Here is a 57,671-nt window from a genome sequence, read left to right as displayed (position 1 = left end):
CAAAAAGTACTGTGGTTACAGTTGACTGAGCGCGTACTTAAGCAGCAGTCTTTGCCGCATGCATTGCTCGCTGCTGGTATGCAAGGTATGGGCAAACGCGCCTTTGTATGGCGATTGGTCGCTTGGCTATTATGCCGTGAGCGTGGCACACACCCACTAGGTGCTTGCGAAGTGTGTGAGAGCTGTCAATGGCTCAAGTCGGGAACTCATCCGAGCCTACAAGTATTACCACTCGTTAGTATGCCTATCAGTGCCGAAAGCGATGCGCTTCAAGAAAAATCAAGTAGCACAAAAGATAAAAAAGGCGCTAAAGCTACTAGCAATAGCGCTCTTAAAATCAAAGTAGATGATATTCGTGCCTTGCAGCCTTTTATTTATCAAGGGGGGCAAGGGATGCGTATCTGTGTGTTAGATCACGCTGAAAAAATGACGGTGGCCGCTGCCAATGCGCTGCTTAAAACATTGGAAGAACCACAAGCGCAGGTGCATCTACTTTTGATTAGTGATACGCCTGCTCAGCTATTGCCAACGATTAAGAGTCGTGTGCAACAGTTGGCACTACAGACAATTGAGCCGACTGTTGCTGTCGATTACGTGACGCAGGCGTTAGGTCACACGATTAACCGCGAAGCCGTCGGTACCGCTGCGATTGAACAGTTGATACAACTGGCCAACGGTGCGCCATTAGCTGCTATCGCCTTAGCGCAAGCACCATGGTATAGCAAGCGCAGCCTATGGCTGACCACATGGCAGGCGCTACGTAGCGGTAAACGTAGTGGTGTGGCGGCGAGTGATTATTGGCAAAGTCAGCTCAATATTAAAGAGTTTATACAGCTATCTGAGCTGATGCTCCTTGATATACGCCGTGTCTGTTTAGGCCTGGTTGAACTACAAAAGGATGTCAATCTATCAACGGTATTGGCTACTTATCAGCCTACTGATAGCGGGTTAGAGGCATTTGCCAACAGCGTACAGCAGACCAAAATTGCGCTGCAACAAAATGTGCAAGAAAAATTTGCCTATGATAAGCTAATGCAAGAGTTGGCAGGCTTATAGAGCCATGCTTTAACGCTTAGTTAGTGTTCGAAAATTTGCAATTGTTCTTAACTATATACTATCAATTATTTATATAAACATATTAAACCCAGTTGATGAAGGAAGCTGACTATGGCAATGCCAGGACGTGGCGGGATTTTAACCTGTCATTATGAAAGTATCGAAATGTTATATGCCAGCTATTTATCTTTTGTCAGTAATGGCGCTTTGTTTGTACCGTCTGACAAACTTCAGCAATTGGGTGATGAAGTGTTTATCGCTATCACGTTACCCAACTCTAGTGAACGCCTACCAATGAATGGTAAGGTTGTTTGGATTAACTCTAAGAGTCAAGGCAGTCGCCCAGCAGGGTTTGCTGTGCAAATTGGTAGTGACGTCTCTGGTCAAAGAATTAAGAATGAAGTTGAACGCTTGCTAGCAGGAAAAATCGATAGCTTGCAATCGACTTATACTATGTAGTATCTAGGTAATAACTAGGTAGTATCTAGAAATCACAACTGTATCTTTGATGAGTTTGGCTATGATTTTTAACTTATAAATATAAAAAAAGCAGCCTTATTATTTAGTAAGGCTGCTTTTTTCGATCAATTTTCTTTAATTTTTTATAGTAGTAGGTGCTAGTCGCTTAATAACGAGGCGGTACATACATATCATCGGGAATAGGTTCGCGGTAATATTCATCATCGCGTTTGCGATTGGGTAACTCAATTTCGTCACGAGGCACTTCTTTGTAAGGGATTTGGTCAAGCAAATGGGCAATACAGTTCAGCCTAGCACGTTTTTTGTTATTGCCTTCGACAACCCACCAGGGTGCTTCAGGAATATGAGTGCGCTCAAACATGGTTTCTTTTGCTTTGGTGTAATCTTCCCAGCGTCGGCGCGACTGTAGATCCATTGGTGAGAGTTTCCACTGCTTAAGCGGATCATATATTCGGCTCATAAATCGTGCATGTTGCTCATCATCAGTGATAGAAAACCAGTATTTCACCAAACGAATGCCTGAGCGTACGAGCATACGCTCAAACTCTGGTACTGATTGAAAAAATTCTTCATATTGCGCGTCAGTACAAAACCCCATGACACGCTCAACGCCTCCGCGATTGTACCAACTACGGTCAAACAATACGATTTCGCCTGCTGCAGGCAAGTGGGCCACGTAACGTTGGAAGTACCACTGCGTTTGCTCGCGCTCAGTGGGAGCCGGTAGGGCAGCTACCCTGCAAACGCGTGGGTTTAATCGTTGGGTAATGCGTTTAATGGCGCCACCTTTGCCAGCAGAATCCCGCCCTTCAAAGATAACGACGATACGCTCACCGCGATCAACTACCCAATCTTGTAGTTTTATCAGTTCTCGCTGTAGTCGTACCAACTCTTGAAAGTAGGTGCGTCGATCCAGTTTTTCTTGCTCGCTCATCTCACGTCCGTTAAAACGAAAGTCACGTGCATAGTCATCTATTTCATTTTCTAGTTCTTCATCATATGTATCGATTAAGTCTTGGTGCATTTTTCGACGTAAATCATCATCAAGAATGTCTTTTTCGATGCGTTCAGTAAGAATGGCTTGTTCCTGATGGTACCGATCTACATCCTCTTCAGTCGTTAGAGATTGAAAATCAGCGGTTGCAAGCGGTTCTGTCATCACCAGTTTTTCAGAGCCAAAAATGACTTGCCTCATTTTTCTTAATAAAATTTTTGTCTTACCCATAAATATTACCTTTGTTTTGCGTATCGGCTTTTTTAAGAGGCTACTATCTAGGTCGTTTCTATCATAGCAAAGTACAGACAATAAAAAATGCCCTTTAAATAAATTAAAGAGCATTTTTTTATTGATAGATATGTACTGATTAAAATAATAAGTCAGCGTATCTTGTTCACTTAAAAGTGACCAGGCTTATTTTTCTAGGATACAAGTCACGCCTTGACCACCTGCTGCGCAGATAGAAATAAGTGCACGGCCTGAACCTTTTTGATCCAACAATTTAGCAGCAGTGGCTAGAATACGACCACCAGTTGCCGCAAATGGATGACCTGCGGCTAATGATGAACCATTTACGTTTAGCTTGCTACGATCAATAGAACCTAGTGGGGCATCTAAGCCTAGGCGCTCTTCACAGAATTTCTCATCTTCCCAAGCAGCTAAGGTTGATAGTACTTGTGAAGCGAAGGCTTCATGAATCTCATAAAAGTCAAAGTCTTGTAGAGTCAGACCAGCGCGCTCAAGCATACGTGGTACCGCATAAGCTGGTGCCATTAGTAAGCCTTCTGTAGTACCAGATTTACCAATAAAGTCTACTGCTGCGGTTTCTTGATGGACGATATAAGCCAGTGGTTTTAGGCCGTGCTCTTTTGCCCACTCATCAGTACCTAGTAGTACACAAGAAGCACCATCAGTAAGCGGCGTAGAGTTGGCAGCTGTCATCGTTGGATTGGCATTTTTTCTACCAAATACTGGCTTTAATTTACCCAGTTTTTCTAATGTAGTATCTGGACGCAAGTTGTTATCACGAGTCAGGCCTTTGTACGGCGTGATCAAGTCATCAAAGAAGCCTTCGTCATAAGCGCGTGCTAGGTTTTGATGGCTGTTAAATGCAAGCTCATCCTGTGCTTCACGACTGATATTCCACTCAAGCGTGGTAATCGCTTGATGATCGCCCATTGATAGGCCAGTGCGTGGCTCACCATTTTGCGGTGAATCGATTAAGTCTTTTGGATTTAGACCCATTAGTGCTTTTAGACGTTGTTTGTTGTCTTTTGCTGCACCAAGTTTGATCAGTACTTTACGCAAGCCATCGCCGACAGCGATAGGAGCATCAGAAGTAGTATCTACACCGCCAGTGATTGCCGAATCGATCAGACCAAGTGCAATCTTGTTAGCAGCAGCAAAGGTTGCTTGTAAGCCAGTACCGCAAGCTTGTGAGATATCATAAGTTGGCGTATGTGGGTTTAGCGCAGTATTCAATGTGGCTTCACGAGTAAGGTTGATATCACGGCTAAGTTTCATGACTGCGCCAGATACCACTTCACCTACTGTTTCGCCTTGCAGGTTATAACGCTCAACCAAGCCGTCCAATGCAGCTGTTAGCATATCTGTGTTGCTAACATCAGCGTATGATCCATTTGAGCGCGCGAATGGAATACGGTTACCACCTAAAATAGCAACACGGTTTAGGTTTGAAGCTGGTTTGCTCGCGCTGGCTTTTTTAGCTGGAGCAGGTTTTTTAGCAGCAGTGGTTTCCACTTTTTCATCGACCGCTTTTTTGCTAGCAGTTTCTTTAGCGCTAGTATCTTTAGTCGAGGTGCTTTTTGCAGCGTTTTCTTTTTTTGCTGTATCTGATTTTGTATCCGTTGCTTTAACAACTGTACTTTCAACAACAGGGCTATCTGGATGATTGTTTTTATTACTCATAATATTATCCTTAAAAAGTATAGGTAGAAGTAAAAAGTGATAGGTAATAATAAAAAATAGTTAAGTTATTTTATACAAGCAAATATTATCATTTATTACGCAGTACAGCTGTTTATCATAAGGCGTTTTTATTCACTTAATGTATCTCTTTAGCAAACTATGTGACGCTTGTATGAGGTCGGTAGTAGATTCATGACCATGACGCATCGCTCTAATAGACTGGCTAGTAAGAAATATTAGCATTGCATAACAGTACGTTTGATAATATATTGTTATCAATAATTAAGTATGCCATAACCTATAGGTCAGATTTTAACATGTTATAGTGGCGCTTAATGCTGCTAAAAACGACTGGCTTGTATACTGACTTGTTTACAGATTGTTGTAGACATTATCTGTTTTTGGACTTGTTTATAAGGGAAGTGTATAGTTAGGCTAGTTTTGAGGCGATTTACTAAATTTAAATAATGACGATGTCAATGTCTCTATATAATAGATTCATTGCATTTTTTATTATTATACGAATCATTAATTATAAGGATTATATTATGTCAGACCGTTATGGTGATTTTGTTCAATCTTCTATTGGCAAAAAAGTAGCAAAAAACTTAGGTTTGCCAATGCCAACGACGCTTGATCGTTTCGAAAGCGGTGAGCGTTTGGTGCGTGGTAGCGTATTGGTTGGCCGTGCTACTGGTGATGACAAGAGTGTCAGTGAGTCTGTTGCCCGTATCCTCTCAGATGTCCATGCCGAAGTATATGTAAACAGCAGTGATGATATCAAAGACGCACTTGCTGATGCAGGCGTCGAGGCAAAAGCCAACACGGGCGGCGATGATCAATTCAAAGTACTGATTTTTGATGCCAGTAATATTAGCAATGCTGAACAGCTAAAAGAGCTTTATGAGTTTTTCCATACAGTTGCACGCCGCGTAGAAAAATCAGGCCGTGTGGTTGTGGTTGGTCGTACGCCAGAGAACATCACTGATATTGAATCTGCAATGGCTCAACGCTCGCTTGAGGGTTTTGTGAAGTCAGTGGGTAAAGAGTTTAAGCGCGGTATCACAGCGCAGCTGATTTATGTTGAAGAAGGCGCAGAGCAAAACCTAGATTCAACCTTACGCTTTTTTACCTCAGCTCGTTCAGCTTATGTATCAGGACAAGTAGTACGTGTCAGTAAAGGCAGCTCAGTTGATGTTGACTGGAACCAGCCTTTGGGCGGCAAGACGATGCTAGTGACTGGCGCAAGTCGCGGTATTGGCGAAGCTATCGCTCGTGTATTGGCTCGTGAAGGGGCTCATGTTATCTGTCTAGATGTACCACAGCAGCAAGCTGACCTACAAAAAGTTGCTAGCGAAATCAGCGGCTCTGCTTTGACAGTAGATATCACTAGTGAAGATGCTGGGGCAGAAATCGCTGACGCTGCCCAAAAACGTGGTGGCCTAGATTCAATCATCCATAATGCTGGCGTGACTCGTGATAAGACGTTGGCTAAAATGGATGAGAAAAAGTGGAACATGGTCATTGATATCAACTTAGGCAGTATCGCTAGATTGAACCGCTACTTGTTGGACAATGACGTACTGAAAGAAAACGCACGTATCGTATGTGTGTCGTCAATTTCAGGTATCGCTGGCAACATGGGTCAGACCAACTATGCCACTTCTAAAGCTGGTGTGATTGGTTTGGTTAACGCAACTGCCAAGCAATTAGAAGACAATGCTAAAGGCATGACGATCAATGCAGTCGCTCCTGGTTTCATCGAAACCCAAATGACAGAAGCCATTCCATTTGCTATTCGTGAAGCTGGTCGCCGCATGAATTCAATGAGCCAAGGCGGCCTGCCAGTAGATGTGGCTGAGACTATCGCATGGTTCGCGTCACCTGCGTCTGGCGGTCTAAATGGCAACACGGTTCGCGTCTGTGGTCAAAGCTTACTTGGTGCATAATGTTGATTAATTGATAGGTATATGTGAGAAACAAGGTACAGATAGAGACAGTAGTTGTATCATATGAGCTATTATTCCTCGTTTGTATCACATATGCTTACGAAATAATCTCTGATAAAGTGTAATAAAGCTGCCCAAGGGTGGCTTTTTTATGATAAAAACACAAGAACCAATAGCCAAACTATTTTTTGCTATTAAAGATACTCATGAGGTTGATTAAATTTAATGCTTATTAGATGATTTAATAGTAGGCTTTAGTCAATGACTGCAGATTGTCTTTATAAACGTTAAAGAACTTGTTCAAGCCACACTTAGGATGTACTTATGTCAGACAAACATTATGATGCGTTGCCAAAAGCGCACACCACTTACGCCAATATTGTCAAAAGCTTATTGCCTATCGGTAATGGTGGCAAGGTCAGTAGAGACCAGTTGCCACAATCTACTTACTATGTAGATGACTTGCATATCGATCAAGAAAACCTAGACGACTATCGCAAAATTTGCGGTTTTGCTGATGATGGTAAAGTGCCAGCGACTTACTTCTCGGTATTGTCACAGACGCTGCAGATGAACATGATGGTCAAAGAGCCATTCCCATTTGCCATGCTAGGTCTTGTTCACGTTGATAATAGTGTTACCCAGTATCGTCCGATTGGAGAGCGTGAAACGGTAGCAATGTCGGTCACTTTTGATAACCTGCGCGATCACGCCCAAGGTCAGCAGTTTGACTTCGTGACTATCGTAAAGTCAGAAGAGGAAGTCATCTGGGAAGGTACATCGACTTATTTATCACGTAGCAAAAAACCTAGCAGTAAAGATAAGAAGAGCGCGCCGCGTCCGGTCATGGTCAAGCCTGAAGTAAACGAAGAGGGTGTTCATAGCATTTTTGAAGTGCCAGAAGATATCGGTCGTCGTTATGCTTTTGTCTCAGGCGATTTTAACTTGATTCATTTGCATCCACTATCAGCACGTGCGTTTGGTTTCCCTAAAGCGATTGCGCACGGTATGTGGTCAAAGGCTAAGTGCCTTGCTCTGATGGGTGACTTGCCTGATGCTTACACAATTGACGTCTCATTTAAGCTGCCTATCTTTTTGCCAGCTGAAGTAGAGCTGATTGCTGAGCCAGTAGCCCAACTTACAAACGTAGATGATACTTGTGAGTTTGGATTATATAGCTCTAAAAACAATAAACCGCATTTGGCGGGTGTTGTAACCTTAAAGAGCGACAGCAAGTAATATAAACATCATAAAGCTTCTATTTTACAGCCATATTTAACGTACATATTTATTATTATGACTTCACAAAACATGCCTTCAGAAGAAAACGCGATAGACGTAGATCAATCAAATAGCTCGATAGCAACCGATACGGCCGCTGCTAACGATAGCGGCGCTAACATTCATGTTAGTGCCGATAATGGCGTTGATTTGGCCGATATCTTTGAGCCTTATTTTCGTCCAGATGCAAACACTATCGTGTGCGGTGCATTAGATGACGAAAAAGTTGCGGCTTTAGCGAAAGCGGGCGTTGAGCTGGTCATCAACTTGCAGCCTGATGACGAGTTAAGCTTTGATGAGGCATCAGCAGTTGAGCAAGCAGGTATGCACTACGAACAGCTGCCTATCAACGGTGCTAAAGAGCTAAAGCAGCTTAAGATATTGGCATTTGATAATGTATTGCGCCAGCACCATGGCAAAAAAATCGCTATGCACTGTGGGTCGGGTAATAGAGTAGGAGCTGCAATAGCGCTGCGGGCAGGATGGTTGCGTGGACGTAAGATGGATACGGCTATGGAACGTGGTCGCAGTCATGGTTTGACCAAGCTTGAACAAGAAGTTCATAACCGTTTGCTAGTGCCGCGTTAACTAGATTTGTGGCATTGAATATTAGTGCTGTCTTAGACGTTAGCAAACTCTAAAAATAACATCAAAATAAATAATAAAAAAGGCGACCAATAGGTGGCCTTTTTTATTGGCTCACAATTCATTTATACTGGTTCAGATATTTTATATAGCTTGTGTATTACTATCATCTTAAAAATAGAGTAATTCATATCACTGAAGCAAGGTAATAACAATGGATCATAATATAGAAAATTCTAATACATCTATAAACGTTGACTTTCAAAAAAAATTACAGCAATTACTGACAGACTTACAGCTTGGTGATGCACCTGCTGGCGGGGCTGTGGCCGTGTATCAAGCAGGTCATTGTATAGCACAAGCCAGTACAGGTATGGCGCGTCCTGATATGCCGTGGCAGCCCGATACGTTGGCCATTAATTTTTCTACCGGTAAAGGGGTATTGGCAACGTTCGTTCATGTGCTGGTTTCGCAGCAACTGCTTGAATATGACAAACCTATTGCCCATTACTGGCCAGAATTTGCTGCAAACGGCAAAGATCAAATTACGTTGCGACAAATCATGTCACATCAGGCCGACTTGTTTTCGATTCAAAGTATCGATGTCGATAGCGAGACGGTACTCGATTGGGATACGATGCTGCGCCACATTGCAGCGATGCCCATTACCTCTCCCGAAGATGCGCCCAAATATGACAGCGCTTATAGTGCATTAGTGTACGGTTGGGTATTGGGCGGCGTAGTAGAGGCGGTCACGAATCTATCGTTCGCTGAAGCACTGCGCCAGTATCTAACGGAGCCTCTGGGCATTGCCGACAGCTGCTATTTTGGTGTGCCGGATAGCAAAGTAGATCAGGTGGCAAAATTGGCCAAAGATTTTGAAGAAACAGAGGATACGAGCTCCCAATTAAAATCGAGACGTCAAAAACCAACCTTAAAAGTAGACTCTCAAGAAACTTTACGTACTTATGCAAGCTTACCTAGTTATCATTACTGGCAACAAAAAATGCTAAACGACAAGCGTGCAGCTGAGACGCAAAGTAGCCTTGATGACAGCCTTGATGGAAAGCTAGATAGCTCTGACAATGATAGCGTACAGCCTGTATTAAATACTGCGCGTATCAATAGCTTATATTTCAATACCAGTCAGCTCAATCTAAAAAACTATAAGGCAGCGCTGATACCTACTGGCAAACATGCCCTTGATTATCATAACCGCCAGACGCTACAGGCTGTCATTCCAGCGGCAAATGGTGTTGCTTCCGCTAAAGCATTGGCAACAATTTATGCGATGCTTGCTAATGGCGGTGTATGGCAAGGAAAAATACTGATCGATAGTGCTACTTTTGAGCAGTTATCTACTCCGCAGGTTGAGGGTTTAGATGCGGTTATGCCAGCGGCTATGAAATGGCGATTGGGCTATCATAGATTATTTAGCCTGTATGTTAACAACGAGGATACGGATAAGAGAAAGAGTCCTGCATTATCAGGATTTGGGCATATGGGATATAACGGATCGGTTGCTTGGTGCGACCCTGAGCGCCAGTTGTCATTTGCTTTTACTCATAATTTTGATACCACTATGCTCAATGACGTTCGTCAATTTGCGCTGACAGAAGCCGTCTTGAGTTGGGTAGAAGAGATGCTTTAACAATGCTAGTTTTGATCGCGAACTGATTCTGTTTCAAATATAAGCAGCATTAATTTTAATGCTGCTTTTTTGGTGTCATTTTAAGCAATCTTGATGCGCTGAGACCATGGATAAAGATAGAAGTCAAAATGACAATCGAACAAACAATCCACAGTTTAAGCGCATCTTCATCTGCGAAGAACCCTTGATTGAGCGCATAGGACAGATAATATAGGGTACCGATACCGCGAATACCTAAAGCTGATATTGCGTATTTTTCGGTATGAGGTAGGTTCAATCCTGATAAGGCAATAAATCCACCAATCGGTCGTATAAGTAGTAGGAAGGTAAAGCTGACGATATAGACGCGCCATGTCAACTCGACACCTGCTTGTAACCCTTGACCGAGGAACATGCCAAAGATAACTAGCACTAATGACATCAATAAGCCTTCTGATTGCTCAGCGAAATCATGCAGTTTTTGATGATAAGTATGCTCACACTCCGAGCGACGAAACGCAAATGCTGCCACAAATACAGCGATAAAGCCATAACTGTGTACATACTCTGCAAGACCATAGGCTAGTAGCGTCAACGCAATAACCACATAACCTTGCGAGATGGTCGTCTCGCGAGTATGTTTAGAAAACACGACTTTGGCCAATAATTTACCAACCAATATACCTACCACTACACCTGCTCCAATCTTCCATAAGACATCATGAGTAAACCACGACCATAGCATCTCGTAAGTAAAGGCTTTGCCTTCACTGAATGCTTCTGCAATCTTAATCGCTAGGTACACAAACGGAAAAGCCAGACCATCGTTCAACCCGGCCTCTGACGTTAAGGTAAAGCGCGGAGTGTCTTCTCCTCCTGTATTGGGAGGTCCTACTTGAATGCTCGAAGCTAATACTGGATCAGTGGGTGCTAACACTGCACCTAATAAAATAGCTGCACCAAGGCTCAAACCAAACGCGTAATACCCCAAGACTGCCATCGCAAAAATACCAATAGGCATGGTAATGAGTAGCAGTCTTACTGTTGGTCGCCACAATCGCCAAGACAACTCTGTGTCGATTTTAATACCAGCACCAACCAATGACACCAATACAACAATTTCAGTCAGTTTTTCGATGAGTAAACCGTTATCAAGTGGGTCTAAAAAGGATAAAGACGTCCACCAGTAGCCCATCATTAGACCGAAGCTGACTTGGAGCATCGGTAATGAAATAGAGGTGCGCTTAAAAATAACAGGAAACAATGCCCCGAGTAAAAAGGCAATCCCGCAGATCAATAAGAATAAGTTATATTTTTCAATCATAAGGTTTACGCACGTCGTTATATTTTAAGGGTCGATTTTAAAAAAGTAGTTTTAGATATCGATGATAATTAATAGCAATAGTTGATAGTCAGTCACTGATACTCTTTATCATGACGTCAAAATAAAATAATTACCGCAAAAAATAGTTATCAAAACGACAGCTACGTTGTTTTTTGGTGAAAAAAAAGCCTGCATTGCGCAGGCTTAATATTTTTATCAGTATGTCTGGAGCATTAATAGTTTACAGACTAGCGTTCGACTTGACTCACGTCACGGACGGCACCAGTATCAGCACTGGTAGTCATAGCCGCATAAGCACGTAATGCTGGCGAGACATGACGATCACGGTTGACAGGCTTCCATGCATCACGTCCACGCGCCTCCATAGCTTCTCGGCGAGCGGCTAAGTCTGCATCACTCACTTGCATGTTGATGGTACGATTTGGGATATCGATATGAATGCTATCGCCTTCTTCGACCAAACCAATCGCCCCACCTTCAGCAGCTTCTGGGCTAGCATGACCAATTGATAGACCTGATGTACCACCAGAGAAGCGACCATCAGTCAGTAGGGCGCATTCTTTACCCAATCCTTTTGACTTCAGGTAAGTCGTTGGGTATAGCATCTCTTGCATACCAGGGCCGCCTTTAGGGCCTTCGTAGCGAATGATAACCACATCGCCTGCAACGATTTGGTCAGCCAATACTGCAGCAACCGCATCGTCTTGTGATTCAAATAGACGTGCACGACCAGTAAAGGTCAAGATGCTTTCATCAACGCCTGCGGTTTTGACCACGCAGCCACGCTCGGCGATATTGCCATATAGTACGGCTAAGCCGCCATCTGTAGAGTAGGCGTGTTTGGCACTACGGATACAGCCTGACTCACGGTTGACGTCGAGGTTTGACCACTCTTTTGATTGTGAGAATGCTTCTGTGGTACGTACGCCACCAGGTGCTGCAAGGAAACGTGCGCGAGCTTCATGGTTGTCAGGGTTCATGATGTCCCACTTATCAATCGCTTCTTTCATCGTTGCGCTATGGATAGTTGGCACATCAGTTTTTAATAACTCAGCGCGATCAAGCTCAGCGAGTAATGCAAAGACACCGCCAGCACGATGCACGTCTTCCATATGGTATTTCTGTGAGGCAGGGGCTACTTTTGCCAGACAAGGCACACCGCAACTTAGACGGTCAATATCAGCCATCTTAAAGTCGATCTCTGCTTCATTGGCCGCAGCAAGTAAATGCAAGATGGTATTGGTAGAACCGCCCATGGCGATATCTAAGCTCATGGCGTTTTCAAAAGCAGCTTTGGTAGCGATAGAGCGTGGTAGTACAGAGTCATCATCTTGCTCATAACGACGCTTAGCAAGCGACACAATGGTACGACCAGCTTCTAAAAATAGCTCGCGGCGCAATGAATGAGTGGCTAGTAGTGAGCCGTTACCTGGTAAAGCTAAGCCTAAAGCTTCGGTCAAGCAGTTCATCGAGTTTGCTGTAAACATGCCAGAGCATGAGCCACAAGTAGGGCAGGCTGAAGCTTCGATAGCAGCGACGTCTTCATCACTAATACTATCATCAGCAGCGTCCATCATCGCATCGACAAGGTCAAGCTTGCGAACAGCACTGCTGTCACTACTATCGGTATTGTGGCTCTTACCAACAGTACTGGCTAAGATTTTGCCCGCTTCCATTGGGCCACCTGAGATAAACACCACTGGTATGTTAAGGCGCATGGCGGCCATCAACATACCCGGAGTGATTTTGTCGCAGTTGGAAATACACACTAGCGCATCTGCACAGTGGGCATTTACCATATACTCGACAGAATCAGCGATCAAATCACGACTTGGTAGCGAGTACAACATACCGCTATGGCCCATCGCAATACCATCATCGACCGCAATGGTATTGAACTCTTTTGCAACGCCGCCTGCTTGCTCAATCTCACGGGCGACCAGTTGTCCAAGGTCTTTTAAATGCACATGGCCGGGTACAAACTGGGTAAAAGAGTTAGCAATCGCAATGATTGGCTTGCCAAAGTCGCCGTCAGTCATGCCGGTTGCACGCCATAATGCGCGCGCGCCTGCCATATTACGACCGCCGGTAGAGGTTTTTGAGCGATAATCCATGTGATATTCCTTACAAATAGGCGGGGTTATAAAAATGTGCACCCTCAGTTTTAATAGGGATAGTGTGCTTTTTATAGAGAGTGAGTACTAGTGAATAATACTAATTCGTTACCATACCATTAGATATGAATAACTAAAAACAATATGCTAATAACAGTGAATTAATAATAACGAATTAATAATCACAAGCGACGAGCGAAAAAACAATTATTCAAAATATCTATTCAATACGTTCTAATATGGCTTTGTCAAACCAAGGAAGATCGGCTTTGTCTGCTTCTAGTTTTACAATGGCTGCAAGCGCATGAGTAGCCAGTAGCTGCTGATAATCACTACTAGCTTCAATCATCAATAGTGATTCGGCAGGTAGTGCTTGCGTATTGGGGTTTTGCTCGTCAATACTGATTAACGGCTGCTTATTATTTTTATAAAGGACGTCTACACGACCAAAAAACTGCCAGTCTTTAAAAGCGGCAATAATAGCGTCGGCAGCATCTTTAATATATACCTGCTGCGTCTCTTTACCCGTATTGGTCCAATGTAGGCGTACAGCCAATTGCAATGCCTCACTAAATACCACCAATGAGCCGATAATTTTCACATGCCAAGGGCTGGTCAGCAGCTCCTCGTCAATGCCGATTAATTTGGCAGCTTCATGAGCCGACATGGGTGTATTAAATTGAAGCAGTAACTCAGGAGTGAGTGGGTGCGTTTGTTTGATCGCATCATCTAAACTGTCATAGTGATACAAAAAGGGCAGTGGCAAATCTTGCGTGACAGTCTTCTTTATAATTTTGCAATTGTGTATCTGCCAGCTGATGGCTTTATCAGTCAATGCTTCTGCTAATATGATAGCGTTCGGATCAATGGTTTGAGTACCACTTTCACTCTCAATATCAGAGTATTCTTCCTGATTATCAAGGGTTATAGCAGTGTTATCCATATCTGGTTCAGTCGGCAAAGTAGGCAAATCCATAAACATAGCGTTGTTAAAATAGAGGGCTAATATAACATTTAAAAGGTATGACTCGCCAATAAATTAGTGAGCTAGCATGGTTGGAATATGGCTTGATATTTTTCAAATTCGGTTGTCATACTGACTTGTACTAAAGTTATATTTCGTCCACTATATGACAGATGCTTTTATCTATTTTGGATAGCTATTGAGCTATTAATTAACTAATAATAAAACTCTTAAAGGAAAAAATAATGACTGAAGTAAATCCACAAACTGCTTATGATGACAATAACATTTTTGCCAAAATGTTAGATGGTGATATTCCATATCACAAAGTATATGAAGATGATAAAACGCTCGCCTTTATGGATATCATGCCGCAAGCAGAAGGCCATGTATTGGTGATACCGAAGCAAAAAGCGGTAGATTTGGCCGATCTTGAGCCAGAGTATGCTGCTGCGGTATTAATGACGTCTAAAAAGGTCATGCAAGCCCAGCGTCAAGTGTTTGAGCGTGAAGGCGTTATCCAAATGCAGTTGAATGGCTCACAAGCAGGTCAAACAGTCTTTCATTATCATGTGCATCTCATTCCATCAAGTATCCATGAATTGGGTCGTCATGCAGTGACCCAAGCCGACAACAATGATTTGGCAGCTATTGCGCAGAAGTTGGCGGCAGTGATTGATGCTTAGTTAGGAAACAGATTGCTTCTGTTTAGGTACAACAAATACTGGTATTTATGAATTAGCGAGCATTTATAGATTATAAATTACCAAAGTAGAGTACATATACAATCCAAAGGCAGCTAGCAAGCTGCCTTTTTTATTTTCTTGGTAATAGTCATGTAACATTCGTTAAAGTCATGTTACGAGTTGAACGCTTGTCTAGGGTTTTGGAAAAGAGTGTGATAATTATTATAACCATTCACACACATTTTCTAATCTTTGCCTTAATTAAAAATTTTCATAAAAAGGCATCGTCAACTTTTGAGGATATTATCTTTCATGAGTAAATTACCTCGTTCGACTATTTTATTACCAGTCTTTGTACCTGCAGCAATTATTATGCTGCTATTGGTCATTGGTACGGCTATTAACCCTGAGGCAGCGGGTGCTCTGTTTAGTGATGTGCTTAGTTTTACGACTGAGACATTCGGTTGGTTTTATATGCTGGCAGTGGCACTGTTTTTGATGTTCATTATTGTACTGGCGTTTTCGTCTTATGGCAGTATCAAGCTGGGCCCTGATCATGCTGAAGCGGAGTACGGATTCCTTGAATGGTTTGCCATGCTGTTTTCGGCAGGTTACGGGATTGCGCTACTGTTTTATGGGGTAGCAGAACCAGTGATGCATTTTTCTAGTCCGCCAATGTCGGATCCGCAGACTATCGCCGCGGCAAAAGAGGCGATGCAAATTGCGTATTTCCATTGGGGTTTTCATATTTGGGCAATTTATGGTGTCGTTGGTTTATCACTAGCTTATTTTGCGTTTCGTCATGGTCTACCACTATCAATACGCTCGACGCTGTATCCGATTATTGGTGACAGGATTCATGGCCCTATCGGTCATACAGTCGATGTGTTTGCGATATTAGGTACGATGTTTGGTATTGCTACCAGTCTTGGCTTGTCGGTGTCGCAAATTAATGCGGGACTCAATTATCTATTGCCAGATATCATTCCAGTGAATACGACCGTGCAGGTGATTGCCATTGCCTTGGTGACCGCCGCGGCATTGGTATCGGTATTGGCAGGGATGGATAAGGGTGTAAAACGCTTATCTATTTTAAATATGCTATTAGCAACTGCATTAATGCTGTTCGTATTTGTTGTCGGTCCGACCATTTTTATCTTGAATGCCTTTATGGAAAATACGGGTAGTTACTTGGGTAATATCGTTGAACGTACCTTTAGCTTGCAGGCATACGAGAATAGCAATTGGATCGGCAGCTGGACCTTGTTTATTTTTGCATGGACGATTGCATGGGCGCCTTTTGTGGGTCTGTTTATCGCCAAGATTAGCCGTGGTCGTACTATTCGTGAGTTCGTATTGGGTGTGATGCTAGTACCGACTTTCTTTACGTTCTTCTGGTTTTCGGTGTTTGGTGATACCGCACTACATATGATTATGGTCGATGGTTATACCTCATTAATCAGTGAAGTACAAAACAACCAAGCGATTGCTTTGTTTAAACTGTTAGAGAATCTACCGTTTACTGAATTTGTGTCGTCGTTGACCATTTTATTGATTATTACCTTTTTTGTGACGTCATCGGATTCTGGCTCATTGGTAATCGACTCGCTAGCGGCAGGTGGTCGCAGTGATACACCATGGTGGCAGCGTAGCTTTTGGGTAGTGACTGAAGGTGCTGTCGCAGCAGTATTACTACTTGCAGGTGGTTTAGAAGCCTTACAAACAGCGGCTATCGTTAGTGCGTTACCTTTTGCCATTATTATTCTTATTTCAATGTTTGGTATGTGGCGTGCGCTGCGTATCGAAGGACATCGTAATCAGAGCCTTGGTAATGACAACAGACTGCCGCCGCATTTACTCAAACCGTCTGCATGGCGCGAGCGTATTGATTATATGACCGATAAGCCAACGCGTGAAAAGGTTCTTAGCTATATCAAAGAAGTGGTGATGCCTTCGATGATGGAGGTGTCGTCTAAATTTGCAGAAACCGGCTGGACGACTGAGGTCAATTATGACGCGGTCAATAACCGAGCCGTATTAGAGCTACAGCGCGGTGACGATGTCGAGTTTTGGTATGAGGTACGCTTATCTGAGCATGATGCGCCTGATTATTATACTGAAGACAGCGCAGATACTTTGCCACAAGAGCATCATCATCGCGCTGAGGTGTATCTACGCCGTGGTGGTCAGACCTATGATTTATACGGCTACAAATCTGAATCAGTGATTAATGACATCATTGATCAGTTTGAGAAGTATTTACATTTCCTCAATGTATCACCTGATAGTCTACCGTGGCGCATGCAAGAGCATGATGATGACATCACGCTAGAGCAGGGCAGTGTGCTTGATAAATAATGCATGGGATGTATTAAAAACGAGTAATGCTTATGCAAGTTATTCACGTGAATAGCTTGCATTATGTGCACGAATCCTTAGAATAACGGCTTGTTTTCCTTACAAATCAAGCCGTTTTCTTATGTCTATTGATTTTCCCATTTCACCTTTATCCTCGACTTTGTCTGATCATCCATTGTTGCAGCCATTAAATATCGGTGGCCTGACGATTGAAAACCGTCTAATGGTCGCACCGATGGCAGGCGTGACGGACAACCCTTTTCGCCGATTGTGTAAATCATTTGGCGCAGGTCATGCGGTCAGCGAGATGATCATCGCTGATACCGCTCTTTATGCACGCAAAAAATCGCTCTATCGTGCCAATTTTGATAACGAAATAGCGCCTATTTCTGCGCAAATAGCAGGCGCAGAACCTGATAAATTGGCAGAAGCCGCACGTTATCAGATAGATAATGGCGCACAGATTATTGATATCAATATGGGCTGTCCGGCTAAAAAAGTGTGCCGTAGGTTAGCGGGTTCTGCACTGCTGCAAGATGAAGATTTGGTCGCGCGCTTGCTAGATGTAGCAGTAGGTGCAGTCGATGCGCCTGTCACCTTAAAGACGCGCTTGGGTTTTGAGAATGGGCGTGAGAATATTTTGCGCGTTGCCAAGCGTGCAGAGCAAGCGGGTATTGCCGCGATTGCCATTCATGGGCGTACACGTGAGGACATGTATAGCGGCGAGGCGCGTTACGAGCTGATACGTGAGGTCAAAGAAAGCATCAGTATTCCTGTGATTGCCAATGGCGATATCGATAGCGCGCAAAAAGCGCAGCGTGTCTATGAGCTGACCGGTTGTGATGCGGTGATGATAGGGCGTGCTGCGCAAGGGCAGCCTTGGATATTTCGCGATATCGAGCATTTTTTGCGCTCAGGAGAAGTGCTTGCTGCACCTAGTGTGAGCGAGATAAAAGAGATTGTCCTAGCGCATTTGCAAGAGCTATATGAGTTTTACGGCGAATATTCAGGCTGCCGAATTGCTCGCAAGCACATTGCGTGGTATACCACCGGCATCCCTAATTCCAACGCTTTTCGCCAAGCCATGTATGGTGAAGAGAGTACCGCTGGGCAGTTTCGCGTGGTCGAAGACTTTTTACACGCGCACGAATAGCAAGAAAAAACGGTCAGTTTAAGCAATACACTTGATAATAAATACCTAACTGCTAATATTCATGATATTAAATGCATTTTACGGCTTATTTATTAACTTCAATCCAATTATATTTGTTATGCTTTAGGCGAACATTAACGGAAGTATCATTTACGAAAAGGATCTTTTATGGCCAATCCCTCAAAAAAAGCAATCAGCAAAGCAGTCAAAGATAAGCATGTTATTATCACAGGGGCATCAAGTGGTATTGGTGAGCGTACGGCCTATTTGCTCAGTGAATGCGGTGCTCATGTGATTTTGTTGGCACGTACTGAAGACAAATTAAAAGCCGTGAAAGACAGTATCGAGGAGCTTGGTGGTAGAGCTACTTATTACCCTTGTGATCTGACCAATATGGATGATATAGAAAAAGTCAGCGCGCAAATTTTGGCAGATTTCGGTCATGTAGATGTCTTGGTTAATAACGCTGGTCGCTCAATTCGCCGCTCGGTACACGAGTCTATAGATCGCTTCCATGATTTTGAGCGTACCATGGATATCAATTACTTTGGCGCGGTTAAAATAGTGCTTGGATTTTTGCCGACGATGATTGAACGTCAGACTGGTCAAATTGTTAATATATCATCGATTGGTGTGCTGGCGAATAGCCCGCGCTTTGCCGCTTATGTCGCTTCAAAATCGGCATTGGATGCCTTTAGTCGCTGCTTGGCTGCTGAAGTAAAAGGCGATAATGTCACGATTACCAATATCTTTATGCCGTTGGTGCGTACGCCGATGATTGAGCCAACTAAGTTATACCGCTACATGCCTGCGCTTATGCCGGATGAGGCGGCGATGATGGTTGCCAAAGCGATTGTCCATAAACCAAACAGTATTGCCAGTAACATGGGCAAATTTGCCTCAGCGACTTATTCATTAGCACCAGCTATTAACGTTGGTATTCAATCGATGGGTTATCGTATTTTCCCAAGTACTCGTGCTGGATTGACGAGTGATAAAAAACCAAATATTGCTCAGCGTGCCTTTGCTAGAATTTTACCGGGTGAGCATCACTAGAATCGATTTATTATTAGCTTTGAATACGATGAAAAAGGATACTACGGTATCCTTTTTTTATGCCTCAAATACTCTTAAGCAGTATAAAAGCCTTCTTCGCCGCCAGTATGGGAAGGGGTTAGTTATGCGTTAAATGAATTCTCAAAACTTCTGCTATTCAATTTCCTTTATATATCTAATTTTCAGGAAGATGAATGAAATTCATCTTATGTTTAAATTGTATCGTTTTTATTCATGTTTAGATTTCGGTATGATTCACCTCATACAAAGATTTGGTTTTATCTCAGATAAATAAGGTAGCGGATCACCATGAGTAAAGAATTCAATTGTTCAATTAAGCACATTCGTTTTGACGAAAACTATCAGCCTGCAGATAGCACGCGTTTGACGACTAACTTTGCAAATTTGGCACGCGGCGAGCACCGCCAAGAGAACTTACGCAAAACGTTAACCATGATTAATAACCGCTTCAATGCATTGGCGCATTGGGATAATCTGACAGCAGATCGTTATTCTGTTGAAGTTGATATCATTTCTGTCGATCTGGATGTTAAAGGCAATGGTCAGACCTTTCCTATTATCGAAACGCTAAAAACAACGATTGTGGATCACAAAGAAAACAAGCGTATCGACGGCATGGTTGGCAACAGTTTCTCATCTTACGTGCGTGATTATGACTTTAGTATTGTGTTACCAGAGCATCGCGACAAAAACCTAGCATCCATAACGCCAGATAATTTTGGTGAGTTGCACGGCAAGCTGTTTCAATATTTATTGAATTCAGAGGCTTACAACGCTCATTTTCACAAAAAACCAGTGATTTGCCTGAGCGTGTCAACCAGCAAGACTTACTACCGTACTGTCAATCAGCATCCTGTATTGGGCATTGAGTACAAGCAAGATGAATACTCGTTGACCGACGACTATTTTCATAAAATGGGCTTAACGGTACGTTATTTTAAGCCTGAAGGTAGCGCCGCGCCATTAGCATTTTATTTTGCAGGGGACTTGCTCAGTGATTACACCGATCTTGAACTGATTAGTGCAATCAGTACCATGGAGACCTTTCAGAAGATCTACCGTCCTGAGATTTACAATGCCAACTCAAGCGCTGGACAAGTGTATCAACCTAGCCTGAATTACCAAGACTATTCATTGACGCAAGTGGTCTATGACCGCGCCGAACGTAGTCAGATGGCAGTAACCCAAGGCAGATTTACTGAGACACACTTTATCAAGCCGTATCAAACCATCCTTGAGGAATGGGCTGCAAGCTATGATGTAACAGGCGAGACTGCTCAAAAAGAAGCCGCTGACAAAGAAACGGCTAGGAAGCAAGCCGCTTAACTGAGCATCACTCATCAACATAATAAAAAATAAATTAACTAGAAGATAAATCGTATGAAACTACTATTACCGACGTCTACCGCTGGCAGCTTACCAAAACCTTCTTGGCTAGCAGAACCAGAGAAAATTTGGTCACCTTGGGCGTTAGAGGGCGAGCAGTTGCTTGAAGCCAAGCAAGATGCGCTGCGTGTATCATTGCAAGAACAACAGCATGCAGGGATTGATATTGTCAGTGATGGCGAGCAGACCCGTCAGCATTTTGTGACGACATTCATCGAACACCTTGATGGTGTTGACTTTGAGAAGCGTGAGACGGTCAAAATTCGTAATCGCTATGATGCGAGTGTGCCGTCAGTCGTTGGTGCGGTGAGCCGCCCGAAGTCCGTGTTCGTTGATGATGCCAAGTTTTTGCGTCAGCAAACCGACCAGCCAATCAAATGGGCGTTGCCAGGGCCGATGACGATGATTGATACGTTATATGACGGTCATTATAAAAGCCGTGAAAAATTGGCTTGGGAATTTGCTAAAATTCTGAACCAAGAAGCAAAAGAATTAGAAGCGGCTGGCGTTGATATTATCCAGTTTGATGAGCCTGCATTTAATGTGTTCTTTGATGATGTGAACGACTGGGGTATTGCGACTTTAGAGCGCGCCATTGAAGGTCTAAAATGTGAGACAGCTGTTCATATTTGCTACGGCTATGGCATCAAAGCCAATACCGATTGGAAAAAGACACTGGGCTCAGAGTGGCGCGAATACGAAAAAGCGTTCCCTAAACTGCAACAGTCGAAAATCGATATCATTTCCCTTGAGTGTCAAAACTCACGTGTGCCTATGGATCTGATCGAGCTGATTCGCGGTAAGAAAGTGATGGTCGGTGCCATTGACGTGGCAACCAACACTATCGAGACACCAGAAGAGGTGGCAGATACGCTACGCAAAGCGCTACAATTTGTCGATGCTGACAAGCTGTATCCTGCGACCAACTGCGGCATGGCACCTTTGTCTCGCCAAGTCGCACGTGGTAAGCTCGCAGCCTTAAGCGCTGGTGCTCAAATCGTTCGTCAAGAGCTGACTGCTTAGAGTTTAGCCGTTTAGGAAATTCTATTTAAAGAATTTCCCTTACAAAACTAAAATTGAAGCACAATTTTTTAACGTTATTTTTTAACGTTTCTCGGGATTGAAGCAATGATTAAAGATAGGATTGACGCGACCGACTTTAGAGATGCCATGTCTTTGCTAACGACTGCGGTCAATGTGGTGACTACATCAGGTGAAACGGGCGTACATGGGTTTACAGCATCGGCAGTATGTAGTGTCACAGACACACCGCCGACTTTGCTTGTCTGTATGAATCAAACGTCTCGGTCACATGGCTACTTTCTGGAAAACAAGATTTTAAGTGTCAATGTGTTAGGCGCGCAACATGAGCAGCTATCCAATGCTTTTGCCTCTAAACTGTGTTCAGAAGAACGGTTTGAATATGGTTCTTGGACACAATTACAAACAGGCGCTCCTGTGTTGGAAGATGCCTTGGTCAGCTTTGATTGTGAGATTGAACAAATTCAACAAGTCGGCACGCATAGCGTCTTTATGTGCCGCGTTGTCGCCATCAATCAGGCTGAGCCACAAGGCGGCACTGATGAAGGGTTAGTCTACTTTAATCGTGCCTACTCTAGAGTTGGACAAGTGGAGCTTATTTAATCTAATACCTATTATCCAATACCTAAGCCTATGAACTATTGCTCGTTCAATATTGAGCAGTCGTTTAACTATAATTATCATTTCATTAAATCTAAATAAGAAGTAACTATCCTGTGGAATTAATAACTTTTTTAATAATAGGGGCGCTAGCAGGATTTGCTGCGGGGCTATTTGGAGTAGGCGGTGGCACTATTATCGTACCACTACTATTTATTGTCTTTACGCAAATGGGTTACAGTCCTGACACTATTATGCATTTGGCCTTGGGTACTTCACTGGCGACTATTATCGTCACGTCCATAAGCTCGCTCATGGCGCACAACAAGAAAGGCGCAGTCATGTGGCCTGTCTTTAAAAATCTGACGCCAGGTTTAGTAATAGGCTGTTTTTTAGGGGCAGGGATAGCAGGACAGATATCTGGGTTGTATCTTCAGTTGATTGTTGGTGTGTTTTTGCTTTGGGTCGCTTATAAAATGTTTATGGGTGGCAAAAAGAAAGCAAATAACGATGCTGGTAATGTTCATATAGCTTTGCCTTCAAAGCCTAAGCAGCTAGCAGCAGGGGCGGGTATCGGTATCGCTTCTGCTATTTTTGGGATTGGCGGTGGTAGCTTAACCGTACCTTATCTCACACGTTACGGTGTGGTTATGCAAAAAGCCGTTGGAACCTCAGCCGCATGTGGATTGCCGATCGCCATTGCAGGCGCGCTAGGATTTATGTTCTTTGGCATGCAAGCTCAAGTCGACGTGCCCAATACGATTGGCTTTGTTCACATCTATGCTTTTTTAGGCATTAGCATTATGAGCTTCTTTACCGCCAAGCTAGGCGCAAAAGTCGCTCACGCATTATCGCCACAGTTGCTGAAAAAATGCTTTGCGGTACTATTGACCGTCGTAGGCTGTTACTTCTTATATAAAGGATTGCTCTAAATAATTTGAGATTAATGGACGCTTGAAAGGATTCAAGGGCAGGTTTCCAATGAACTATTCGACTAGCTACATTCTTAAATTATAGCTAGTCGGTATGTGGCTATATGGGGAATATGTTGAGCCAGTTTCTTATTTAGCTAAATCACTTAACCAAATACTCGCCACAATATCCAAAATATTCCTATCATCAAGACAGCGATCACGAGCAATCGTTTTAGCCAATAAGGCAATAGAGGTTTCTTATAGCCTAAGTCATTTAGCTGACTATCGACACCGTCTTGCAGCCCCTTAAACCCTTGACTCTGTTTGGTGGTTTTGACACGATTTTTTACCAATGGCCCAGGCTCGTCTTCCTCTTGTTCTCTATCAAAGCTGATGGCTTGATTTGGAATGCCTTGTTTACTAGCGATGGTGTTGAGCTTCTGTTGTTGCTTTACTTTTAGCTGGGTCTCATAAGCATCAATTCTACTTTTGGCTTCATCCATACTGATGTTTTCGTCTGCTGCCAAAGTTTTAATAGCCATTACTAGGTTGTTTTTTTCGACCATCATAATGACGTCTCTTGGCAACTTGGTATTGACCGTTTTTGCGCTAGGGTCGGGGTTAAACATGACTGTCCTTATTACGGCGTATAAGTTGGAATGAGTAATATGCTCATTATAACCATGTTAGATAAGCAATGTTCAAGCAAAAAAATACCGCGGCCACTATGGTGACTGCGGTATTTTATTATTTATCGTTACTGGCATTTTTGCCAATATTTGATAATTATAGATCTTTCCAACGTTGGATAGACTCTTTGATGACTTCTTTCGCTTCTGCGACATCGCCCCAAGATTCAACAACCGTCGTACCAGCTTTTTTCAAGTCTTTATAATGACTGAAATGGAACTCTAACTGGTTGATCAACTGCTTTGGTAGGTCTTCTAAGCTGTTGTAAGCATTGCCTGTGTCACGGTCATCAGCAGGTACGACAACGATTTTGTCATCTACTTCGCCATCATCGACAAACTTCATCACACCGATAACTTTGGCTTTTAAGAAAATACCAGTCGGTAGTGGCTGCTCAGTCAATAGCAATACGTCAAGCTCATCGCCGTCTTCGTCAAGTGTTTGTGGGATGAAACCATAGTTACAAGGTTTGGCAAAAATCTGTGGATCAATACGGTCAAGCTCAAATACTGCTAATTCGCGATTCCACTCAATTTTATGGCTGCTACCAGCTGGGATCTCTACTACTACGTTGATGATGCCGCCGTCTACGTCGCCTGCGTCCAAAATTTTGTTAAAATCTGCCATAAAATGCTCCAATTTGCTTTTGTTTTAAATGTTTGAATAAGGGGCTGAGCTAGGGATCCAGCAAGGATAGTTGCTGCGTCCGATTTGTACTGCATGCGATTATAGCAAGTTTGTACTGAATTTTCTCTTAATATTTAAGTCTAAGCGTGCAAGATATTATGCAAAAAAAGATTATGCAAAAATAGGCTCAAACTTTACTTAGGCGCGATAGCTCGCAACTCAATCAGCCCAGCATGACGCTTGGCGATATTATCAATAAGTTTTTGAGTGACTGTCTCATAGCTGAATGAATCGCTCATTTGCTGTTTAGACTGCGCCTCTAGCTCTGTTTGCTCTGAATCTGTCTGCATGGCTACAAAGTCAGATAATCGCAACATCTGCATGCCGGCATAGCCACAAGGATTGATGGCGTTAAATGAAGACAGGTCACAGTTTAGATTAATCGCAATGCCATGGTAGCTAAAGCCATGCTTAATCTTAAAGCCTAGCGAGGCCATTTTGCCAAGCATAATCTTATTATCAAGAGAGTTGTCATCTGTAGAGGTGCGGTCATCTGTTGCAGCAGTATCTGCATATAAGTAGACACCTGGGGCATCGCGGCGTGCATGAGCACTGATATTATCACTATTAGATGGTGAGCTACTCAAACAGTCATTGATGACGTCTTCTATCGCTTGCTCAGCATGGGAGACGAGATTGCGTACACTCCATTTGAGACTGTCTAAGTCAAACAACCAATAGATAACCAGCTGCCCATGACCGTGCCATGTCACCTGACCACCGCGATCGGTCTTGATGATAGGCGTGTCAGTACGCTGTAATATATGCTCTTCTTTGCCTGCCTGTCCCAGCGTGTAGACGTCGTTATGATCGACAATCCACAATTCATCAGGCGTACGCAGCCCTTGTTGTTTTTTTAGATCGATACGTTCGAGGGTGCGTGCCAGCATCGCATCGAGAGTAGGGACATAATCGGCGGCTGAGAGAGATTTGCTGACAAGCGTGTCATTAAGGGGTTGTGTGTCATTTTGCATGAGAGTATCTGTCTTATTATTATCAAGTTTAAAATAAATAATGCTCATCGGTAGTGTAGCAGTTTTGGCGACTATCGCCCAAAGATATATACTGGCGCAATGTCTGTAAATGGCGTAAATGCTAATAGCAATCAGCTAGCAATTGATGATGAAATAATAGGTATAGAACAGTGGTAAGTCGCTTATAAAGGTACTGCTAGTACAGACGCAGTAGTCAACCAAAGATGCTGTTCATTGCTCAGTCGATGCGCTACATTAAAGTGTAATGAATGGAATCTGATGAAGTTTATAGTCAGAGTAGGTTATCAAAGAGTGCACCTGACTAGAAAGAAAGATAGAGCCTCTAACCCAATATAGTATAGTGACTACAAACCTTATGACTATTATTATGATTATGACAAGGAAGACAAATGACAGATAGCAACCAAAGCGCCCATGAGCAGCCAGTGACCGAGACCGGTTTTGCGCTGCAGCGAGTGCCTGAAGCCCTAAGTACGGCGACGACTATCGATGAGATGAAAGCGCAATTTGCACGCTTGCAAATGTTAAGCCGTACCCAGCCAATCAATGATTGGGGCACACGTACGACGCAGCTAGACAATCTAGAAGTGATGCTTAGCGATAACCAAGAGAGTTTTGCAAAGGCGATTAGTGCAGACTTTGGCTATCGTAGCCAGTCAGAGACGCAGTTTGCTGAGTTGTTTCCTAGCTTTACCGGTATCAGCCACGCCAAAAAACACGGCAAAAAATGGATGAAAGCACATCGTGCGCCTATTTCAGCGCTATATATGCCAGCTCATAATGAAATTCAGCCGCAGCCATTGGGTGTGGTCGGTATCATGGTGCCTTGGAATTATCCGTTATTTTTAGCAATTGGCCCGATGATTGATGCAATCACCGCAGGTAACCGCATTATGGTCAAGATGAGTGAAGCTGCGCCGCAATTTGCTCAGACGTTTGCTGACGCCATTGCTCGTTATTTTTCGCCAGATATGATCTGTGTGGTACTCGGTGAAGTCGAGATTGCTGCCGCCTTTAGTGAGCTACCATTTGATCACCTACTATATACTGGATCGACTGCGGTGGGCAAAAAGGTCATGGCTGCTGCTGCGCCAAATCTAACGCCAGTGACGCTTGAGCTTGGTGGCAAATCACCAGTGATCGTACTAGATGATGCCAATCTAGAGTCTGTCGTCAATCGAGTGATGATGGGTAAGACACTAAATGCTGGACAGACGTGTATTGCGCCAGATTATGTCTTGATTCAGCGCCAATACCATGACCAGTTTATCGAACTCGCAAAAGAGTGGATGACCAAGCATTATCCTGATATCGAAGAAAACCCAGATTACTCTCGCATTATTAATAGTGAGCAGTTCAAACGGGTAAAAGGCTATCTAGATGCGCTAACAGGTGGCGAGGTACATGCGTTAACTGGCGCCGAACCCAATATAGAAACCCGTCTCATGCCGCCAGTCATCGTCAGTGAGCCTGCGCCTGATAGCGATCTTATGCAAAACGAGATTTTTGCCCCGATCTTGCCGCTGATGCATTATGAGACGCTTGATGATGCCATTTACTTTGTAAACTCGCGTCCACGCCCATTGGCGCTATATGTGTTTAGTGACAACTACAGCAGTATCGAAAACGTGCGTAATAATACGGTCTCGGGTGGCTTATGTATCAACGAAGTTTTGATACATGTGGCTCAGCATGACTTGCCATTTGGTGGTGTGGGTGACTCTGGTACTGGCGCGTACCATGGTAAGGCTGGTTTTGAACGTCTCAGCCATATGAAGCCAATTTTTGTCCAAACTAAGCTCAATGGTCTGAATTTATTATTGCCGCCTTATGGTGGACTGTTCAAAAAAGCCATGGCACTATTTTTGAAATAGCCTTTTTTTGATCGGCATTAATAAAGAAGCGCTTATTTATATAGGCGCTTTTTTTTATGATTGTTTTTTATTGCATTAGTAATGGTGATGAATTATGGTTAGTTATTAATTAACAAAAATATACTCTAAGGAATTAATAATGACATATGCTTTACCTTTATGTCGTCGTGTAGCAATGTTGTTAGTGTTGCTGATCACTTTTAGCAGCTCAGCCTTTGCTACAAGCGAAAAAGATATGTCCTTACTAGCGCAACAAGATCCAGCGCCTGGAAAAGCACATTTATATATTCTAAAACGCTCAAATCTACTTTTTCAAGACACACCACTGTCACTATTAATTAATTTATATAAACTTGATAATATTACTACTAAAGAGTATTACAAAATTGAGCTTTGGCCCGGCAGTTATTACATACAGGTAGATAACGAATCTGAGGACAAAACAGGGTATTATACTAAATCTAGCAGAAAAATCAATCTTGCTGCTGGAGATGTTACTGTTTTTGGTATCAATCCTAAGCATGAATCAACTTACTACTTTAAATCAGATGTAGAAAAGACAATAGCCAGACGTAAACTCAAACAGTTCATTCCTGCTACAGAAGTTGCTAGTGCCGTTATATCTTACAAACCGCTCATCATTTGGCAAGGACCGAATAAAGATGGTGATGCACACGGCATTGGTGAGATTTATCTTGCTGATGATTCTGTGTATAAAGGTCGAGCCATAAATGGTGAGTTGACAGCAGAAGGCCGTTTACAATACCCCAATGGAAACTTTTATAAAGGGCAATACTTCTATGAAAAACCAAATGGCCAAGGTTTTCTTGCTGATAAAGATGGTAGAGTCATAGCGGCAGGAGAGTTTCGAGATGGGCTGCCGTACGAAGGACTGAGTATAGAAAATGGGAAAGTAGTATCCAAATATCGTTATGGTCAAGTTCTAGAGACTGATCCTAAAATACTAGCTGCACAAAGTGTATCCAATGAGGATAAAAAGCAATTAGCAAACGTTTCTCAAACTGCAAAGCAAGTTAGTAACGATATAGAACGAATTGTTGAAGAGAAATACAATGCCAAAAACGAATTTGAAAGACGTGAACGAGAGTTCCCTAAAAATTGTGGCTGCGCTTTTAAAGTATGTTTGACTTCTTATAGTTCTGACAGCACTACAGAAGAAAGGAAAGCGGCAGATAGGTTGCGTAAGGCTCAAAACAAGGCTTGTCGTGAATGGCGTAGCTCAGGGGGAAGTTTAGCAAGTAGACAGGCTGCGCTTGATACTAAATTCCTTGAAGCTGATGAGAAGTTAGCTAAGTTTAGAAAAGACTATGAGCAAGCAAAAAAGGTTGATCAAATGGCACATCAACAAAAAATAGAAGAGCTTGAACGTTCACGAGAAAGTCGTATGGTAAATGCTCAGAAGAAGTTTGAAAAGCAGTTATTTGAAAATGCAAAAAAACAAAGGGAAGCTTGCCAAGGACGAGAGAATTATTGCGGCTGTGCGGCATTTTTACAACCAGCACAAATCAAAAAAATGGCAACTTGTGAGCAATAATATAATTAATAAATCTATAACAATGACATAAGTCATAAAAAAGGACAGGTTATGCGTCTCATGCGCCAATGGATTGCATTAAGCTTACTTTGGATGAGCGCGTTACTACTGCCTGTATCGGCGTCTGCTACCTGTAACTCAACGATTAAATTTGGGGCGCTAACTTGGGAGAGTGGGCAGTTCACCTCCGGCATACTCAGACATATCGTAGAAGATGGGTACGGCTGCACAGTAGAGGAAGTACCAGGAGCAGGGCCTGCACTTGATACAGCACTCTCACAGAATGACATTCAAGTCATCGGGGAACAGTGGGTTGGTCGCTCGCCAATCATGGAAAAAGCCATTGAGCAAAATAAAGTGGCCATCATTGGCGATACGCTAAAAGGTGGTGCAACTCAAGGCTGGTATGTCCCAAGATATGTATTGGAAGAGAACCCAGGACTACGCAGCTATCAAGATTTGCCTAAATATACTGAGCTATTTAAAGACCCTGAAGATCCTGGTAAATCTCGCTTTATGAACTGCCCCTCTGGTTGGACGTGTGAGATTTTTAACACACGTTTGCTAAAAACCACCGGTCTAGACAGTCTTTTTAACAACGCACACCCTGGGACAGGTGCTGCTCTCGATGCCGAAATTGCCTCCGCTTTTGAACAGCATAAGCCACTGTTGTTTTACTACTGGCAACCTACTGGGCTAATGGCAAAATATGACCTTGCGCCACTAGAGTTCCCAGCTTATGAGGATGCTTGTTGGCAAAATCTGCTGCTCGCTGATGGTAAGATGGATTGCGTGTCAGGATTCCCAGTATCACCGTTAGGTATTGCCGTTTCTACCCCGTTTGTCGAATCCAATCCTGAACTAGCAGCTGTCTTTGAAAAAGTGCAATTTACCTCTGATGAGCTCAACGGTGCTATCTTGGAGATGAGCGAAAGTAAACGCACTGGCGATGAGCAAGCCATGGTGTTTTTGCGTGACAACCCAGAGGTTTGGCAAGCATGGCTGTCCGATGAGGCCGCTACCAACCTCGCTACCAAGTTGGGCCTTAGCTCAACGGGTGCTATCTCTACTGGTACAACTGCATATAGTATCAATGAGTCAGCGCCCGCTTCAAGCTTTCCTTCATGGTCACTTGAGACCCCACTCAATAACGCTTTAGCAAACGTCGTTCAAAACTATGGTGATGTATTTCGTACTATTAGCACGATGGCCCTTACTTATCTGCTATTACCTATTGAGCGATTATTAACGGTTATTCCGCCTTGGCTGATTATTGCATTTGTGACTGTGCTTGGCTGGTTTGGTGTTCGCAAAATTTGGTTTGCGCTGGCATGTGGTGCAGGGCTATTTTTAATAGGTGCTTTTGGCTTATGGGCCGCACTGATTGATACTTTAGCGCTGCTTATCGTATCGGTACTGGTCACGGTGGTGATTGGTATTCCTATTGGTATCGCTATGTCAGGTAGCAAACTGCTACGCAAGATTGTGACGCCAGTGCTAGATATCATGCAGACCATGCCGAGTTTTGTATATCTTATACCAGTGCTGATGCTGTTTGGTATTGGTAAAGTGCCTGCGTTATTTGCGACCGTGATTTATGCACTGCCACCCTTGATTCGTCTGACGACATTAGGGATTACACAAGTCAATCATGAAATGGTTGAGGCAGGCCGCTCTTTTGGTAGTACGCATTTACAGCTACTTCTCTGGATTAAGTTGCCACAAGCGTTGCCTAGTATTATGGCAGGTATCAATCAGGCTGTGATGATGTCACTTGCCATGGTGGTATTGGCTTCAATGATTGGTGCTCCTGGGCTTGGTGAAGATGTATTGCAATCTATTCAAACGCTCAATATCGGTCAGGGTCTACAAGCAGGTACAGCCATCGTTATCGTTGCTATTATCATTGACCGTATCACGCAAGCATTTGGTCAAGGTAAGCGTACCCGTCAAAAAACCATCGAAGCAGGCAGACGTCCGATTGGATAGAAAATTATCTAGTGGCATACGACTGAACCTATGGTAATCGACCGAAGCCCTAATGATAAAAACCACGTGAATAGTGAGAGCACCGATGAATCATATCCAACTAAAAAATATCAGTAAGATTTATAATGCCAATAGTACGCAAGCACAGTCTGCATTGGCATTGCTGGCTGAGGGTATGGATAGCATCAAGGTAAAAGAGCAAACGGGCTATTCAGTTGGTCTTTATGATGTCAATCTAGATATCAAGGCAGGCGAGTTGCATTGCATCATGGGTCTGTCAGGCTCAGGAAAATCAACGCTGATACGCCATATTAATCGTTTGATAGATCCAACCAGTGGCGAGATATGGGTAGATACTGCTCTGAATAGAGAACATGCGACTCATACAATGACTGATAGGCAATCAGCGACAGCTAATATGGGTACGGTAGTAGAAGAGCGTTCTGCTACGGCTATTAATATTTTAGCGCTCAACGATAAACAGTTGCAGCATTATCGTCAGCAGACCGTCAGTATGGTTTTTCAGCATTTCGGCTTAGTGCCGCATATGACGGTCATACAAAACGTCGCTTATGGTCTGCGTGTCCGAAAAATGAGCGCAAACGAGCGACATGAAACGGCTCGACATTGGCTTAATGAAGTCGGTCTATCAAATTTGGAGAACAGCTACCCTGACGAGTTGTCAGGGGGAATGCAGCAGCGCGTTGGTCTGGCTCGTGCCTTAGCGACGGATAATCCAATTTTACTAATGGATGAAGCGTTCTCTGCGCTTGATCCGCTCATTCGCGCTCAGCTGCAAGACCAACTACTCGAATTACAAGAACGATTGAACAAAACCATTGTATTTATCACCCATGATATCGATGAAGCTGTCAAAGTAGGTCAGCGTATCAGTATGCTAAATGGTGGTCGACTCATACAAACGGGGGCGCCAAGCGAGTTACGGCACAATCCTGCTGATGATTATGTGGAGCAGTTTATGAGTGCAAAAGCGTAAGCCGTGTTAACCATCTATGAATAGATTTTCAGGATAGACTTATACGATGTTTTTATAAATGGTTTAAATAATCGCAATCATTTTACTGGCTTTTTACTATCATTTTTCAGCAATCAAAAGTGAACTCTGAAATAAATACCAAACTTCGTTATACTGAACGGTTTATCGATGGCTCATAATGAATGAGCGTGTATTGTTTATCGTCCACATATGATGTCGCTTTGTCTATCAAATGACGTTTGTTTCTTATTTTGCACTTTTAAGGCCATAGCATGACCGTTTCTTATGCACCTATTATTACTTCATTGCTTGATAATGATTTGTACAAATTTACGATGTTACAAGCCATGCTGCATCAGTTTCCGCAAACCCATGGTGTTTATCGCTTTCGCTGCCGTAATAATAAAGATGCAGCCTATCCATTGGCTGATATCCAAAAAGATCTAGAGCAGCAACTAGACAGCTTATGCGAATTGCGATTTTTGCCAGATGAGCTAGAGTACTTGCGTAGCTTACGCTTTATTCGCTCAGATTTCGTTGACTATCTAGAATTGTTTAAGCTAAAACGTCGCTTTATTACGGTAAGTACAGACGATAAAGGTCGCCTGTTTATCGATATCGAAGGGCCGATGATTCAAGCGATGTTCTTTGAAGTATTTGTACTGGCTATTGTCAATGAGCTGTATTTTAATGCGCTATCTAATGACAGCGTGATTGAAGAAGGACAACGTCGCCTCGATGCAAAAGTAGCGCTATTACATCAATATGCCGAAAAGCAAACCCAGTACGGTCAGGATACGCCGCCATTTATTGTTGCTGATTTTGGTACGCGTAGACGCTTTAGTCGACGCTGGCAAGCACATGTAGTGGAGACACTACACAAGGCTGAGCCAAAGATAGTCGGTGGTACATCTAACGTGTATTTGGCCAAGCAATTAGGAATGACGCCAATAGGCACCATGGCGCATGAGTTTATGCAAGCGTTTCAGGCATTAGATGTGCGTCTGCGTGACTCACAAAAGGCCGCGCTTGAAGCATGGGTGCATGAGTACCGTGGCGACTTGGGTATTGCATTGACAGACGTAGTCGGCATGGATGCGTTCTTACGTGATTTTGATTTATATTTTGCTAAGTTATTCGACGGTCTGCGTCATGATAGCGGCGACCCTTATATTTGGGGCGATAAGGCGATTGCCCATTATGAGAAGCTAAAGATAGATCCAAAAACCAAGATTCTAACTTTTAGCGATGGGTTAAATTTAGAGAAGGCGTGGGAGCTGCATCAATACTTTAAAGGTCGCATTAGAACTAGCTTTGGTATTGGCACCAATCTGACCAATGATATGGGCATTACGCCGATTAATATCGTGCTCAAGTTGGTAGAGTGCAATGGTCAGCCAGTCGCTAAGCTGTCTGATAGCCCAGGCAAGACCATGATCAATAACGACACGTATCTTGCCTATCTGCGTCAAGTGTTTGAGGTTGACGAACCAGAGTAAACTGAATATCAAACTGTTGCGTTGCCAAATGTGCCAAATGAGATTGATAAGCTTGGCTTGACTAAACAGCTGCTATCTAGTGGCTGTTTTTTTAACTATCAACACTACTGGTAGATTTTTCTTCGGCAAAGGCCGCATCTAGTGCTTGCTGTACAGCATTGATACGAGTCTCGCAAACGCGATAAGCGGCAATAGATTCTTCGACCGTTGTCATCAGATTATCAATATCAGGCTCATCCTGTTGCTGTAGTTCAGCCGCATTGGTTTTTAAGATATCGTAAGCCGCCTTAAAGGTTTTTGGGGCGGCTTTTTTGCGTCTGCGAGTAGGGGTAGTCATAAAATTTCCTAATTTTTAAAGGTAAGTCGGTGAATAATCGTTAGATATTATTATTTGGTTAATTTAGAGTGTCTGAGTTTTTCGTCGCTTCTTTATCCATATTGACATCGATAATCTGTGCTTTTGCATTGCCATCTTTTAAAATAATATTGACGGTTTGCTCAGGATACAGTTGGGTACTACTAGTGAGTATTTGCTTGTTTTGAGCATCCGTGAGCATGGTATAGCCCTGCTTGAGCACGCGAGAGGGGCGATGTAATAGCACGATGTCACGTAGATGTTCGCTATCGCGCTGTGCTTGCACAATTTGCTGCTGCGCGTTTTGCATGATTGACTCTTGATAACTTCTGCTATTAATAGCGGCTTTTGCGAGCTGTTGATACGCTAAGGTTTGCGTTTGTGTATATCGCTCAACCGTCAGTCTGACTGCTTGCTTTACTTGGCGCTGGGCACTTTGTTGAATACTGCGCCATGCATAGTCACTGTCTTTTCGTAGAGCGGTTAGCTGCCCAATCGTTTGCGACTGTATTTGGCTTAACTGTCGCGCAGTTTGTTGCTCAGCAGTATTCAATTGACGCTGAGCCGCTTGCTTGATTTGCGCTTGATATTGTAGCGTCTGAGTGACGAGCTGGGCCAAGTGGCTATGGATAGCAGCAATTACTTTTGAAGGTGTATCAAAACTGGTATGTGCCACTTCATCTAAGATGACTTTGTCACGCTCATGACCGATGCCCACCCAGACAGGGACAGGCTGCTCAGCAACCAGAGCGGCCAACTCATAATCGTTGAGATAAGCCAAATCACCAACCGCACCGCCGCCGCGAATAATGACCAACAAGTCTGGTAGACGCTGATAAGTATCGTAAAATTGCTGCTGGGCGCTAACGATGGCTTGACGGATTTCAGCGGGCGCATGATTGCCCTGAAAAGTCGCATTATGGTAGTGGAAGTGACACGCACCTGTACTGGCTAAGCGATCCGCATCTGCTTGAAAATCACCCAATCCAGCCGCCTTTTCAGGAGCGATGACCAGCACATGCTCGATATCAAAAGGAGCGGGTAGCTGCTGATTAAGATGTAATAGCCCTTCACCTGTTAGGCGGTCAACCATTTCTGCATATTGCCGTGCCAAGTCGCCTAGGGTATAACTGGGGTCGATATCTTCAATCGTGATTGAAAAGCCGTACTGGGCATGGAACCCTGCCGATACTTTGAGGAGTACGGTCAAATCACGCTCAAGCGGCATGCCAGTTGCACGTTCAAACTTAGCTAATACACGAGCAGCTTTAAAGCGCCAGAGATTGCCACGACAACTGGCGACAACCTTGCCATCGTCATCTTTTTCGGCCAGTTCAAAATAGTAATGACCACCTTTGCTCGACAGATTACGAATTTCAGCTTTTACCCAGACACGGTGGTCAAAAGTTTGTTTGATGACCATCTCAACCGCTGACAAATAATCACTTAGGCGTAGGACCGTATCCTCTAGATGGTCTTCCTGCTCAGCGAGTTCCGCTTCCAAGGTAGCCAAATCTTTGGCAGGTGCTAATACTTTGGCCTGTTTAATACTTGAAAGATTGGGTTTGCGCATAATATTAGACCAAAGATAATGAAAATATAAAGACTGACGAGGATGTGCTGAATACGTAGCGGATAGTTTAACTTAAAAAGAAGAGCACAAAAAGCGAAGCCAACAAGCTTTGATTGATATATTATCTATATCGCAGTTTGTTGGCTGTTTAATCAGAGAAGGATTATATGTCACTTAATGTTAGCGGTTAGATCGTAAACCTGTTTGCGTTTAAAAGAGATTGTCGTGTAGAGAAAAGTAGATAGATATTTTTAGCTAGATATAGTCGGTTCGAGATAATTCAGATACAAGGAAGGCAAGTGAAAGTGCTACAAATAATAGACTGAGTGAGCCTGACACTGTATCTGATTTATATGGTATTGACGATATTTATTGGCAACGGAAGTTAATGGTGTATTCGTAATCATCGCTACGTGACAAATCTGGTGTACCCGTGCCAAATATCGAGCCAACGACAGCACCTACTTGGCCAACCATACGACCAGTACGCTCGTTTAAGATACCATTATATTTTACGTTGTCATCAACGATAATCACTTGCTTGCTTCGACAAGTTTTTTGAGCACTATCGATCGCATTTTGTTGTGCTTTGACCTTGGTATCAGCGATTCCCGTGGCTTCATAAATAGAGTTGGCACGCTGAATCACGGGTGAGGAAGGCGTACTTTGACAGGCGCTCAAAGCAAGTGCAGCCACTAACGTTGCCGTCAAACTGGCAGTTTTATTAAAAGTATTCATAAATAATTCCTGATTTATATAAGCAGAACGTCTTAGCTATAGGCAAAGCTTTATGAATGTAGCTTATCTAGATATTACCTGTCTAGACAGTTATTGTGTGCTGTATTACCGGTATATTGCCGATGAACCATGCACTAGATATAAACAAGTTTAATATCTTAAGAACAGCAATATTCCAAAACGGCAGACAACCGTTATTGACCAAAAATAAAACAAGTCGCATCCGTACACAGCAAATCACTTGAAATATAAATTGTATCTAGGATAATTGAGCCATTCATTTTTTATTAATAAGTAATACTATGCAATTGATTCCTGCTCCTGCTGGCGTGCTCGAGGTTGACGCACTGTGGCAAAATGACAATCCTAATGACCCAAGTACAGATACTGTGGCGCTGCTGTGCCATCCCAATCCGTTGTTTGATGGTACGATGAATAACAAAGTGGTCACCACCATGTATCGCTTTGCCCGTGATAATGGTATGCATGTGGTACGCTTTAACTTTCGCGGCGTTGGTCAATCGACAGGCGAGCATGATTACGCGGAAGGTGAAGTGGTCGATGCAATGACCGTGCTACAATGGATTGCTGAACAAACCAGTGCTCGAAAGCTCTGGCTAGGTGGTTTTTCCTTTGGTGGCTATGTTACTGCACGTGTGGCTGAGCAAGTGCTTGAAGCCGCGCATATATGGGGATTGGATGACTTTGAAGTCACGAAAATTGCCCTGATCGCACCATCAGTCGAAAAAAATGACAGTACTGATATTAGTTTGCCTGCGGATAGAACCTTTGAGATTTATGGTAATGCGGATGAGGTGATTGAACCTGATAATATGCAGGCATTTGCAGACCGATTAGGCATTGAAGTCAGCGTGGTCGATGGCGCGGGTCATTTCTTCCATGGTCGCTTATCAGAGCTCAAAGGTTTATTAGACCAGCATAGCTTTGGGCAGGACAGCTAATTTATTTGTTACCTAGCTCAGCTTGATAGCTTCTGCTTTGATATGGTTTAGCATGGCTTGCTTGGTAGCACCAGCATTATGCTAAATTATCCTACTATTTTGATATTTATTTAATTCAACGATGAGTCGTATTATGAGTTTATCTCCATTGCAACGTTACGAGAAAGCCGTCAGTACAGATGAGTTTACTCGGGATGAGCAGCAATTTCAGGCCATGAGCTATCTTGATGAGATACACCATCAGCTCATCAATAGCGCACCGCAAAAGAAAGGTTTTTTTGGCTTTTTGAAATCTAAGCCAGTCGCGCCAACAGGCCTTTATATGTGGGGCGGTGTCGGCCGCGGTAAAACGTGGATGATGGATATGTTCTATGACTCGTTGACCATCGAGCGCAAGATGCGTCTACATTTCCATCATTTTATGCAGCGTGTCCATAGAGAGCTTAACAAACTACAAGGTGAGAGTGATCCACTCGAAAAAGTCGCTGATATTATTTATAAAGAAGCGGTTATCATCTGTTTTGATGAGTTTTTTGTTTCTAATGTCTCTGATGCCATGATATTAGGCGATTTGTTCACTATGCTGTTCAATCGCGGTATTACTTTGGTTGCCACTTCAAACATTGAGCCAGCTGGACTATATAAAGATGGCTTACATCGTGACCGTTTTATGCCTGCCATTGCGGAAGTTGAGCGTCATACGACGGTAATGAATATTGACTCGGGAATTGATTATCGTCTGCGCGTATTGCAACAAGCTGAGTTATACGAAGCGCCGCTTACTAAGGCGAACTACCATTGGTTAGCCAACCGTTTTGCGAGCTTGTCGAATAATCAGAAAATTAGTAAAGAGCCCATTACTATCAATGGACGAGAAGTAAAAATCAACGCTTGTACCGAAGATATCTTATTCTGTGACTTCCGTCATCTCTGTATGGCACCGCGTTCAGCCGCTGATTTTATTGAGCTTGCCAAACGCTTTAGCACCGTTTTAGTTGACTCTGTGCCAGCACTAGATGACGACTTGCGTGATCCAACGCGCCGTTTCATTTATCTCGTCGATGAATTTTATGATCGCCGTGTAAAGCTATTGGTACGGGCAGAGCAGCCGATTCTAGATTTGTATCAAGGAGAAAAATTGGCGTTTGAGATTGAACGTACTCGTTCACGCCTGCTTGAGATGCAGTCAGAGGACTATCTACGCATGGACCACCGAGTCGAAGATGTTGCGTAGTTTATCGCTGAATTGAGACTGCCTATGTGTAGCTCTCAATTGCTCTATAGCTGTTAAAAAATAAGAAAATGATATTATTAATAAGTAGTGATAGATAATAATAAAGAAGGATAAAACAATGACTACAACTGACAATGTTGATAATGAAAGCCAAGAAATAGAAGACAAAAAACTGTCTGTGAAGAACGTAGCAGCGAATGATATCTCATCTACCAGTGACGAGCTGATAGGTTGGATCAATTCAAGACGCAGTATGGGCAATCTAGATGAGCCAGCACCGACGCGGGCGCAGATTGAATCTGCCATTGAGTGTGCGGCAACTGCGCCAGATCATAAAAAATTGCGTCCGTGGCGCTTCATCGTGACGCAAGGTGAGGCTCGCCATGAATTAGGCCGTGCCTTGCTCGAAGCTGCCCAAGCAAAAGCGCTAGAAGATGGCGAAGAGTTGTCTGAAAAAACCGTCACTAAAACTCAAAATATGCCGCTGCGAGCGCCGTTGATCATAACGGCTGTGACTCAAATGCAAGAACACAAAAAAGTGCCACCTTTTGAGCAGATGCTCAGTGCGGGCGCTGCTGTGCAAAATCTAATTTTGGCATTAAAAGCCCAAGGATTTAGTACGGTTTGGCGCACTGGGCTGCTATGTAATGAGCCTGCGGTAAAAGCATATTTTGGTGTAGGTCCAGATGATTATGTGACCGCTTTTGTTTATACTGGCACAAGTCCCAAAGACGAGTCCAAACGCAAACCTATTGATATCGAACCGCTAGTTCGCTTCGAGTCGTAATGTAGCTTAGTACTGTCTATTTATAAGATTATAATTTCACAAAGTTGTAATTTAAAGATAATAAGGCCAGTAGCTGAGCACGATAGATTCTATTGATAATACGTCAGTCAACACGGATAAAAGAACATGACAAGCCCTAACAATAGTAATAAAAACAACATCAGTGCTAATAATGAAACGGACAAAGAGTCGTCTGAAAAGCAGAACGGTATGCTTGCAGGTATTTTTGAGCGAGCAACCAAATCAGGCCTAGGCCGTAAAAAATCAAACCCTAGCCCTGTTGAATCAGCTGTGGCAAAAGATATGGCAGACATTCATAGCAATCCAACCAAGCTGCGTTTGGCGTTTTTAGGTGGTGGTAGCTTCGGTACGGCAATGGCAAATTTAGCCGCACGTAATGGCTGTGATACCACGCTATGGGTACGTAACAAACGTACCGTAAAAGCGATGGCCAAAACACAGACCAATAAAAAGTATCTACCAGGCTATAAGCTTGATGATCGACTGAAATACAGCCATGATTTGGCGGCAAGCGTCAAAGATAAAGACATTATTTTTATTGCTGTGCCAGGTTTAGCCTTTCGCGAAACGCTAAAAAATATCGCGCCTTTTATCAGCGGTCAGTCTATTGTATCGTTGACCAAAGGTATGGAAAAAGACACCTTTGCGATGATGAGTGATATCATCAAAGAAGTGTTGCCAGAAGTGAACTTTGGCGTCATGTCAGGGCCGAACCTTGCTATCGAAATCATGAAAAATATGCCATCTGCTACGGTTATCGCAAGTGAGTCGGAACCATTACGTCATGCCGTACAAGCAGCATTACACAGTGCCTTCTTTAGAGTATTTGCTAGTGATGATATACGCGGCGTCGAGCTTGGCGGCGCGCTAAAAAACATCTACGCAATTGCCATGGGTATGGCGGCAGCTTACAAAGTAGGTGAGAATACTAAGGCAATGATTCTTACTCGTGCTTTGGCAGAAATGAGTCGTTTTGGTGTTGAAGAAGGCGCCAATCCGCTCACTTTCTTGGGCTTATCTGGCGTAGGCGATTTATATGCTACTTGTAGCTCAGAGCTAAGTCGTAACTATCGTATCGGTAATATGCTCGGTCGTGGTATGAGTATTGATGCCGCGGTCAAAAAGCTTGGCCAAACTGCTGAAGGGGTAAATACTATTCAGCAAGTTCATGAAAAAGCGACCAAAGCGGGTATCTATATGCCAATTACCCATGCGCTCTATGCAGTCATTTATGAAGACAAGGCCGCTCTAGGCGTTGCGCTACATCTAATGGAAGCTGGGTTCCGTAGCGATGTTGAGTTTGTCATGGCGCATGATCATAGCAATGCAGCACTTACCGCTCATATGAAAACCTCGGGCAGTAATACCAAAAGCAAAGACAGCGATGCTGATAAGTAAGATATATTACTAGAAGACAATATCAAGAGAGTCGAACTTAGCGCTCCAAGGAAGGTTATGAAAATTATATTAGTACGTCATGGTCAAGCAGAAGACGAAACACGTCCAGATAGCGCGCGTCAGCTGACGGACTTTGGTCAGCAGCAGGCAGCACAAACGGCAGAATATGTGACCACTCACTATAGCCCAGATCGTTTTGTGGTCAGCCCTTATACGAGAGCACAGCAAACTTTATCTGCGTTCCAGTCGCGAGCGCCGCAAGTAGCCTTATCTGTGCAGGACAATATCACGCCATCAGATGATGCTCGCCAAGCTCTGATAGATATTGCCAATGTTGAAGCTGAGTGTTTGGTCGTTGTTTGTCATATGTCTATCGTCGCTTATATCGCGGGATTGCTGACAGGAGATTATCCAGAATCGTTCTCTTTAGCAGAAGCCAGAGTGTTTGAAATGGAGTTTGTCATGACTGGGATGGCCACAGAAGTGGATCGTTTTGTACCTGACCAACCATATTAGGCTGACCTAGCCATTGTTTAGATAGGATGAATTCAGAGTGAGGCAATCATACCAATTAAGCGACTGGCTCAGCAGATAAAATGACTCAATCCTTTTTGAATAGTAGCACTGCTTCATCATAGTACTTTTATAACCGCAGCAATAATCGAGGACACGTTTAGTGTTACATGTTTGGTTACGAGCGCAGCATAGCCCGCTAGCTGTTTGGCACGAAGATGTACAGCAATGGCAGACGGTTGACGGTTGGCAACAGCTACAAACTCTCTATGGTCATCATAAATCCAATGGCCAAAAGGCAATTTGTTTATATTTCCCCTCAAGTCATGTATTGCAAGTAGACACAGCGCTCAATACTGCTCAGCTCAAGCAGCTGGGTAATAGTGGTAAGCAGTATTTGTTTGAAGAAACCTCCCTAACACCAGTTGAACAATTGGTTATTCGCCAGTTGAGCCATGCTGATACGACGCAGCTGTACGCATTGGCACAAAATGATATTGAGGCATGGCAGCAAAGTGCTCAGCTTGTGGGTATGAATATAGTGGCACTACTGCCAGACTTCTTATTACTGCCACCACCAGAAGAAGGTGCAGGTCAGCAAGTAATATTGTATCAAGACGAGCATACTCTGCTATTGCGCCAGTCATTGCGCCAAGGTATGGCTGTCAGCTATCTACCGTTGATCTTTGAGCGCTTTCCGCACTTAAGCGAAGTGATGTTGCTGACTTCTATTGAAACCAATAGCCTTGCTATCAGTGATTTAGCCGCTAACGAAATGGATAGTATGGGTATCAATGATATCCCAGTAACATCAGCGATAACCAGTTCTATGGCGCAAACGAAAGCGCTGATCGCCGATCACCAGCTGTTATTAACGAGCTTGCCCATGACACCAGCGCCCATTGACAACCCAGAACGTCATGCGCTGAATTTCTTTATCAAATCAACCGACTCACAGTTATCACCGTATTTACGGGTAGCAATGATGGTTGCGTTATCGGCTTTAGTACTACAGATGGCAACTGATGGGGTGCAGTGGTACAGGTATAATGAGGCAACAGCTGCCACCAAGACAGAAATTGCGGCACAATATCAATCTTGGTTCACTGATGAGCCGCTCAGTACCCGAACCAAGCTCCAAGTACAATTACAACCAAAACTGCTTAGCGACAGCCAGGCACCTGCATCACACATGGCGGTGCTGTCAAAGATATCTCCTTTAATCAAACAATCTTCATTGCGTGCGCAGACGCTCGTGATGCAACCATCTGCACTTAGTTTTACGCTCATTGCATCTGATCGTGGCAGTTTGGATCAGTTCACGAGCACGCTAGTAGCACAAGGTTTGAATGCCAAGCTTGCGCAAGTGAGTAGTAATGATCAAGGTCAATTTAGTGCTCAGGTCACTGTGGATGTGGTGGAAAACAGCGATACGGCGAACACTCCAGCAGCATCATAATTCATCAGAGTATTGGTAAGAAAAGGTCAAAACATGAAACGATTACAGCGCCGTACCAAACGCAGTGCAGCTGTCTCTGCAACCAATACCGAAACGCACGCATTCTCAGAGCGTATGAGCAGTTACCAAAATGCGCTATTAACTCGCTGGCAAGCGCTACCGCCACGAGATCAGCTAGCATTAGCCATCTTGTCCGTATTTTTGCTGTTGTTTATCGGCGGTTATGGTGGTTATAGCATTCATCAAGCGGCAAAAGAGAGCAAAAATGATTATCAGGAACAAGTGGCTGATTATTTTTGGTTGCGGGCGCAAGCAGGTAATATCGATAGTAATGCATTAAGTACTGGCAATAACGCTAATGGAGAGGCTGACATGCCGCCTGCCAATCGCATTAGTGCGCTGCTAAATACCACAGGAATTACAGATGCTCAGGTCGTTGCGGCTGGTGATTCGGTGCAGTTAAGCTTTATCCACCCCAGTCAAGCTGTCGTAAGTACCGCTCTTGGCAAGTTAGAGCAGCAAGGTTGGCAGTTTACACAGCTATCTATGCAGCAAGACCTGACCAATAAATCTATTCAGGTACAAGCAACGGTCACTTCTTAAAACGCATCATTTTGTGATAAATATTTTAGATACTTATATCACTGTGTGTCTAGTACTCGACACTCGATATTAGACAGCAAAATAGTGCTTTATCGTTGGTATCATTGAAAAGCCATTTATCCGGCTCCATTAAATAGTTAATCATATGACTATTGAACAAAAATATTACCAATAAGGAAAACCTCACATAATGCGGGACAGTATGAGCAACGATAAGCGCCGTTCGTTAATTACTTATAACCATATCACTTATTTCTTATATGTGATCAGCTACTTTACTGCGGGTTTACTGTGGATTGTGCCGATTGTCATGAACTATGCTAAGCGCCATGATGCTAATGGGTCATGGTTAGCCACGCATTTCGATTGGCAAATCAAGACCTTTTGGTACAGTATCGTTTGGTTCGTCATTGGCATTATTTTGATTACCTTTGCACTAGGCGGCTTTGGCGTTAGCGTACTAGCGGATAGTGGCAATATTGCTATTGGTTCAATATTATTGGCTGGGCTTGGTTTACTGATTATGACCTTTACCTTTATCTGGCATTTATATCGCATTATACGTGGTTGGATTGCGTTGACTGATGGGCGTCCAGTACCGTAGACGTTTAAGAGTACCTTTGTGCTATGTTTTTAGCTTAGAAAGCGGCAGCTTATCTTTATTTAGCAGAGACTCATCAGTATTGGTTACTGCTTAAATGTAGAAATTTAGCGACTGAAACTTTGCTCTTATTTCTGTTAAGCTGATATAATCGCTGCGCCCGATTTCATTCGCATTTTTTATTCACTATTTCTTCCAAGCAGGGTCTGCCATCACTATGTCTTATGCCTTACTTCGTCCTTTTTTGTTTAATATGGATCCCGAACACGCCCATGAGATGACGCTATCTTTATTGGATAAAGCGCATAAAGCGCGTGTTTTAGGCTTGGCGTATGGTCAGTCAATGCAACCAACAGACTGTATGGGTTTGCAGTTCTCTAACCCAGTCGGTCTGGCAGCAGGCTTGGACAAAAACGGCGATTATATTGATGCGCTGGCTGAGTTAGGATTTGGTTTTATAGAGGTAGGAACTGTCACGCCAAGACCGCAAGTAGGCAACGACAAGCCAAGACTGTTTAGAATCAAGCAAGCAGACGCGATTATCAATCGTATGGGCTTTAACAATGAAGGCGTTGATTATCTGATCGACAATGTCAAACGCTGCAAATACAAAGGCAATATCGGTATCAATATTGGCAAAAATGCCGATACGCCGGTAGAGCAAGCCGCCGATGATTATGTGTATTGCTTAGAGCGTGTGTATCCGCACGCCTCATACATCACGGTCAACATCTCATCGCCAAATACCAAAAACTTACGTGATTTGCAAAGTGGTGAAGCACTGACTCAGTTGATGGATACGATTAAAAACCGTCACAGTCAGTTGGCTACTGAATATGGTTTTTATGTCCCATTAGTACTTAAGGTTGCTCCAGATTTAGAGCCATTACAAGTTGATTATATCTCGCAGCAATTAATAGACTTTGAAATTGATGGTTTGATAGCGACTAATACAACACTAAGCCGCGTCGGTGTCGAAGATTTGCGTGATGGTGACCAAATGGGCGGCTTATCTGGTCGTCCTGTGAGTCATATTAGTACTCAGATTTTGCAACAGTTCTCTGATCAGTTAGATGGTAAAGTCGCTTTGATAGGCGTGGGCGGTATCGATAGTGGTGCCAAAGCCGTCAAAAAAATCGAAGCAGGCGCAGACATGGTACAGCTCTATACGGGGCTTATTTATCGTGGTCCTGGACTGGTGCAGTCTTGCATTCAGGCAATCGGTGGCTATTACGATGCCATGGAAAGTTAATCCAATAAATAAGGTAATAAGGCGTAGAGCATGAGTGGTTTAGATATTGTGATTGCTATTGTTGTCTTGATTGGCTTATGGCGCGGCTTTCAAGTAGGACTGATTAAAACAGCAATAGGCTTGGTAGGTTGGTTTATCGCCCTTATCGCTGCTACTAGGCTGGCAGGAGTAGTGTCGCCCCAATTGACGGGTATCGTACAAAATCCTGTACTAGAGATGGCTATGGCCTTTTTATTGGTAGTGATTGCCATATTAGCAATCATGCATCTGATGGCGTTTGTATTCTCAGGCGTGCTCAAAACCTTACGTTTGGGCGTTTTGGACAAAATGGCAGGCGGCGTACTGGGTGCTGCCAAAAACGTATTGATGGTCTTGGTTGTACTGAGCGTCAGTGCGCCATTGCTAGTACAGATGCCGCAGTGGCAAACCTCAGTACTAGCGCCTGAGCTAATGCCATATGCACCGATGGGCAAGGCGTTGGTATCAGATGTATTAGGCATGGCTTGGGATCAGGTCAATCAGTCGTAATTGTTTAATTGCCTATTATTTTATCTAACTGTCTATTATTTTACTTCTTTTTATACTTCTAAATGTTTGCACGTGTCACTGATAATCAAAAACAGATTATCGAAAAATCTCGTTAAGTTTCTTACAATATCATCAGGTTAGCGGCGTGCGATGGCGAGTGGTTGTAGCAACATACTGTCGTTAAGTTTGCCGTTATTGTCGTACTAATGTATGAGTCAAAATAGGATATAGCTATTATGTGTGGAGTCATTGGAGTTGCAGCTCACGAACCAGTCAATCAGATTCTTTATGACGGTTTGACGATGCTACAGCATCGCGGGCAAGATGCAGCAGGTATTGTCACTTTGCAAGATGGGCGACTCTATCTACGTAAAGAAAATGGCATGGTACGTGACGTATTTATGAATCGTCATATGATGAAACTGGTTGGTAAGTTCGGTATTGGTCACGTTCGTTACCCGACAGCTGGTACTTCTAGCAGCGCTGAAGCTCAACCATTTTATGTTAACTCACCATATGGTATTACCCTTGCGCATAATGGTAACTTGACCAATGCTGAGAGTTTGGCCAAATCTTTGTACATCGAAGATCGTCGCCACCTTAATACTGACTCAGATTCTGAAGTACTGTTAAACGTACTGGCACATGAGATGCAGAATCTAGGCAAAACACATCCAACGGCTGATGATATTTTTGAAGCAGTAAAAGCCGTCTATAAACGCTGTGAAGGTGCTTATGGCGTTGTCGCTTTAATCACGGGTCATGGCTTACTGGCGTTCCGCGATCCAAATGGTATCCGTCCACTTATCTTTGGTAAGCGTATGGCACCGAATGGCGGCACTGAGTATATGGTTGCCTCTGAATCAGTTGCATTGACAGGTTCTGGCTTTACTATCGTTCGTGATGTAAAACCAGGCGAAGCAATCTTTATCGATTTAAACCATAAGCTGCATACGCATCAGTGCGTAGAGCAAAAAGAATACACGCCTTGTATCTTTGAATATGTTTATTTTGCTCGTCCAGATTCGATTATGGACAATATCTCAGTTTATAAATCACGCCTACGTATGGGTGAAAAACTGGCAGATAAAATCCTTGCTGAATGGGGTGAGGATCATGATATCGACGTGGTCATTCCAATTCCAGACACGTCGCGTACTTCAGCAATGGAGCTGGCGCTAAAAATGAACGTCAAGTACCGTGAAGGGTTTATGAAAAACCGCTACATCGGTCGTACGTTTATTATGCCAGGTCAGCAGCAACGCAAAAAATCAGTTCGCCAGAAACTAAGTGCTGTGCCGCTAGAGTTCAAAGGCAAAAACGTGCTGTTGGTTGATGATTCTATCGTTCGTGGTACGACCTGTCATGAAATCATTCAAATGGCACGAGATGCTGGTGCTAATAAAGTGTTTTTTGCCAGTGCTGCGCCACCAGTGAAATTTCCAAACGTATACGGCATTGATATGCCCGTACGTAGCGAGCTTATTGCCTCAGGCAATAGCGTTGAAGAAGTACGTGATATCATCGGCGCAGATCGTTTGATTTTCCAAGATTTGGATGATTTGATTGACGCAGTAAAAGACACCAAACACAGCCGAGTGGAAGGTTTTGATTGTGCGGTATTTAACGGCTGCTACATCACTGGTCAGATCAATGAAGCGTATCTCGATCACCTGCAAGAGCAGCGTAACGATACTGCCAAAACGGGTAAAAAAGGCGTACAAATAGTGGCTGATACCCCAGTTGACATGATGGGTGTGGAAGAACTTTAAGTCGTATTGAAGTCATTATTTTCAGATAACAAAAAGCTAGATTCTATTTAGAATCTAGCTTTTTTATGTTTAAAGTATAGCTAAGGGTGCTGGCGTTTATATAAATGGGCGAAACAGTTTTAGCCTAAAAAACTGCTAAATAACCAAAACAGACCATTGATTGCTGCGATACCGACAACCATACTGACCAAAAGCTGACGGCTGATATGATAAATAAACAATACCAAAATAAGTGCGCCGATTTGTGCCATTAATAGATGTAATTCAGTGTCGTTTAAAGCAACAGTCGTCGATATGTCTTGATAAGAGAGGCTAGTTAAAATTAACAGTACCATCACTGATAATGGCAAACTCTCATTTAATCGGTGTAGCCAAGGTGTATCGAGTAGCTTTCTAGGTATCAGTGCGGGTAGCGCACGAGTGATAAAGGTCACTGCTGCCATGGCAAGCGTAGCAAAAATAAGATAACTACTGGTCATAAGAGTCTCCCGTCTTTTGACGCTCTATCCAAAACCCACGTACCAAAATCATCAACATACAGATAGTGATGGCTACTAGTAGCAACCAGTCACTGGTAAATAGCGAAGCAATGATTAAGCCAAGCACGGCAATACCAATCGGGAAGTAGCGTTTGATACTTTGAAATTGCTCATAAGCAAGAATTGCAAACAGACAAACTAACGCAAAATCTAAATTTGGCACCAAATCACTGAGCGTACTACCAATCATTACGCCAACCGTACTCGCGAGCACCCACCAGCTTTGGTTAAATAGGCTGATAGGAAGTATCAGCGCTCGTCGCGACTCATTTGGTAAGCTGGTCATGATCGAAAAAGTCTCGTCGGTCAAAGCAAACAGACAATACGTCTTGGCCAGCTTATTTTTCGGTAAATACTGTAATAACGGCATACCATAGAATACATGACGTAGATTAATCGCGGCAATATTGGTGGCGATATTGCCAATCGGTAGGCCCGCGCTCAGCATCGGCAGACAAGCGTACTGAGCTGCACCAGCATAGAGAACGATACTGAGCATAATCGTTGCCCATATCGGAATACCTGCCACCTGTGCGAGTACACCAAAGGCAATACCTGCAGGCAGATATCCCATAGCAACTGGCAAGCTTTTCTTAAAGCCCTCAGCCCATTGATAATGGTTTTCATGTTGATGGCTTAATTCATTTGAATGAGTATTCACATGACATCCTAAATTTTTCTTATGATATTTTTATAAATCTATTGATATAAAAATTATTGATTCAAACGGTATTGCTGCAAAATTAAAAAGTGCAAAACGAGCTTAATAAAAACGTTCTATCGAAAATTGATAGAGCAAATATAATATAAAACTAACTAAGCTTCAGGTTGTAGTTTCTCATAACTGCCAGTCTGATTAGCACGGTACAAAAACCCACCTAGGATGACTAGTCTCAATAATAATAGACACCACACGCTAAGCCAAATACCAGTCATATCCCATTGATGATAGAGCAACCAGCTTAACGGGAAGAAAATGGCAGCCAGTATCAGCGCCGCATTACGGATCACGCTACCAGCCGTCAAGCCGAAAAATATCCCATCCAACCAATAGGCACCAACGCCGACAAGAGGCAATAATACGGCATATAAATGGTAGTCATAGGCGAGGGCAAACACTGACTCAATGTTAGTCATAAATCCCAAATACGTAGGCATTGCAAGCCACCAAATGGCGCTCAACATGATAGCAAGGCCATAACTAACCACGCCTGTACGCTTTATGATAATACGAAAACGTGGCCAATCACGTCGCCCTGCAGCTTGTCCACTTAACGTTTCAGCAGAAACAGCGACGCCATCTAAAGCGAAGGCAGATATGCTTAATACTTGCAATAAAATAGCGTTAGCAGCCAGTATGACATCTCCGCTTTGCGCAGACAGTCGAGTAATCCAAGCAAAGCTTAGCGTTAAGATAAGAGTGCGTACAAAGATATCTTTGTTTAAAGAAAATAGCCTAAGCATCTTTTTTTTCGTAAAATACTGTCGATCCGCTTTGAATAATACAGACCATGATATTTTTAGATGTTGACGGCTCAACCACAGTGCCATCAGTATTCCAAACCAAAATGCAATAGTCGTTCCCAGTGCGACACCAGCTAACCCCATCTGCATTGCAAATACAAAAAACAAAGTCAGTACGATATTAAGTACAGCAATAAAGCCCTGCTGATAAAGCATATAACGGGTCTTACCTTGTCCTGCAAACCAACCGATAAATGCAAAATTCATCAGTTCTGCGATCACGCCCCAGAAACGTACGTCTAAGTAGGTTTTCGCCGCGCGTCCACTTTCAGGATTTGCTGACAGTGCTTTTAAGCCAAAATCAATCAGCCATGGTTTTGCGAGTAGTAATATTGCTCCAATAACAAACGCCAATAGTAACGCGCGTTGTAAGATAGACAGCAAAGGCGTGGGCACTGATACGGCCGATGTATTGCTAGTATTATTAGCCAGCTGTCCCAATGCCTGCGCAGCAAGCCCAGATGATGCATACTGCAAAAAGTTAAAGCTAACAAGCAATAGCGACAGCAGCTGTATGGCCAAACCCATGCCAGCAAGTTTCGCTGTGTCATTCATATTGCCAACAATGGCCGTATCAATAACGCTCTGCAATGGCATGGCCAAATTGGCTAGCAGTACAGGCAATGCAATCGCGACAATACGCTTATAGCTTGTGTCAATAGGTGGCATCGCGTGAGAAGGTGCGGATTTAGCTGACATGGGTGACTCGTTTATACGTGAACGATAAAGAGGTATATTCGTTAAATAATAATAAAATTGTAAGGCAGTACATTTAATGTAAGAGACAAAATAGCTATAAAGACAAAAGCACCTAGACTCATTATTCATGAGTCAGGTGCTCTTATTTAAACATTGTAGCTGTGCACTTAGTAATTATATAGAATGTGATGACACGCTAGTTCAACGTATCAATCCATCTAATATACCTTACTAAACGTTGTCTTGCTCAAACATTTTTGGATCATTGAAAGTAACGATTTCTTCTTCAAACTCTGGTTTTACTTTTACGATAAAGTCATCACGCGACAGACCCATGCGCAGCGGAATCGAGCTGGCAATATAAGTCGATGAGTAAGTACCCGCAAGCAAACCAATAAACAGAGCTACTGAGAACCAGTACAATCCATCACCGCCCAAGAAGAGCATGGCTAGTACGACCAACAAAACAGTTGAGATGGTCATAATCGTACGGCGTAGTGTCTCGGTCAATGACAAATCAATCGTCTGTTCTGGCGTAATTCCGCGAACACGGCGGAAGTTTTCACGAATACGGTCATAGACAACGATGGTATCGTTCAATGAATAACCAATCAATGCCAATACCGCAGCCAATACCGTTAAGTCAAACGGGAAGCCAAACAATGCAAATACACCGATGGTTACGACAGCATCATGGAACAGTGACAGTACGGCACCTAAAGACAGTTTGAACTGGAAACGTAGGGCAACATAGCCAAGCATACAAACCAGTGCCAATACCAATGCCATGACTGAGTTTAAATAAACCTCATTACCAACTTGGCTACCGATGATATTCACGTTGCTAATTGTAGCGGTGTTGCTAGGTAGGGCCAATGCTTGCGTCAGATTTGCACTTAGCCCATCGACGTTATCAGACTGAGGCGGTAGACGTACCAATAGCTCTTCACGAGTACCTAGATACTGTACAACCGCATCATCGAAACCATTGTCTGCTAGTGCTTGTACAACAGCAACTTGCTCAACAGGCTGCTCATAGCGCACATCAGCAGAGACACCACCAGTAAAATCAAGACCTAAGTTCAGACCGTTTACCGCGATAGCAATGATACTACCGATCACCATAAATAAAGACAGTAATGCCATTGGCTTTTCTATCTTCATAAATGGAATAATACGCTGGTTACCAACCGCTTTGATCCCACCTTCAGCGACAGCTGCTGCATCATCAGCGGCGTCACCTGATATTACGTCAGAATCAACAGCGGTAGACAGCGCTTGACTGTCTTTAGCATTTTGACCTTTACCGCCGCGACGACTAGGGTTTTTTCCTGACTTTGCGGTAGTAGGGTTATTGGTTTTAGTATTGCTACCTTTACCATCACGACGCGGTTTGTTACGGCGACGCGTACTTGCATTGGTCGTGTCACCGTTTGAGCCATTTCGATCAGGATTATTCTGCTGTTCTAAAGGGTTGTTATTATCGATCGCCATAATATTCTCCTAACCGATGCTCAGACTTTTGATGGATTTACGCTTACCATAAGCAATTTGTACCAGTGCACGTGTCACCAAAATTGCAGTGAATAGCGAGCTGACAATACCAATAGCTAGCGTAATCGCAAAACCTTTAATCGGACCAGTACCAATCGCAAATAGGATAAACGCGACCAATAAGGTTGTAATGTTGGCATCAAAAATACTGCTAAATGCGCGATCGAAACCTGCCACGATGGCTGATTTTGGCCGGACACCATTGGCAATCTCTTCTCGTATTCGCTCAAAGATCAGTACGTTGGCATCAACCGCCATACCGATGGTCAAAACGATACCTGCGATACCAGGTAGGGTAAGTGATGAACCCAAAATTGACATAATCGCAATGATGATAATAACGTTAACGGCTAGCGCAACGTTGGCAATCACCCCAAACAGGCGATAGAAGATAATCATAAACGCGAAGACTAATAGATAGCCGACCTGCGTAGAGAACAACCCTTTATCAATGTTTTCTTGACCGAGTGATGGACCGATAGTGCGCTCTTCTACAAAGTACATCGGTGCGGCAAGTGCGCCTGAACGTAACAATAGCGCAAGCTCAGCTGCTTCAGCACTACTATCTAAACCAGTAATACGGAATGATGAACCCAATACCGCTTGAATGTTGGCACGGTTGATGACCTTTGTTTCAGCGTAAGGTGTGCGTACTTCAGTTGTCTCACCAGTCGCTGGATCTTCTTCGTAAGTGATTCTTTGCTTGTTTTCAATGAACAATACAGCCATCTGTTGACCAACAGCTGTACGAGTGGCGTTCTGCATGAGCTTGCCGCCAGCACTGTCTAAGGTAATACTTACTTCAGGTAGACCACTTTCATCCAAGCCAGTTTGCGCGTTGGTTACTTTGTCCCCGGTGACGATCGCTTGACGATCTAACAATACAGGAGGACCATCGAGTGTTTCGAATGGGAATGCTTCTGTGCCCGCTGGTGGTATGCCGCCAGTATAGGTATCGGCATCTTCTGCCACCATACGGAACTCAAGGTTTGCAGTACGACCAAGTACACGTTTCGCTTCAGCAGTATCTTGTACACCAGGTAGCTCAACGACGATACGGCTAGCACCTTGCGACTGTACCAAAGCTTCGGTAACACCCAGCTCAGCAATACGGTTACGTAGAGTCGTCAAGTTCTGATTGACCGCGTAGCTATTGATTTCGTCAAGTGTCGCATCGTTATACGATAAGACCAATGCAGGTCCTTGATCATCAATAGAAGACTGCAAGTTAAACGTATTGCTCATTGAGCCTTGTAATACGTTCTGGGCACGGTTACGAGTGTCAGTATCAGCAAAATGCAATACCACGCCGCGATCTTCGGTTTTGATACCTTTGATTGCTACTCGCTCAGCACGTAGCTCACGTCGCATATCACGACTGGCACTGGTCAAACGCTGTTCAAGCGCTTTGTCCATATCGACTTCGAGTACAAAGCGTACACCACCACGTAAATCGAGACCAAGCTTCATCGGTCTTGCACCGATATCGCGTAGCCACTGCGGGGTAGTCTGTGCTAGGTTAAGGGCAACGACATAGTCTTCGCCCAAGTTTTGACGTAGCACTTCTTGCGCCTTTAGCTGGTCGACTGGGTTGTTGAGGCGTACCAGCGCGCTGTTGCCCTCAAACGTACCATCGTGGTTATCTAGACCTGCCTCTTCGAGTAAGCTTTGAGACTCGGTTAAGATGCCTTCAGATAGCTGAGTTCCTGCGGCTGCGCTCGTAATCTGCACAGCAGGTTCGTCAGGATAAAGGTTGGGGGCAGCATATAGACCGGCAACGAGTAGCACGACGGCAATTAGTAAGTATTTCCAAGCGGGATATTGCATAATCACTTCTTTAAGTTGATAAACGACTGGCGACGTAGGCCACAAGTTAGCAGATGGGAAGTTAGCGATAGCAACGGTCGAGTGCTATGTTCAGCAGCCGTCATCATGCACCATTGCGATCATCCGCGATGATAGTAACGCATAAAACAGTAAAGCAAATAATACAGATGTCTGTTTATCTGGTCACCAAAAACCATATGGCTGACTTGGATAAAGATAGGACATCTAAACGGTAAGCCTAATTTATATAGCAATTTTACCTTACTGTGTTAATAGCGAAAAATGACCGTAAATCATATACGGTCATTTTTTAGTCATTACATTCATTAATGTGACGACTATCGAATGTTCACTAATAAATTTTCACTAATAAAAACCAGTGAACATTCTAATTAGACGCTTTCGATCGTGCCAGCAGGCAATACTGAAATAACAGAAGCACGTTGTACTTTCACGTCAGTATTGTTGTTTAGGCTCACAACGGCATAATCGCCTTCGATTGCTTTGATACGACCCATTAAGCCACCAGCAAAAATGATTTCACTACCAACGGTCAATGCGTTAACCATGGCACGGTGCTCTTTGGTACGCTTAGACTGCGGGCGAATGACCAAGAAGTAAAAAATCGCAAAAAACGCAACAGGCAGTAAAATCTGACCGAATAGACCTGCAGCACCTGCAGTCTCTGGTGCAGCATGGGCAGCTTGAATAAATAAGCTCATAATATCTCTCAGTAAGTCATAGACAATAATAAAATTAGACGCATAGTAACAAAAAATCCCAGACTTGGTAACTGTTAATCATAGGCTGAGCGTGTTTTTCTTAGCGTAAGGCATACTATCAGCCAACGGATAGGACAACAATGTTTTTACTATATTCAGATAACCTATATAAAGCGTCAGGCTAAATAGCTGTCATGAATTGGCTAGCAAAGATGTCGTCATACAACCGTTAATAGTAGGGTAATAAAAGTCATCAAAAAACAAAAACTTAAAAATGGCGACTTATTGTGAAATGGTATCATCAATGCTACTATCAAATGGCAATGATTGCCTGTATTTAGTATGCTAAATATTGAACCATATTACGGCTTATTGAAGCATAGTATGGCTTTGAAATAGCGATTAAATCAGCTAAATCAGCTTTGAGTAACTATTTATACGATAGACAGATGTCTTTTATTACTTTATTAATAGTATTCTGCAACTCGATATAAATTGCTCATGACATTATCTTTCTTTTACTCTTTTTAGGTTACCTAACTTGTTCACCACTTTTATGTTTGTACCTCGTTTATGTCGTCCGCGCGCTCATCGTAAAGACGCATCTGCAGAACCTCCCCCGAGAATGACTACTAGTTCTCGATTTGGTTATACTTCTTTTTCGGCACTATCTGCATTAGCAATTCTTATGCTACCGCAGGCAGTGTGGGCAGCTGGTGCTGTATCAACATCTAGCGAGGCGGCAGCACCAACTGCGCTTAGCGTTTCTCTGTTGATATTTTTTGTCTTACTTGCTATTGGTGTCTCTTTCGTCTGTTCATTAGCAGAGTCTGTTTTGCTGAGCATGACGCCATCGTTTATTGCGGATGTACAAGAAACCAGTCCCAAAAAAGCAGAAATGCTTAAAAGCCTGAAAGTGGACAATATTGACCAGTCACTAGCCGCTATTTTAACGTTAAATACCGTTGCCCATACACTTGGCTCTATCGGTGCGGGTGCACAGGCTACGATCGTCTTTGGTAGTGCGTGGTTTGGTCTGTTTTCTGCCCTCATGACGCTTGCTATCTTATTCTTGTCTGAGATTATCCCAAAAACACTAGGTACAGTTTACTGGCGTCAACTAAGTGGTCTGGTTGCTTACTTCGTTCGCGGCATCATCATGCTCTTGTATCCATTAATCTGGTTCTCAGAGCGTCTGACGAAACTATTAGTACGCGGTAAAGAACCGCAAACATTTAGCCGCCGTGAGTTTGCTGCTCTTGCTAGTATCGGTGAAGAGTCAGGACAAATTGACCCACTAGAGTCGCGTATCATTCGTAACTTGCTCGCGTTTGGCGCTATTAAAGTCGAAGATATCATGACACCGCGCTCGGTGATGCTCGCATTCGAAGAGAATAAGACCGTTGCTGAGCTATTGGTTGACCGTCCAAAGCTGACGTTTTCTCGCTTGCCAATCTATGATGGTGATTTGGATAACATTACAGGCTTTGTCCTAAAAACGGACATGCTACTGGCTAAAGTTAATCATGCTATGCACAAGCCGTTGACGCAGTTTCAACGAGACATCACTTTTGTCTTCTCTAAAATGAAGCTGTTTGACTTGTTAGAGTTGATGCTAAAAAACCGTATTCATATTGCGATTACAGTCGGCGAATATGGTGAAGTTAAAGGCTTAGTCACGCTAGAAGATGTGTTTGAGACATTGTTAGGTCTTGAGATTGTTGATGAGATAGACCGCGTCGAAGACATGCAGGCCTTGGCTCGTCAGATGATGGATAGACGGGTAGAGCGTTTAGGCATGAAGCTCAGCGATGATGAGCAGTATGAAGACAGTAATAACGAACCTAAGTCTTAACGAAATCTTAACTATGCCCTAATGAAGCCAAACTATAACGTTGACAGTTTAACCATAAGTATTGATGGTTCTAAAGATTGATGGTTTAAAAATGGTCAGCTCATTATGGGCTGACTATCAAGCTAGAGCCACAAAGTATAAAGTATATAGTTATTATGGCTAGAATCTGCAGCATAAAATGTTAAGAGTATTTGATTTGATAGCCTGTGTTTTTATTCGCAATAATTACACAGGGTGTCACATGGCTGTGAGAATTCGATGATAGGCTCGGCATATGATATGAGTATACTTATATAGATATATCTATACAGACACACTGCCAAAATAAATGATAAAAGAGCGTTAATCGTCACTATATGACACTAACGAAAAAAATATCGCTAAGGATTATCATGAAAAAATTATTGGGAAATAGGCTATTAGCTCTATTGGTGAAAAGCGCCAGCATCACTGCAATCGTAGCAGTAGCCAGCACCATCAGTATCAATGCACAAGCGGCAACTATGACCGAAGATTTGGTACAGAACTATGCCGCCGCAATGAAAGCATCAGCGAATAGCCAAAGTATCAATCAGGTATCGCGCCTAGTATCGGACGACGCGCTTATTTCTTTATCTAGAAAAGGAAAGTCTACCAGTTTAGATAAAGATGCGTACTTAAAGTTGCTTCAAAACAGCTGGAATGATACGTCTAATTATCGCTATGATATTTCGGTAGACAATGTGGTAATTACTGGTTCACAAGCCAAAGCCAACGTGACGACCAATGAGAGCTGGGTAAAAAATGGTCAGCAAGTATCATTTGTTACCACATCTCGTGTGACCTTGACCTTGTCTACTGGTAATGCAGTGCTCTTACGTGCCGTGTCTCAGGTGGCTATTAATTAAGTCGCTATTGACCAAGCAAGATTCAAAATACAATAGGCCATATAAGCAATAGCTGATTGAGCTAGCTGCGATTTCAATCTACAAAAAGTCTTAGTTGGCTAATAATAGTCATTACTTAGTTTTATAGGCTACTTGAGCGTCTATTATTATCTTTTATATTAGGCTAGTCTTTGCTTTACATTGCATACTATACTATCTATCAACTTTATCTTATTAATTTCTGTCGTTAGGAAACCTCCAATATCATGTCTACTGTGCTATCACACTCTCGCTCATTTATTGCGTTGCCATTGACGCTTGCGGTATCCACTTTACTGATTAGTGCGTGTAGCAATACATCAGCGGTAAAAAACAAAGGTGCGACCAATAGCTCATCTGTCATTATCAAAAGTCCTGCCAGTCAAGGGGCTAATACAGGTAGTGCAGACTACTCAACT

50 protein-coding genes (2 of these 50 only partly in view) are annotated in these 57,671 nt (G+C 43.3%); 33 read left to right on the top strand and 17 right to left on the bottom strand.

Annotated elements, in window-relative coordinates; genetic code table 11:
* Together I3254_RS12645 and I3254_RS12640 are read left to right on the top strand one after the other, a co-directional pair.
* Positions 1-1,056, top strand: partial view of a DNA polymerase III subunit delta' gene (locus tag I3254_RS12645; protein ID WP_238053101.1) — the 3' portion only. 75 nt of this gene lie to the left of the window's left edge; 1,056 of the gene's 1,131 nt are visible here — the last part of the coding sequence; its start codon lies off the left edge, out of view; its stop codon occupies positions 1,054-1,056.
* Positions 1,057-1,167: 111 nt separating this feature from the next.
* A complete protein-coding gene (locus tag I3254_RS12640) occupies positions 1,168-1,515 on the top strand; it encodes a PilZ domain-containing protein (protein WP_201572079.1) in 348 nt (115 codons plus the stop codon).
* A 166-nt stretch (positions 1,516-1,681) separates the two neighbouring features.
* On the opposite strand, the gene ppk2 is transcribed toward I3254_RS12640, so the two are convergent.
* Positions 1,682-2,761, bottom strand: coding sequence for a polyphosphate kinase 2 (gene ppk2 / locus I3254_RS12635; protein ID WP_238053100.1), 1,080 nt, complete (start codon positions 2,759-2,761; stop codon positions 1,682-1,684).
* A 186-nt stretch (positions 2,762-2,947) separates the two neighbouring features.
* Positions 2,948-4,462: an acetyl-CoA C-acetyltransferase gene (locus I3254_RS12630; protein ID WP_238053099.1), complete on the bottom strand. Its 1,515-nt coding sequence runs from the start codon at positions 4,460-4,462 to the stop codon at positions 2,948-2,950.
* Positions 4,463-5,010: 548 nt separating this feature from the next.
* On the opposite strand from I3254_RS12630, the gene I3254_RS12625 reads away from it, so the two are divergent.
* The 4 genes from I3254_RS12625 (at position 5,011) to I3254_RS12610 (ending at position 9,928) form a co-directional block, all read left to right on the top strand.
* Entirely contained in the window at positions 5,011-6,411 is a 1,401-nt protein-coding gene (locus I3254_RS12625) for a 3-oxoacyl-ACP reductase (protein ID WP_238053098.1), read from the top strand.
* A 324-nt stretch (positions 6,412-6,735) separates the two neighbouring features.
* Complete coding sequence (locus I3254_RS12620) at positions 6,736-7,650, top strand: MaoC/PaaZ C-terminal domain-containing protein (protein WP_160020875.1); 915 nt, start codon at positions 6,736-6,738, stop codon at positions 7,648-7,650.
* 57 nt (positions 7,651-7,707) lie between these two features.
* Positions 7,708-8,280 (top strand): sulfur transferase domain-containing protein, encoded by a 573-nt coding sequence (locus I3254_RS12615; RefSeq protein WP_238053097.1) that lies wholly within the window; start codon positions 7,708-7,710, stop codon positions 8,278-8,280.
* Positions 8,281-8,491: 211 nt separating this feature from the next.
* Positions 8,492-9,928 carry a serine hydrolase domain-containing protein gene (locus tag I3254_RS12610; RefSeq protein ID WP_238053096.1) on the top strand — a complete coding sequence of 479 codons (1,437 nt, stop codon included), beginning with the start codon at positions 8,492-8,494 and terminating at the stop codon, positions 9,926-9,928.
* A gap of 55 nt (positions 9,929-9,983) precedes the next feature.
* Here the strand turns inward: I3254_RS12610 and I3254_RS12605 are convergent, their stop codons facing one another.
* The 3 genes from I3254_RS12605 to I3254_RS12595 all read right to left on the bottom strand — a co-directional run bounded on the left by I3254_RS12605 (position 9,984) and on the right by I3254_RS12595 (position 14,342).
* Positions 9,984-11,231: a cation:proton antiporter gene (locus tag I3254_RS12605; RefSeq protein ID WP_238053095.1), complete on the bottom strand. Its 1,248-nt coding sequence runs from the start codon at positions 11,229-11,231 to the stop codon at positions 9,984-9,986.
* Positions 11,232-11,479: 248 nt separating this feature from the next.
* Positions 11,480-13,366: a dihydroxy-acid dehydratase gene (gene ilvD, locus I3254_RS12600; RefSeq protein WP_238053094.1), complete on the bottom strand. Its 1,887-nt coding sequence runs from the start codon at positions 13,364-13,366 to the stop codon at positions 11,480-11,482.
* A gap of 220 nt (positions 13,367-13,586) precedes the next feature.
* Entirely contained in the window at positions 13,587-14,342 is a 756-nt protein-coding gene (locus tag I3254_RS12595) for a hypothetical protein (protein WP_238053093.1), read from the bottom strand.
* A 233-nt stretch (positions 14,343-14,575) separates the two neighbouring features.
* Between I3254_RS12595 and I3254_RS12590 the strand changes: the two genes are divergently transcribed.
* The 8 genes from I3254_RS12590 (at position 14,576) to I3254_RS12555 (ending at position 23,563) form a co-directional block, all read left to right on the top strand.
* Positions 14,576-15,016: an HIT domain-containing protein gene (locus I3254_RS12590; RefSeq protein ID WP_238053092.1), complete on the top strand. Its 441-nt coding sequence runs from the start codon at positions 14,576-14,578 to the stop codon at positions 15,014-15,016.
* Between the two features lie 312 nt (positions 15,017-15,328).
* Positions 15,329-17,374: a BCCT family transporter gene (locus tag I3254_RS12585; protein WP_191115093.1), complete on the top strand. Its 2,046-nt coding sequence runs from the start codon at positions 15,329-15,331 to the stop codon at positions 17,372-17,374.
* Between the two features lie 121 nt (positions 17,375-17,495).
* Complete coding sequence (dusB, locus tag I3254_RS12580; protein ID WP_238053091.1) at positions 17,496-18,527, top strand: tRNA dihydrouridine synthase DusB; 1,032 nt, start codon at positions 17,496-17,498, stop codon at positions 18,525-18,527.
* Between the two features lie 168 nt (positions 18,528-18,695).
* A complete protein-coding gene (locus I3254_RS12575; RefSeq protein WP_165597297.1) occupies positions 18,696-19,583 on the top strand; it encodes an SDR family NAD(P)-dependent oxidoreductase in 888 nt (295 codons plus the stop codon).
* A 309-nt stretch (positions 19,584-19,892) separates the two neighbouring features.
* Entirely contained in the window at positions 19,893-20,930 is a 1,038-nt protein-coding gene (locus tag I3254_RS12570; protein WP_238053090.1) for a DUF1852 domain-containing protein, read from the top strand.
* Between the two features lie 54 nt (positions 20,931-20,984).
* On the top strand, positions 20,985-22,013 hold the full coding sequence (locus tag I3254_RS12565; protein ID WP_102090954.1) for a methionine synthase: 1,029 nt from the start codon (positions 20,985-20,987) through the stop codon (positions 22,011-22,013).
* Positions 22,014-22,118: 105 nt separating this feature from the next.
* Positions 22,119-22,634: a flavin reductase gene (locus tag I3254_RS12560; RefSeq protein WP_238053089.1), complete on the top strand. Its 516-nt coding sequence runs from the start codon at positions 22,119-22,121 to the stop codon at positions 22,632-22,634.
* 113 nt (positions 22,635-22,747) lie between these two features.
* Positions 22,748-23,563, top strand: a complete 816-nt coding sequence (locus I3254_RS12555; RefSeq protein ID WP_238053088.1) for a sulfite exporter TauE/SafE family protein — start codon at positions 22,748-22,750, stop codon at positions 23,561-23,563.
* Positions 23,564-23,709: 146 nt separating this feature from the next.
* On the opposite strand, the gene I3254_RS12550 is transcribed toward I3254_RS12555, so the two are convergent.
* The 3 genes from I3254_RS12550 to lipB form a co-directional block, all read right to left on the bottom strand.
* Positions 23,710-24,174: a hypothetical protein gene (locus I3254_RS12550; protein ID WP_238053087.1), complete on the bottom strand. Its 465-nt coding sequence runs from the start codon at positions 24,172-24,174 to the stop codon at positions 23,710-23,712.
* A gap of 157 nt (positions 24,175-24,331) precedes the next feature.
* Complete coding sequence (locus I3254_RS12545; protein ID WP_057759479.1) at positions 24,332-24,862, bottom strand: inorganic diphosphatase; 531 nt, start codon at positions 24,860-24,862, stop codon at positions 24,332-24,334.
* A gap of 194 nt (positions 24,863-25,056) precedes the next feature.
* The gene (gene lipB / locus I3254_RS12540) at positions 25,057-25,896 is read right to left on the bottom strand and encodes a lipoyl(octanoyl) transferase LipB (protein WP_238053086.1); all 840 of its coding nucleotides are present in this window, start codon (positions 25,894-25,896) and stop codon (positions 25,057-25,059) included.
* Positions 25,897-26,411: 515 nt separating this feature from the next.
* Between lipB and I3254_RS12535 the strand changes: the two genes are divergently transcribed.
* From I3254_RS12535 to pncB, 5 genes are all read left to right on the top strand, one after another.
* Positions 26,412-27,791: a coniferyl aldehyde dehydrogenase gene (locus I3254_RS12535; RefSeq protein ID WP_238053311.1), complete on the top strand. Its 1,380-nt coding sequence runs from the start codon at positions 26,412-26,414 to the stop codon at positions 27,789-27,791.
* Between the two features lie 139 nt (positions 27,792-27,930).
* A complete protein-coding gene (locus tag I3254_RS12530) occupies positions 27,931-29,346 on the top strand; it encodes a hypothetical protein (RefSeq protein WP_238053085.1) in 1,416 nt (471 codons plus the stop codon).
* A gap of 60 nt (positions 29,347-29,406) precedes the next feature.
* On the top strand, positions 29,407-31,335 hold the full coding sequence (locus I3254_RS12525; RefSeq protein WP_238053310.1) for a glycine betaine ABC transporter substrate-binding protein: 1,929 nt from the start codon (positions 29,407-29,409) through the stop codon (positions 31,333-31,335).
* A gap of 85 nt (positions 31,336-31,420) precedes the next feature.
* Positions 31,421-32,332: an ATP-binding cassette domain-containing protein gene (locus tag I3254_RS12520; RefSeq protein ID WP_238053084.1), complete on the top strand. Its 912-nt coding sequence runs from the start codon at positions 31,421-31,423 to the stop codon at positions 32,330-32,332.
* A gap of 272 nt (positions 32,333-32,604) precedes the next feature.
* Positions 32,605-33,831: a nicotinate phosphoribosyltransferase gene (gene pncB / locus I3254_RS12515; RefSeq protein WP_238053083.1), complete on the top strand. Its 1,227-nt coding sequence runs from the start codon at positions 32,605-32,607 to the stop codon at positions 33,829-33,831.
* A 91-nt stretch (positions 33,832-33,922) separates the two neighbouring features.
* Here the strand turns inward: pncB and xseB are convergent, their stop codons facing one another.
* The 3 genes from xseB to I3254_RS12500 form a co-directional block, all read right to left on the bottom strand.
* The gene (gene xseB, locus I3254_RS12510; protein WP_101205385.1) at positions 33,923-34,168 is read right to left on the bottom strand and encodes an exodeoxyribonuclease VII small subunit; all 246 of its coding nucleotides are present in this window, start codon (positions 34,166-34,168) and stop codon (positions 33,923-33,925) included.
* 58 nt (positions 34,169-34,226) lie between these two features.
* Positions 34,227-35,759 (bottom strand): exodeoxyribonuclease VII large subunit, encoded by a 1,533-nt coding sequence (xseA, locus tag I3254_RS12505; RefSeq protein WP_238053082.1) that lies wholly within the window; start codon positions 35,757-35,759, stop codon positions 34,227-34,229.
* 369 nt (positions 35,760-36,128) lie between these two features.
* Positions 36,129-36,497 carry a hypothetical protein gene (locus I3254_RS12500; protein WP_238053081.1) on the bottom strand — a complete coding sequence of 123 codons (369 nt, stop codon included), beginning with the start codon at positions 36,495-36,497 and terminating at the stop codon, positions 36,129-36,131.
* A 302-nt stretch (positions 36,498-36,799) separates the two neighbouring features.
* Between I3254_RS12500 and I3254_RS12495 the strand changes: the two genes are divergently transcribed.
* The 11 genes from I3254_RS12495 (at position 36,800) to purF (ending at position 47,627) form a co-directional block, all read left to right on the top strand.
* On the top strand, positions 36,800-37,459 hold the full coding sequence (locus tag I3254_RS12495) for an alpha/beta fold hydrolase (protein ID WP_238053080.1): 660 nt from the start codon (positions 36,800-36,802) through the stop codon (positions 37,457-37,459).
* 133 nt (positions 37,460-37,592) lie between these two features.
* Positions 37,593-38,693, top strand: coding sequence for a cell division protein ZapE (gene zapE, locus I3254_RS12490; RefSeq protein ID WP_238053079.1), 1,101 nt, complete (start codon positions 37,593-37,595; stop codon positions 38,691-38,693).
* 118 nt (positions 38,694-38,811) lie between these two features.
* Positions 38,812-39,480: a nitroreductase gene (locus I3254_RS12485; protein WP_238053078.1), complete on the top strand. Its 669-nt coding sequence runs from the start codon at positions 38,812-38,814 to the stop codon at positions 39,478-39,480.
* 126 nt (positions 39,481-39,606) lie between these two features.
* A complete protein-coding gene (locus I3254_RS12480) occupies positions 39,607-40,899 on the top strand; it encodes an NAD(P)H-dependent glycerol-3-phosphate dehydrogenase (protein ID WP_238053077.1) in 1,293 nt (430 codons plus the stop codon).
* A 57-nt stretch (positions 40,900-40,956) separates the two neighbouring features.
* The gene (gene sixA, locus I3254_RS12475) at positions 40,957-41,415 is read left to right on the top strand and encodes a phosphohistidine phosphatase SixA (RefSeq protein ID WP_238053076.1); all 459 of its coding nucleotides are present in this window, start codon (positions 40,957-40,959) and stop codon (positions 41,413-41,415) included.
* A 160-nt stretch (positions 41,416-41,575) separates the two neighbouring features.
* Positions 41,576-42,871 (top strand): type II secretion system protein GspL, encoded by a 1,296-nt coding sequence (gene gspL / locus I3254_RS12470; RefSeq protein ID WP_238053075.1) that lies wholly within the window; start codon positions 41,576-41,578, stop codon positions 42,869-42,871.
* 33 nt (positions 42,872-42,904) lie between these two features.
* Positions 42,905-43,474 (top strand): type II secretion system protein GspM, encoded by a 570-nt coding sequence (gene gspM / locus I3254_RS12465; RefSeq protein ID WP_238053074.1) that lies wholly within the window; start codon positions 42,905-42,907, stop codon positions 43,472-43,474.
* Between the two features lie 202 nt (positions 43,475-43,676).
* A complete protein-coding gene (locus I3254_RS12460; protein ID WP_227526596.1) occupies positions 43,677-44,078 on the top strand; it encodes a hypothetical protein in 402 nt (133 codons plus the stop codon).
* A 214-nt stretch (positions 44,079-44,292) separates the two neighbouring features.
* Positions 44,293-45,327: a quinone-dependent dihydroorotate dehydrogenase gene (locus tag I3254_RS12455; protein WP_057759514.1), complete on the top strand. Its 1,035-nt coding sequence runs from the start codon at positions 44,293-44,295 to the stop codon at positions 45,325-45,327.
* Positions 45,328-45,357: 30 nt separating this feature from the next.
* On the top strand, positions 45,358-45,855 hold the full coding sequence (locus I3254_RS12450; protein ID WP_238053073.1) for a CvpA family protein: 498 nt from the start codon (positions 45,358-45,360) through the stop codon (positions 45,853-45,855).
* 236 nt (positions 45,856-46,091) lie between these two features.
* A complete protein-coding gene (gene purF, locus I3254_RS12445) occupies positions 46,092-47,627 on the top strand; it encodes an amidophosphoribosyltransferase (RefSeq protein ID WP_101205374.1) in 1,536 nt (511 codons plus the stop codon).
* A gap of 119 nt (positions 47,628-47,746) precedes the next feature.
* On the opposite strand, the gene I3254_RS12440 is transcribed toward purF, so the two are convergent.
* From I3254_RS12440 to yajC, 6 genes are all read right to left on the bottom strand, one after another.
* Positions 47,747-48,106, bottom strand: coding sequence for an AzlD domain-containing protein (locus tag I3254_RS12440; protein WP_238053072.1), 360 nt, complete (start codon positions 48,104-48,106; stop codon positions 47,747-47,749).
* Positions 48,096-48,827 carry an AzlC family ABC transporter permease gene (locus I3254_RS12435; protein ID WP_238053071.1) on the bottom strand — a complete coding sequence of 244 codons (732 nt, stop codon included), beginning with the start codon at positions 48,825-48,827 and terminating at the stop codon, positions 48,096-48,098. The genes I3254_RS12440 and I3254_RS12435 overlap by 11 nt, the downstream gene beginning before the upstream one ends.
* A gap of 155 nt (positions 48,828-48,982) precedes the next feature.
* Entirely contained in the window at positions 48,983-50,389 is a 1,407-nt protein-coding gene (locus I3254_RS12430; protein ID WP_238053070.1) for an MATE family efflux transporter, read from the bottom strand.
* Between the two features lie 231 nt (positions 50,390-50,620).
* Positions 50,621-51,883 carry a protein translocase subunit SecF gene (gene secF, locus I3254_RS12425; protein WP_238053069.1) on the bottom strand — a complete coding sequence of 421 codons (1,263 nt, stop codon included), beginning with the start codon at positions 51,881-51,883 and terminating at the stop codon, positions 50,621-50,623.
* Positions 51,884-51,892: 9 nt separating this feature from the next.
* Positions 51,893-53,770, bottom strand: coding sequence for a protein translocase subunit SecD (secD, locus tag I3254_RS12420; RefSeq protein ID WP_101205370.1), 1,878 nt, complete (start codon positions 53,768-53,770; stop codon positions 51,893-51,895).
* 392 nt (positions 53,771-54,162) lie between these two features.
* Positions 54,163-54,492, bottom strand: a complete 330-nt coding sequence (gene yajC / locus I3254_RS12415) for a preprotein translocase subunit YajC (RefSeq protein WP_057759529.1) — start codon at positions 54,490-54,492, stop codon at positions 54,163-54,165.
* A gap of 625 nt (positions 54,493-55,117) precedes the next feature.
* On the opposite strand from yajC, the gene I3254_RS12410 reads away from it, so the two are divergent.
* The 3 genes from I3254_RS12410 to I3254_RS12400 all read left to right on the top strand — a co-directional run.
* Complete coding sequence (locus I3254_RS12410; protein ID WP_228153252.1) at positions 55,118-56,347, top strand: hemolysin family protein; 1,230 nt, start codon at positions 55,118-55,120, stop codon at positions 56,345-56,347.
* 392 nt (positions 56,348-56,739) lie between these two features.
* Positions 56,740-57,234 carry a hypothetical protein gene (locus tag I3254_RS12405; protein ID WP_101205368.1) on the top strand — a complete coding sequence of 165 codons (495 nt, stop codon included), beginning with the start codon at positions 56,740-56,742 and terminating at the stop codon, positions 57,232-57,234.
* Between the two features lie 245 nt (positions 57,235-57,479).
* A protein-coding gene (locus tag I3254_RS12400) for a LysM peptidoglycan-binding domain-containing protein (RefSeq protein WP_238053068.1) crosses the window boundary here: on the top strand, positions 57,480-57,671 show its 5' end (the start). It continues 2,799 nt past the right edge of the window; the window shows 192 of its 2,991 coding nt (coding positions 1-192); the start codon lies at positions 57,480-57,482; the stop codon falls past the right edge of the window.

Origin of the sequence: Psychrobacter sp. Ps2, assembly GCF_022129405.1 — a bacterium.
Taxonomy (GTDB): domain Bacteria; phylum Pseudomonadota; class Gammaproteobacteria; order Pseudomonadales; family Moraxellaceae; genus Psychrobacter.
This window is presented reverse-complemented; position numbering and strand designations above follow the sequence as displayed.

What these genes read in the sequence shown, in the direction of transcription:
- yajC (WP_057759529.1), bottom strand. Translation starts at nt 54,492, where the DNA reads ATGAGCTTATTTATTCAAGCTGCCCATGCTGCACCAGAGACTGCAGGT.
- I3254_RS12440 (WP_238053072.1), bottom strand. Translation starts at nt 48,106, where the DNA reads ATGACCAGTAGTTATCTTATTTTTGCTACGCTTGCCATGGCAGCAGTG.
- gspM (WP_238053074.1), top strand. Translation starts at nt 42,905, where the DNA reads ATGAAACGATTACAGCGCCGTACCAAACGCAGTGCAGCTGTCTCTGCA.
- I3254_RS12550 (WP_238053087.1), bottom strand. Translation starts at nt 24,174, where the DNA reads ATGTTTAACCCCGACCCTAGCGCAAAAACGGTCAATACCAAGTTGCCA.
- pncB (WP_238053083.1), top strand. Translation starts at nt 32,605, where the DNA reads ATGACCGTTTCTTATGCACCTATTATTACTTCATTGCTTGATAATGAT.
- dusB (WP_238053091.1), top strand. Translation starts at nt 17,496, where the DNA reads ATGTCTATTGATTTTCCCATTTCACCTTTATCCTCGACTTTGTCTGAT.
- zapE (WP_238053079.1), top strand. Translation starts at nt 37,593, where the DNA reads ATGAGTTTATCTCCATTGCAACGTTACGAGAAAGCCGTCAGTACAGAT.
- secD (WP_101205370.1), bottom strand. Translation starts at nt 53,770, where the DNA reads ATGCAATATCCCGCTTGGAAATACTTACTAATTGCCGTCGTGCTACTC.
- I3254_RS12545 (WP_057759479.1), bottom strand. Translation starts at nt 24,862, where the DNA reads ATGGCAGATTTTAACAAAATTTTGGACGCAGGCGACGTAGACGGCGGC.
- I3254_RS12620 (WP_160020875.1), top strand. Translation starts at nt 6,736, where the DNA reads ATGTCAGACAAACATTATGATGCGTTGCCAAAAGCGCACACCACTTAC.
- I3254_RS12520 (WP_238053084.1), top strand. Translation starts at nt 31,421, where the DNA reads ATGAATCATATCCAACTAAAAAATATCAGTAAGATTTATAATGCCAAT.
- I3254_RS12495 (WP_238053080.1), top strand. Translation starts at nt 36,800, where the DNA reads ATGCAATTGATTCCTGCTCCTGCTGGCGTGCTCGAGGTTGACGCACTG.
- I3254_RS12560 (WP_238053089.1), top strand. Translation starts at nt 22,119, where the DNA reads ATGATTAAAGATAGGATTGACGCGACCGACTTTAGAGATGCCATGTCT.
- I3254_RS12410 (WP_228153252.1), top strand. Translation starts at nt 55,118, where the DNA reads ATGACTACTAGTTCTCGATTTGGTTATACTTCTTTTTCGGCACTATCT.
- I3254_RS12405 (WP_101205368.1), top strand. Translation starts at nt 56,740, where the DNA reads ATGAAAAAATTATTGGGAAATAGGCTATTAGCTCTATTGGTGAAAAGC.
- I3254_RS12480 (WP_238053077.1), top strand. Translation starts at nt 39,607, where the DNA reads ATGACAAGCCCTAACAATAGTAATAAAAACAACATCAGTGCTAATAAT.
- sixA (WP_238053076.1), top strand. Translation starts at nt 40,957, where the DNA reads ATGAAAATTATATTAGTACGTCATGGTCAAGCAGAAGACGAAACACGT.
- ppk2 (WP_238053100.1), bottom strand. Translation starts at nt 2,761, where the DNA reads ATGGGTAAGACAAAAATTTTATTAAGAAAAATGAGGCAAGTCATTTTT.
- I3254_RS12630 (WP_238053099.1), bottom strand. Translation starts at nt 4,462, where the DNA reads ATGAGTAATAAAAACAATCATCCAGATAGCCCTGTTGTTGAAAGTACA.
- I3254_RS12455 (WP_057759514.1), top strand. Translation starts at nt 44,293, where the DNA reads ATGTCTTATGCCTTACTTCGTCCTTTTTTGTTTAATATGGATCCCGAA.
- I3254_RS12485 (WP_238053078.1), top strand. Translation starts at nt 38,812, where the DNA reads ATGACTACAACTGACAATGTTGATAATGAAAGCCAAGAAATAGAAGAC.
- I3254_RS12535 (WP_238053311.1), top strand. Translation starts at nt 26,412, where the DNA reads ATGAAAGCGCAATTTGCACGCTTGCAAATGTTAAGCCGTACCCAGCCA.
- lipB (WP_238053086.1), bottom strand. Translation starts at nt 25,896, where the DNA reads ATGCAAAATGACACACAACCCCTTAATGACACGCTTGTCAGCAAATCT.
- I3254_RS12530 (WP_238053085.1), top strand. Translation starts at nt 27,931, where the DNA reads ATGACATATGCTTTACCTTTATGTCGTCGTGTAGCAATGTTGTTAGTG.
- I3254_RS12640 (WP_201572079.1), top strand. Translation starts at nt 1,168, where the DNA reads ATGGCAATGCCAGGACGTGGCGGGATTTTAACCTGTCATTATGAAAGT.
- I3254_RS12460 (WP_227526596.1), top strand. Translation starts at nt 43,677, where the DNA reads ATGAGCAACGATAAGCGCCGTTCGTTAATTACTTATAACCATATCACT.
- I3254_RS12615 (WP_238053097.1), top strand. Translation starts at nt 7,708, where the DNA reads ATGACTTCACAAAACATGCCTTCAGAAGAAAACGCGATAGACGTAGAT.
- I3254_RS12590 (WP_238053092.1), top strand. Translation starts at nt 14,576, where the DNA reads ATGACTGAAGTAAATCCACAAACTGCTTATGATGACAATAACATTTTT.
- I3254_RS12605 (WP_238053095.1), bottom strand. Translation starts at nt 11,231, where the DNA reads ATGATTGAAAAATATAACTTATTCTTATTGATCTGCGGGATTGCCTTT.
- I3254_RS12595 (WP_238053093.1), bottom strand. Translation starts at nt 14,342, where the DNA reads ATGGATTTGCCTACTTTGCCGACTGAACCAGATATGGATAACACTGCT.
- I3254_RS12450 (WP_238053073.1), top strand. Translation starts at nt 45,358, where the DNA reads ATGAGTGGTTTAGATATTGTGATTGCTATTGTTGTCTTGATTGGCTTA.
- I3254_RS12430 (WP_238053070.1), bottom strand. Translation starts at nt 50,389, where the DNA reads ATGTCAGCTAAATCCGCACCTTCTCACGCGATGCCACCTATTGACACA.
- secF (WP_238053069.1), bottom strand. Translation starts at nt 51,883, where the DNA reads ATGGCGATCGATAATAACAACCCTTTAGAACAGCAGAATAATCCTGAT.
- I3254_RS12585 (WP_191115093.1), top strand. Translation starts at nt 15,329, where the DNA reads ATGAGTAAATTACCTCGTTCGACTATTTTATTACCAGTCTTTGTACCT.
- I3254_RS12525 (WP_238053310.1), top strand. Translation starts at nt 29,407, where the DNA reads ATGCGCCAATGGATTGCATTAAGCTTACTTTGGATGAGCGCGTTACTA.
- xseA (WP_238053082.1), bottom strand. Translation starts at nt 35,759, where the DNA reads ATGCGCAAACCCAATCTTTCAAGTATTAAACAGGCCAAAGTATTAGCA.
- I3254_RS12610 (WP_238053096.1), top strand. Translation starts at nt 8,492, where the DNA reads ATGGATCATAATATAGAAAATTCTAATACATCTATAAACGTTGACTTT.
- I3254_RS12500 (WP_238053081.1), bottom strand. Translation starts at nt 36,497, where the DNA reads ATGAATACTTTTAATAAAACTGCCAGTTTGACGGCAACGTTAGTGGCT.
- I3254_RS12575 (WP_165597297.1), top strand. Translation starts at nt 18,696, where the DNA reads ATGGCCAATCCCTCAAAAAAAGCAATCAGCAAAGCAGTCAAAGATAAG.
- purF (WP_101205374.1), top strand. Translation starts at nt 46,092, where the DNA reads ATGTGTGGAGTCATTGGAGTTGCAGCTCACGAACCAGTCAATCAGATT.
- I3254_RS12625 (WP_238053098.1), top strand. Translation starts at nt 5,011, where the DNA reads ATGTCAGACCGTTATGGTGATTTTGTTCAATCTTCTATTGGCAAAAAA.
- I3254_RS12565 (WP_102090954.1), top strand. Translation starts at nt 20,985, where the DNA reads ATGAAACTACTATTACCGACGTCTACCGCTGGCAGCTTACCAAAACCT.
- xseB (WP_101205385.1), bottom strand. Translation starts at nt 34,168, where the DNA reads ATGACTACCCCTACTCGCAGACGCAAAAAAGCCGCCCCAAAAACCTTT.
- ilvD (WP_238053094.1), bottom strand. Translation starts at nt 13,366, where the DNA reads ATGGATTATCGCTCAAAAACCTCTACCGGCGGTCGTAATATGGCAGGC.
- I3254_RS12570 (WP_238053090.1), top strand. Translation starts at nt 19,893, where the DNA reads ATGAGTAAAGAATTCAATTGTTCAATTAAGCACATTCGTTTTGACGAA.